Raw genomic sequence first — 57,671 nt, forward strand, 5'->3', positions numbered from 1 at the left:
TCGGGCCGCCGAGCCGGTAATTCCAGCTCGCCCAGGCGCGCTTGCGACGCGGCAGCAGCCGGGTATCGGTATGCAACACTACGTCGTTGTCGGCGTAGCGCAGCGCACCGAGCACGGCATGCTCGGTCGCGGTCGGTGCGCTGAGCAGGCGCAGGGCCTGATCGCTGTGGCAGGCGAACACCACCTTGTCGAAGCGCTCGGCGCCGGCTCGGGTATGGATGGTCACACCCTGCGCATCACGCTGCACCGAGTCCACCGGGCAGTTGAGGCGTATGCGCTGGCTGAACGCGCGCGTCAGCGGTTCGATGTAGGCACTCGAGCCGCCCTCGACCACGTACCACTGCGGGCGCCGGCTGACCGACAGCAGGCCGTGGTTCTTGAAGAAGCGCACGAAGAACTGCAGCGGAAAGTCGAGCATGTCGTTCAGCGACATCGACCAGATCGCCGCGCCCATCGGCACGATGTAATGGTCGATGAAGCGCTGGCTGTAGCGCCCCAGCCGCAGGTAATCGCCGAGGGTAACGTGGGGGGCGATGCGGCCGCTTTGGTAGTCGTCCAGCGCTTCGCGGTTGAAGCGCAGGATGTCGCGGATCATGCCCCAGAACGGCGGCGAGAACAGGTTGCTGCGCTGGGCGAACAGGGTATTGAGGTCGTGGCCGTTGTACTCCAGGTCGCGCAGCGGATCGCATACCGAGAAGCTCATCTCGGTCGGCTTGTACGCCACACCGAGCTGCTCCAGCAGGCGGATGAAGTTGGGATAGGTGCAGTCGTTGAAGACGATGAAGCCGGTGTCCACCGCGTAGTCCTGGCCTTCCAGACGCACGTCGACGGTATGGGTGTGGCCACCGATCCAGCTGGCGGCCTCGAACACGCTGATGTCGTGCTGGCGGTTGAGCAGGTGGGCGCAGGTCAGGCCAGCGATGCCGCTGCCGATGATGGCGATCTTCATGATGGTCTTATCCGAGGTGGTCCGTGCGCGCCATGCGCTGGCCCAGGGCGTACTGCAGGCGTGCGGGCAGGAGGGACAGCAGGCGCAGTCCGGCAATGAACGGCGCGGGGAACTGGATGTGCAGCGGCCGCTGCTCCAGCCGCTGCGCGATGTAGCGCGCGGCCTTCTCCACCGGCCAGCGCAGCGGCATGGGAAAGTCGTTGCGGCGGGTCAGCGGCGTATCGACGAAGCCCGGGCTGACCAGCGTGACGTCGATGTGCTCGGCGGCCAGGTCCAGGCGCAGCGATTCGAGCAGGTAGCGCAGACCGGCCTTGGACGCGCCATAGGCGCCGGCGCGGGGCAGCGGCAGCCAGGTCACCGAACTGCCGACGCCGACCAACAACGGGCGCTCGCCGCGGCGCAGCAACGGCAACGCTGCCTCGATGCAGTAGCCGGGCGCGATCAGGTTGGCGCGCAGCACGCGCTCGAGCAGATCGGCCTGGAAATGCCGCACGTCGATGTACTCGCAGGTGCCGGCATTGAGGATCACGCTGTCCAGCGCGCCCCACTGCGCGTCGATCTCGGCGGCGATGGCGCGCACCTGCGTCGCGTCGGTCAGGTCGCCCGGCAGCACCAGCACCTGCTCGGGGTACTGCCGGTCAAGGGCATGCAGCGGCTCGCTGCTGCGCGCCGACAGCGCCAGCCGATGCCCCTGCGCCAGCAGCAGACACGCCAGCGCGTGACCGATGCCACTGCTCGCGCCAGTCAGCCAGATACGCCGCACGGTGCTCACGCCAGCCTCCGTTGCAGCCAGCGGATCGCCGTGCCGAGCAGCGGCACGTGCTCGTAGAGCAGGGCGCCTGCGTCGAAGAAGTCCCGGTGCCGCTCCACCTTGCCCTCGGCATTCCAGCGCAGCAGCGAGCAGCCTTCGAGGCTGATCAGGCGGCCGCGCTTGAGGCTGGGATGGCGGTAGCTCATCACCCAGCGCAGATAGCCTTCGCCGTCGCGCACGGGGTCGAAACCGATGAACTCGAAGTCTAACTGCTCGACATTGGCGTACAGCGCGGCGAAGTAGTCCTGCAGCGCGTCGAGACCGATGACTTCGTGCAGCGGATCGGTGAAGTGCACGTCGCTGGTGTACAGCTCGCCCAGACGATGCAGGTTCCCGGCATCGAGACTGGCGAAACGGCGGGCGAAGTCGTGCAGGAAGTCGCTCATGGCTGCACCTGCGGCAGATCGCGGAACGCCGCCAGTACCCGCGCGCGACTCTCACCGAGATCGACGATCGGCGTCGGGTAGTTCACGGGGGCGAACAGCCCGCCGAGCGCGGACGGGTTGTGGATGTCGCGGCGGCTGAGCCCTTGCAGCTCGGGCAGCCAGTGCCGCAGGAAGCGGCCCTCGGGATCGAAGCGCTGCGACTGGCTGATCGGGTTGAACAGGCGGAAGTAGGGCACCGCGTCGGTGCCGGTGGAGGCGCTCCACTGCCAGCCGCCGTTGTTGGCGGCCAGATCGCCGTCGATCAGCTGGCGCATGAACCAGCGCTCGCCTTCACGCCAGTCGATCAGCAGGTTCTTGCTGAGAAACATCGCCGTGATCATGCGCAGGCGGTTGTGCATCCAGCCGGTTTCGCGCAGCTGGCGCATGGCCGCGTCGATGATGGGCAAGCCGGTGCGGCCTTCCTGCCAGGCGGCGAGGTCATCCGGGGCGTGGCGCCACGGCAGTGCCTCGGTTTCGGCGCGGAAGGCGCGATGCATCGAGACGCGCGGATAGCCGACCAGGATGTGCGTATAGAACTCACGCCAGAGCAGTTCGTTGATCCAGGCGACGGCGCCGCTGCTACCGCTGTCGAGTTCGCCACGGTTGCCGGCGAGCGCGGCGTGCAGGCACTGGCGGATCGAGATCACGCCGGCGGCAAGGTACGGCGACAGCTGGCTGGTGCCAGGCTCGGCGGGCAGGTCGCGGCGCTGCTGGTAATCGTCCAGCGCCTCGTCGACGAAGACCGTCAGGCGCTGGTAGGCGTGCGCTTCCCCAGCTGGCCAGAGCGCCTGCAGTGTGCTGGCGGGCGCGGCGAAGCTCGGCACCGCCGTCGGTAATGGATCGCTCGCTATGTCTAGCGGCGCCTGAGGCGCGAGCGGCGGCAGGCACCGCGGTAGCGACAGTTGCAGGCGCGCCAGGCAACTCTTGCGGAACTGGCCGAACACCTTGAAGTAGCCGCCGCTCTGGGTCAGCAGCGTGCCCGGGGCGAACAGCAGACGGTCGAGATAGCGCTGCGTGATGATGCCGTCCTGACGCAAGGCATCGCTCACCGCGTGGTCGCGGCGCTGCTCGTCGACGCCGTAATCGTCATTGAAATGCACAGCGCGCACGGCATGCTCGTGGCAGACCTGGCGCAGCGCCGCGGGGACCGTTTGCCAGTCATCGGCGTGGCGAATCAGCAGCGGCACGTTGAGGCGGCGCAACTCCGTGGCCAGCTCGGCAAGGTTGCGCAGCCAGAAGTCCACCTTGCACGGCGCATCGTCGTGGATGCGCCACTGACCGGGCGTGAGCAGGAACAGCGCGATCGTCGGCCCGGCAGCCATGGCGGCGCTCAGGGCGGTGTTGTCGCTTACGCGCAGGTCGCGACGTAGCCAGATCAACTGAGTCATGCGTGGCTCTCCGTGACGTCAGGCAGCAGCCCGCCTGCCTGCAGCTGTTGCAGTGCCGCCAGTGGATCGCCAGCCAAACGCAGGCCCGGCTGCTGGGTCAGGGCATCGCCGTGGATATGCACGGCGGGACCGGCGAGCAGCAGTGGCAGCTCATGCTGCGTGAGCAGGCGCGGCAACTGGCGCTGCAGGCAATCGGCATCCAGGCTGTGCCCGGCATGCAGCAGCAGGGCGCGCGGGGAGATGCGCTCCAGCGCGAGGCTGAGTTCGGCCAACGGCACCTTCCACTCGACCAGCTCCACCGGGCAGCCGCTACTGGACACCAGCCAGGCGGTCAGCCACAGCCCGGCGTCGAACGGTTCATCACCGAGCGTCGCCAGCAGCAGCGGGGCGCCGGCGTACTGGCGATTGTCGAAATAGATGCGGGTGGCCAGTTTGCTGCGCAGCCAGCTATCGAACAGCGCGCGTTCTAGTGCGGCACCGAACTGGCCGTGCCAGCGTTGGGTCAGCCGCGCCTGCAGCGGCAGCAGCAGATGCTGGCAGAGCGTGAGCGGCGGATAGACCGTCAGCGCGCGGTTGAAGGCGTCGTCGAGTTGCCGTTCGTTGAGTCGCTCGACGGCTGCCAGCAACTCGTCCTGCAGCGTCACCCAGAGGTTCTGCTCGACCGGAGCGGACGCGCGGCCGGCGGTCAGCAGCTGTTTGATCTGGCTGACGGCCACGCCACGGTCGAGCCAGGTGAGGATGTCGCGAATGCGTTGGACATGGCCGTCGTCGTACAGCCGGTGCCCCTTGGCGGTGCGTCGCGGCACGATCAGCCCGTAGCGGCGCTCCCAGGCGCGCAGCGTCACGGGGTTCACCCCGGTCAGCCGGGCAACGTCGCGGATCGGCCGCCAGCCGGGTTCGAGGTCGGCCGGAGTGTTGTCGAACGCATCGCTCATGATCAGATTCCGTTACGCAGGCTGAGGTCTTCCGGGTGCGGCTGCAGGTAGGCCTGGCGCTCGATGTAGTGGTGCGGGTGGCGGCGGAAGTGGTGCTTGAGCAGTGTCAGCGGCACCACCAGCGGGACGATGCCGGCGCGGTATTGGTCGATCAGCCGGCGCATCTCGCGGCGATCCTCCGACGCGAGCGCGTTCTTCAGATAACCGCTCAGGTGCTGCAGCACGTTGCTGTGGGTGCCGCGCGTGGCCGGACGCTTGAGCGCCTGCATGAACTGGCTGAAATAGCCCGGCGCGAACTCGTGCACCGAGCAGTCACGCAGGTTCGCCACCATCCGCCCCAGCGCGCGGTACTGCTGCGGGTGCGCAGCCATCAGCTGGTACTTGTAGCGTGAGTGGAAATCGACGATGGCCTTGCGCGTCAGGCCGGTCTGCACCAGACGCTGCCATTGCGCATAGGCGTAGACGCGGGTGAGGAAGTTCTCGTGCAGCACCGGGTCGTTCAGGCGGCCGTCTTCCTCGACCGGCAGGTCGGGCCGCGCCTCCATCAGCGCGCGGGCGAAGATGCCGCTGCCGCCGCCGGGGACGGTGTGGCCGTTGTCGCGATAGACCTTGACGCGCTCCATGCCGCAGGACGGCGACTTCTGCATGAGGATGTAGCCGCTGATATCGTCCAGCTGCGTCGCCATTTGCCGGCCGTAGGCGGCCAATGCGTCGGTGACGTCCAGCTCGCTGCGCACGGTGCCGCGGGCCCGGGGATTATCCGGCTCGCCGACCAGGCGGATCGGTTCGCGCGGTGTGCCGAGGCCGATGGCGACCTCCGGGCACAGCGGGACGAACTCGACATGCCGGGCCAGCACGTCGCTGCACAGCGACGATTGCTTGTGGCCGCCGTTGAAGCGCACCGGATTACCGAGCAAGCAGGCACTGATGCCGATCTTGGGCGTGGCGACGGAGCTGAGCATGGGATGACCTCGTCTTGTACAAGCGGTGGTTCTGTACAACCTGAGGTCATCATAGATATTGAGTTGTACAAGTCAAGCGATCTTGTATAAGTAATTGCAAGCTGTGTATAGGTTTGGCGCAGGCCGGCGGCGCTCAATGCCAGCCCATGCGCCAGCTCAGGTCGTCGCGCAGCTGGCGCCAGTCGATCCATTCGCTGCGCAGGCTGTACACCGCCTGCAGCTCGACCTGCTGCAGCACGCCGGCGTCGTCGTACTGCAGATCGATGACGAGGAAGTGCTTTTCGCGGTTGCGCGGCTCGCAGGCCGTCCACTTGGACAGCCTGAGCTTGGTTGGATTGAAGCGGTTCACAGGCTGGCCAGCAGCAACTGTGCGGCGCGTGCTCCGCTGCGCCAGGCGCCTTCGACCGTGCCGTCCAGGCACCAGTCGCCACAGGCGAACAGGCCTTGCTGCTGGTCGCCCAGTGCACCCCAGTCAGTTCGCCGGGCTGGGTAGGCGTACAGCCAGCGGTGGGCGAGGGCGAATTGGGCTGGGGGCAAGCGCCGGCCCAAGCGCTCGGCGAAGGCGTGGGCGAGGCGGTCGATAACGGCTTCTTTCGGCAGGTCCAGGTGCTGGCGCGTCCAGTCGGCGGTCGCGTGCAGCACCCAGCTGTCGAGCCGGTTGTCGCGGCCTGGCTTGGCACTGTCGTGCGTTGCCTGTTGGAGGATTTCATCGTCGAACCGGAGGCTGTGTTGCGCACCAGGCTGTGCCTCGGCAAAGCCGAGCGCCACCGCCCACACCGGCTCCATGACGACGCTGGCGGCGCGCGCGGCGAGCGCAGGCGCCGCGGTCAGCAGCACGCCGGCCTGCGGTGCCGGTAGCGCGACGATGACGTGGCTGAACGGCCCATGGCTGGCGCCGGCGGTATCAAGCAGCTGCCAGTGGCGTTCGCCGCGAAACACTTCGCTGATCCGGCAGGAGAAGGTGGTCGGCAGGTCGCCGAGCAAAGCGCGGCTGATCGCGCTCATGCGCGGCGTGCCTACCCAGTACGGTTGCGGGCCGTCGATGGCAGTCCAGGCGGCACAGCTTCCGGCGGAGGCCCAATCAGCGAGCGCCGTAAGAAACGCAGGGTCCTGCGCGAGGAATCCAGGCGCGCCGAGGTCCAGTGCACCGATCTCGCTGCGTTTGCTGGAGATGCGGCCGCCGCTGCCGCGGCTTTTGTCGAACAGCTGTACAGGCAGGCCGGCCTGTTGCAGCGCATGGGCTGCCGAAAGGCCAGCCATGCCGGCACCGATGATGGCGATCGTCTGAGTCATCGTTCACCTCCAGTTGGAGATGGGCAGGCTACGTGAGTGCAAAAACTTATACAATAAATTCATCGCGTACAGGTGTATGCTGAGATCAGCGAACAATCCGCACGTGCTACGAGGAGACCCGCATGAACATCCTGCTCACTGGCGGTACCGGCTTGATCGGTCGGGCACTGTGTCGGCACTGGACCGCGCAGGGACACAATCTCTGGGTCTGGAGCCGCACTCCGCAGCGTGTCGCGCAGCTGTGCGGGGCGCAGGTTCGCGGTGTCGGCGAGCTGAGCGAACTCGACGCTCAGACACTGGATGCGGTGGTCAACCTGGCCGGCGCGCCCATTGCCGACCGACCCTGGAGCAAGGCGCGCCGCGCACTGTTGTGGCAAAGCCGGGTGCGCCTAACCGAACAACTGGTGGCCTGGCTGGGGCAGCGCGAGCAGAAGCCGCAGGTACTGATCTCCGGTTCGGCGGTCGGCTGGTATGGCGATGGCGGTGAGCACAGCCTGACCGAAGACAGCCAGGTGGTTACCGGCGACTTCGCCAGCCAGCTCTGCGGCGCCTGGGAAGAAACCGCGCGCGAGGCCGAGGCGCTCGGCATTCGCGTGGTGTTGGTACGCACCGGACTGGTGCTGGCCGCCGACGGCGGGTTCCTGCAGCGGCTGTTGCCGCCGTTCCGTCTGGGGCTGGGTGGGCGCATCGGCAGTGGCCGGCAGTGGATGCCCTGGATTCATCTCGATGACGAAATCGGCCTGATAGATTTTCTTCTGCACCAGCCACAGGCGCGCGGCCCCTACAATGCCTGCGCGCCACAGCCGGTGCGTAATGCCGATTTCGCCCGCGCCCTGGGCCGGGTACTGCATCGTCCGGCGCTGCTGCCGGTGCCGGCGTCGGTGCTCAAGCTGAGCCTTGGCGAGTTGTCCGGTCTGCTGCTTGGCGGTCAGCGGGCGTTGCCGGCGCGGGCGCAGGCGGAGGGCTTCGTCTTTCACTTCGACAGCCTCGATACCGCGCTGGCTGACCTGTTGACGCAGCCCGGCTCCCAGCGCCTGCGCCATGTGTGAAAATACCGCGCCGCGTGCAGCACGGCGGCGCGCCCCCCAAACCGTAGTCAGGAATGTTGCATGACAGAGCAGGCGTTGTTGTTGGTCAATCTGGGTTCGCCAGCCTCCACCGAAGTCGCCGATGTGCGCCGCTACCTCAACCAGTTCCTTATGGACCCGTATGTCATCGACCTGCCCTGGGCGCTGCGGCGCCTGCTGGTGTCGCTGATCCTGATCAAACGGCCGGAGCAATCGGCGCATGCCTATGCCTCGATCTGGTGGCCGGAGGGCTCGCCATTGGTGGTGCTGAGTCGACAGTTGCAGGAAGCGGTGCGGCCGCACTGGACGCAGGGGCCAGTCGAGCTGGCGATGCGTTACGGCGAGCCGTCCATCGAGACCCGGCTGGTCGAGCTGGCCGGGCAGGGCATCAACCGGGTCACCCTGGCACCGCTCTATCCGCAGTTCGCCGACAGCACGACGACCACGGTCATCGAGGAGGCCCGGCGGGTGATCCGCGCGCACGGGCTGAAAGTGCAGCTGTCGATCCTGCAGCCGTTCTACGACCAGCCCGAATACCTCGATGCGCTGACCGCCAGCGCCGCGCCCTACCTGCAGCAGGGCTTCGATCATCTGCTGCTGAGCTTCCACGGCCTGCCCGAGCGCCATCTGCACAAGAGTGATCCGACCGGGGCGCACTGCCTCAAGGGTGACGATTGCTGCCAGCGCGCCGAAGGCGAGGTGCTTGCCAGCTGCTATCGCGCGCAGTGCATGCGCACTGCTGCGGGTTTCGCCGCGCGTGCCGGATTGCGTGACGATCAGTGGTCAGTGTCGTTCCAGTCACGGCTGGGCCGGGCCAAGTGGATCGAACCCTATACCGAAACGCGTCTGGATGAACTGGCCCAGCGCGGCGTGAAGAAACTGCTGGTGATGTGTCCGGCGTTCGTTGCCGACTGCATCGAAACGCTGGAGGAAATCGGCGATCGCGGCCGCGAGCAATTCATCGAGGCCGGCGGCGAGGATCTGCTGCTGGTGCCGTGCCTGAACACCCACGAGGATTGGGTGCAGGCGCTGGTCGCACTGTGCCGCCGGGCGCCGCAGGAACTGTGAATCGCCGCGCTCAGCCGCTGGCGCTGGCGCGCTGCGGCTGAGCGACGACCAGTCGTTCAAATTCTTCCACCGGCATGGGCTTGCCGAACAGATAGCCCTGATAGCGGTGACAGCCGTTGGCGAGCAACGCCGTGCGCTGTTCTTCGCTTTCCACCCCTTCGGCGATGACCTCAAGACCCAGACCGGCCGCCAGTGCGCAGGTGGCGCGCACGATCGTCTGGCTGCTGGCATCGTCCGGCAGGCCGCGGACGAAGGCCTGGTCGATCTTCAGCTGATCCAGCGGTAACTGCTGCAGGTAACTCATGGACGAATAGCCGGTGCCGAAGTCGTCGATGGAGAAGCGGATGCCGTGCGCCTTCAGCTGGTTCATCCGCGCGATGGCCTCGGGCATGTTGTCCAGCAGCAGCGTTTCGGTGAGCTCCAGCTTGAGTCGCTGGGGGTTGGCGCCGCTGGCTTGCAGCAGCTGCAGCAGCAGGCTGATGAAGTCGTCCTGATACACCAGGTGCGCGCTGATGTTGACCGCCAGCGTCAGTTCGTCGAATCCGACGCGGCCCGACCATTGCGCGAGCTGCAGGCACGCCTGTCGCAGCATCAGCACATCCAGCTCCTGGACGAGACCTGCGCGCTCGGCCTGGACGATGAACTCCGCCGGCGACAGCAGGCCTCGCTGCGGATGCCGCCAGCGCACCAGCGCCTCGGCGCCGGTCAGGCCCCTGGTCTGTTCTACCTGTGCCTGCAAATAGAGAAAGAATTCGCCCGTCAGCACGCCGCGGCGGATTTCTTCCTCCAGGCGCAGACGCTCCTGCACGGCCTGCTGCATGCGCGGGTCGAAGAAGCGCAGGGCGTTCTTGCCTGACAGCTTGGCTTCGTACATCGACATGTCGGCGCGCTTCATCAGCTCGTCGCTGGTGCTGTCGTCCTCGCCGAACAGCACCACGCCGATGCTGGCGCTGCTGTGCAGGTTCAGCTCGTTCAGGCGATAGGCGCCATCCAGCGAGCTGAGCAGCTTCATGCCGACATGCTCGGCCTGGCTGCCGGCCAGTACGGCATCGCTGGCCAGACCTTCGAGCATCACCACGAACTCGTCGCCGCCGAGCCGCGCCACGGTATCGCTGGCGCGGATGTTGGCCGACAGCCGCCCAGCCGCCAGACGCAGCACCTCGTCGCCGGTCTGGTGCCCGTGCAGGTCGTTGATGTTCTTGAAGTTGTCCAGGTCGATGAACATCAGTGCGCCCAATTGGCCGGTGCGCCGGCTGGATGCCATCGCCTGCTGCAGGCGATCGAGCAGCAGCCGGCGGTTGGGCAGGCCGGTCAGCGGGTCATAGAAGGCCAGATGGTGAATGCGCTGTTCGGCGAGCTTGCGGTCGGTGATGTCGGAGAAGGCCGCCACGTAGTGGCTGATCTTGCCCTGCGCATCCTTTACCGCACTGATGGTCAGCCACTCGGGATACACCTCGCCGTTCTTGCGTCGGTTCCAGATCTCGCCGATCCAGGTGCCGGTCGTGGCGATGCTTTCCCACATCGCCCGGTAGAAGTCCGCGTCGTGCTTGCCGGACGCCAGCAGGCGGGTGGTCTGGCCGATGGCTTCCTCGCTGGTGAAACCGCTGATCTGGCTGAAGGCCTTGTTCACCCGCAGGATGCGGTTGTCCGCGTCGGTGATGAGCATGCCCTGTTGCGATTCGAAGGCGATCGCCGCGATGCGCTGTTCCAGCTCGGCATTGGTGCGTTCGGTGATGTCGCGGCTGAGCCAGACCACCGCGCGCTTTTCCATGTCGGGAATGTCCAGCGCCAGGGCGCGACCCTCGAAAACCCGCCGGCCGCCGAGCGTCTGCATCGTGTATTCGAGCAGCTGCGGGGTATCGCTGCGCAGCGTTTCATGAATGAAATCGAGGAAGCGCTGCTCCTCCGCCGGTGGCATGACGTCGTGCAGGCGTCGACCGATCAGGCGCGAGGGATCGTCGTAGAGCAGGCTGCGTTCGGAGCAGATGATGTCCAGGTAGCGCCCGTCCTCGTCGATCACCAGCAGCAGATCGGGCAGCGCCTGGGTGATGGCACGCAGCCGCGCCTCGCTGATCTTGAGTGCCTGCTCGGTGTTGTTGCGTTTGATCAGGTCCTTGATCAGCAAGCCGAGGGCCGTCGTGCCCAGCGGCAGTGCCACCAGCAGCGTCGCGGCGACTTCGCGAAAGGCCGTCAGCACCACGGCGGTCGGCAGCAGCAGCGCGACCAGCCCCAGCACCCCAAAATGCAGGAGCAGGCCGAATGCCAGCAGCTGCCAGCAACCGATGCGCACCAGGCCGCGCTGATGGCAGTAGCGATAGGCGAGCCCGAGCACAATGGGCAACAGCACGTTGCCCAGGCCCGTCAGCATCCCGATGCCGCCGAGCCAGATGCGATAGGCCGCGGCCAGCGCGCCGGCGATGCCGGCCACCAGCGGCCCGCCGAACAGGGCGGCCATGCTCAGCACGACGGTGCGCGCATCGAAGACCAGGCCGGCCTGAATGGCGTTGGGGATCATCATGCCGATGATGCAGGCAATGCCGAACCAGGTACCGGCTGCACATTGCGCCACGGGGCGGTCTTTTCTCGTCCAACTGCTTGAGTAGAAGGAGAGCGGCCAGCACAACGCGAACAGAATGACCGTGTTTTCTACGAGGACGTTGGTAATCAACGAGCGTCATCCAAGGGCGCAATGCGCCCGACTGCAGGAAAGGAATGGCGGAGTGCCATTATGTCATGAAACGGCCATGACAACCTTTGCAGTCAGCGTCAGCCGGGCGTTTGCGCGTATCTTGGCGCGCTCACGAGGCGTTCGCTCAGGCGTTGCGCTCGGCCAGTTGCGCTTCGAGCTGACGCACCCGCGCTTCCAGCTCCTCGACCCGCTGCAAGGCATCGACTTCGGCGGTGACATCCTTCTGGATGCCGATGAAGTAGGTCAGCTGGTCGCCTTCGTTGAAGACCGGCGTGATCGACAGCTCATTCCAGAACGGCGTGCCGTCCTTGCGGTAGTTGCGGATCACCTGACGGCACGGCTGGTTGCTCTTCACCGCCTCACGGATCGCCTGCAGGCCCGGCTGGTCACGATCTTCGCCCTGCAGGAAGCGACAGTCGCGGTAGAGAATGTCATCCACGGCATAGCCCGTGAGCCGTTCGAAGGCCGGGTTGGCGTAGATCAGGATGTTGTCGTCGCCTTCCTGCTCGGCAACCACGATTCCGTCGTTGGAGGCTTCGATTACCAGTTGCAACAGCTTGGCATTGATCATGGCGCGGGATCCTGAAGGGGCGTGCGGCGCATTCTAGAACAACTGCACCCGGCCGAGCGCTTACAGCACACGCAGGAGCGCTGCAAGCGATGTGCTAGTCGACCTGCTTGCGAAAGAACAGCGTGACCTGGCCCAGTTCGACGCCGAATTTGCTCATGAAGGAACGGTTGGCCAGGGTGTTCTCGTCGATCAGGTACATCCAGTCGTCGAAGTCCACCTGATAGACGCTGCCATCCACCGGCAGGCTGAGCACATAGCGCCAGCGCAGCGCATTGCCGGCCACTTCGCCGCGGGCTTCGCCGATCACGTCGGCGGCAGTGCCGCGCCACTGGCCGGGGCTGTCTTCGGTGAGCGTCCAGACGCGTTGTTGGGTGGTACCGTCGCTGTAGCGAAAGCGCTCGTCGAGGATCAGTTTGTCGCCGTCGCGGCTGCCGGTGATTTCGACATGGAAGCGCTTGACCACCTCGCCGGAGCGCTTCTGGAACATGCCCCAAGCATCGACGCGCCCGACGAAGAACGCACGCAGGTCCAGCCGCGGTTCTTCGTTGCGGTAATGCTCGACCTCCACGGCCGTACAGCTGACAAGCAGCAGGCACAGCATCAGCATCAGGGTTCTTTTCATGGCGTTGGATCTCCGCAGGGCAGGGACGTGAGCAGGCGGGCCGCCACCAGCTTCAACAGGCAGGGCAGCCCGGCGTAGACCAGGGCAAGGTTCCAGGCGGCCTGGGAGCCGGGCTGATAGCCGACCCAGGCCAGCAAGGGCAGCGCAAGGCCGGCCAGCGCCAGGGCGAGCTTGGCGAGAAAGCTCCACAGGCCGAAGTAGGCGGCGGTCGAGTCGCGCTGCTCGGGGGGAATGATGTCGGCCAGCAGCGCCGGTGGCAGCGCCAGATCGGCGCCCAGGGCGAGGCCGGACAATACGCATACACCGGCATAGGCCCAGGCGGACCCCGGCTCCAATAACACCGCCCAGATGAAGGCTGCGCAACCGGTGAGCATGCCGAGCCGCCAGCTGCGCCGCTTGCCCAGTCGATCGGCCAGTCGCGTCCAGATCGGTAGCCCGAGCGCACCGCTGACGAAGTACAGCGCCAGGAACAGCCCGGTCAGCGTTGCCAGCTGCAGGCGATCGGCGATGAAGAACAGCGCCAGCGTGGCCGGAATGGCCACCGCTACCGCGTTGATGAAGTACACACCGGCGAGCCGTCGGAACGCCCCGTTGCTTAGCGGCAGGCGCCAGCTTTGTGCATCGCTGCGCGCGACCCGCTGCGGGCGCGGCGCAGCGCGTAGGAGCATCGCGCCACCGAGGCAAAGCAGCACGGCGAACGTCAGCGCGAACACGCCGAGCGCGGTCGACATGCCGTACCGCGTCGCCAGCGCAGTGGGCAGCACACTGGCCAGTACCACACCGATCAGCCCGGCGCCTTCGCGCCAGGCCGCCACACGCGTGCGGATTTCAGGCTGGTCGGAAAGTCGCGCACCCCAGGCCAGATAAGTAATGTTGATCAGGCTGTGCAAGGTGTAGGTGAGCGCCAGCAGTGCGCCCAGCCAGCCCGCCAGGGCGAACCTGCCGAGGCTGTCGGGCGGGATCAGCAACGCGGCCATCGCCGCGCTCAGCAGCACGGCCGAACTAGCGAGCAGCAGGTTCCAGCCGCGTGCGGAGCGGCGGTCGATCAGCCGACCGAGCCAGGGGTCCTGGACGGTATCGAGCAGCCGGGCGAGAAACAGCACCGTACCGGTCAGCGTCAGGCCCAGACCGAGGTCGGCCGCATAGAAGTTCGGCACCAGCACGTAGATCGGCAGCATCGCCATCGCCAGCGGCAGACCGAGCAGCGCATAGGCGGCGAGCGCCGGGGCTTTCATCGTTCGCCCAGCAGGCTGCGCCGCAGGGCCTGATCGCGGCTGCGCGGGTCGAGCCAGATAGCGAAGAAGGCCTCGGCGAACGCCGGATCGGCGACTTCGTGCTGCAGTCGATCGTTGACGTAGAAGCGACAGCCGCGGCCGGGCAGATAGACGCCGGTGATGCGCTCGCCAGGCTGTACATCGACGAAGGCCTTGTGCATCTGCGCGCGCCAATCGCGCAGGCGTGAGGAGTCTTCCGGTATGCCGGACAGCCGTGCGATTTCCTCGAGGCTGGTACGCACGAAGTCATCGCGGCTGATGGCGCGATGGTAGGTCAGCTCCAGCGCGAACGGCGTCTGCGCTTGCAGTGGCGCTGTCGTGCTCCAGAGGCGCGCGTCGTAGATACGAAATCCGAAGAAGCGCAGTTCTCCCTGGCCAACCAGTCGCGCCTCGGGCACCGCCTCGCGCCAGCTGGCCGAGGCGCCGAGCGGGATAAGCCCGAGCAGGCAGACGAGGAGGAGGCGGCTGACCATGGCCGGCAGCTCAGCGACAGCCAGCCAGCGTGATCGATACCGAGTCGGCGAAGCGCAGCGCGTGGGGCTTGTCGACTTCGACCTCGGCATAGCTGACCGCCGGATGCGCCATCACCAGGTCGAGGATTTCCTGGGTCAGGCGTTCGAGCAGGGCGAAACGGTTCTGCTCGACATGCTGGATGATCGACTTGGTGATGGTGCGGTAGTTCAGCGCGCGGTCGATATCGTTGTCGCGCACCGCCGCCACGGCTGGGTAGAGCACGGTCAGGTTGATCAGCACATCCTGGCGGTTGAGGATTTCGTCCTCGTTGATGCCAATGTAGGTGCGCAGGCGCAGGTCCTTCACGCGGATACGCGCCATGCCGGGTTCCAGCCGCGGCATCACTGCGACCTGCCGATCAGCTGGAGGAATTCCATCCGCGTGTTGCAGGAGTTGCGGAAGGCTCCGAGCATCACCGAGGTGTTCATCACCGAATTCTGCTTCTCGACGCCGCGCATCATCATGCACATGTGCTTGGCCTCGATGACCACCGCAACGCCGGCGGCACCGGTGACTTCCTGAATGGCTTCGGCGATCTGTCGTGTCAGGTTTTCCTGGATCTGCAGCCGGCGCGCGTACATGTCGACGATTCGCGCGACCTTGGACAGGCCAAGCACGCGCCCGGTCGGGATGTAGGCCACGTGGGCCTTGCCGATGAAGGGCAGCAGGTGATGCTCGCACAGCGAGTACAGCTCGATGTCCTTGACGATGACCATCTCGTCATTGTCGGAAGCGAACAGCGCACCGTTGACGATCTCTTCCAGGCTGCGCTGGTAGCCGCCACACAGGTATTGCATGGCCTTGGCCGCGCGTAGCGGCGTGTCGCGCAGGCCCTCGCGTTCGGGGTCTTCACCCACTCCAAGCAGTATTTGGCGGTAGTGGCCGGGCAGGTCGTTCATGGTGGTTCCTTCAGTCGCCGCTGGCGAAGGGCAGTGCGCTGACGTACGCGCCAGCGGTATGTGAGTAAACCTATACGAATATTTTTATTTGTACAATAATTTGTACGGTAGATGATTTTTGTACAGGTGCTGGGATGTCGAGAAAGCGAATGTCCTGCGCGGACTTGCGCTTCGCCATGCGTCGCGGTCAGGTCGAGCAGGTCGAACTGCATGGTTTGCGCTGCTGTGGTTACAGTGCGTGGATCGTCGACCGAAGTGGTTGGCGTGCGGCGTTTGCCGATGGCGGGCGGACGATCTGGAGCCACCAGGGCAGTCTTAAGCGATTGCTGCGCGGCTGCGGGGTACGCGAGGTGTACTGGTGCCAGCCGGTCAGCCACGACGAAATGATCGGTCGGCCGAGCTGCCTGGAAGCGGAAATTGGGCTGCGCCTGCCGCTTTACGCTGACGACTGAGCTTCAGGAGGCCGGCGGTTTTTGCCTGATCGCGCATTGCGCACCGCAACGGCTGGCGCCCTCGGGATGCGGTAACCACTCCAGGTGCGGTCGGAGTGTGGCAAACAGCGTGTAGGCCAGCCGCAACAGCGTTCCAGCCCAAGGGCGCGGCCCATGTGCCGTGTCCGGCGAGGCGCCAGCTCCAGTAGGTGGCATCCACGCCAGTCAGCCAGACGCCACTGGCGCTGCGCGCATGCAGGCGGCGGCGCAGCTGCGACAGATCCTTGCCCAGCCCGGCGCAGGAGAAGTCGGCCGCGCTGACATCCACCAGCAGCAGTCGCGCAGGGTCGGCCGTACGCTCCAGCCAGCGGATCTCACGCGCGCAGAGCGGGCAGGCGCGATCGACAAACAGCGTCAACGGCAGATCGGGCGGCATTTCATCGACTCCTGCGTTTGTACAACCTTTGTAGAGGGTATCTGGCGAAATGCTGGGTTACAATCGCGACACTCTTTCCGACCGAGCCGCCCCATGACCGATTCCCACGGCGCTTCGACACTGGCCCCGAGCACGTTCGAGCAACAGGAGCTGTTCCCCATCCGCGAGGTGTGCCGACTGACCGGGATAAATCCGGTCACGCTGCGCGCCTGGGAACGCCGTTACGGGCTGATCCAGCCGACGCGCACCGACAGCGGCCATCGGCTCTATTCGCTGGCGGACATCGAGGCGGTGCGCAACATCCTCGCCTGGACCGAGCGCGGTGTGGCGGTGAGCAAGGTCGGCAGCATCCTCGAACGCAGCGCCGCGACTCGCGCGGCCGGCGAGGGGCAGCGCCCGGCGGCGGTCCAGGAATCGCTCGACGCCGATCGTGGCGAGTGGCAGGGGCAGCTGCGCCAGGCGATCAGCGATTTCGACAGCGTTCGGCTCGAACAGCTGTACGGCCAGATCTTTTCCACCTATCCGTTGACGACCGTATTCCACGACGTGCTCCTGCCGGTGTGGCAGGAGTGGCTGTTGCGCCATGAGGAGTTCGGTCGTACCAGCGAATGGCTGTTCCTCGATGCCTTTCTGCGCAGTCGCGTGTTGCAGCGCCTGCAGCTCGGGCAGACGGCGGGCGCGCCGGTCGTGCTGCTTGCCGCATTGTCCGCTCAGTGTCGCGAACTGGAGCTGCTGGTGGCCGGCCTGCTGCTTGGCAGCGACAGCCTGACAGTACGGGTGCTGCCCAGCGGCCAACCGTTGGAGGAGCTGACCCTGGTGTGCGAAAAGGTCCGTCCGCAGGCACTGGTGCTGTACGCCAATGTGCCGCCGAGCGGCGCGCAGGTGCGCCAGCTGAATCGCCTGACATTGCTCCTGGATTGTCCGCTCGCGGTCGCTGGCGAGGGCGCGGCGCTCGCGGAGGACAGCCTGCGCGGCTCGCCGATTGCCAGTCTGGGCAGTGGCGGCCGACAGATGCAGCAGCGCTTGCAGCAGTTTCTGGCGGGCCGTCTGGATACCTGACGCGGCGAAGCCGGCAGTACGCAAAGGCGCCCCGGCTGCTAGTGCGCAAGCAGCATTGTGCTGAGCCGCGAATTCCGCCGATGCTGTGCGTCCTGCGAACTGTTTGCCGACGACATGCCCATGGCCCACCTGCGCTTCGAACCGACCGCTGCCCCGCAATGCTTCTCCACTGCCGAAGGGCTGCGGGTGCGTCTGTTGCAGTTGCCTGCCGGGAGTCAGGCGGCAGCGCTGGTGCGAGTGCATGCCGGCGCGCACGATGCGCCGGCAGCCTATCCGGGGCTGGCGCATTTCCTCGAGCACCTGCTGTTTCTAGGTAGCGCTGGCTATCCAGTAGAGGACAGCCTGATGGCCTTCGTGCAGGGTTGCGGCGGCCAGCTCAACGCATCGACCCGCGAGCGGCATACCGATTTCTTCTTTCAGCTGTCGGCCGAGACCTTTTCGGACGGATTGCAGCGTCTGTTCGACATGCTCGCGCGACCGTTGCTCGACCCGGCCGCGCAGCTGCGCGAGCGCGAGGTGCTGCAGGCTGAATTCCTCGCTCGCGCGCAGGACAGCGAGACGCTGTGCGATGCCGCGCACGGTATGGCGCTGGATACCGCGCATCCATTCGCCGCCTTTCACGCCGGCAATCGCGCCAGCCTGCCGGTGGAGAGTGCGGCCTTCCAGCAGGCGCTGCGGGCGTATCACCAGCAGTTCTATCACGCCGGTGCACTCGAACTGCTGGTCGCCGCGCCGCTCGAACCCGCTGCGCTGCTCCGCCTGCTGAAGGCGCCGCACTGCCGGATCGAGGCGCGCGCGCAGCCGTCACGCAGCCTGCCGCCGCTGCATGCGGTGGCACGCAGCGCGCGCTTGCAGCTCGCCAATGGCCGGCCGCGGCTGGAGGCGGCGTTCTGTCTCGACGGCATGCCGCTTGGCAGCGCGGCGGCGCTGGATGCGCTCGCCAGCAGCCTACAGGCCGAGGCGCCGGGTAGCCTGTTCGCGTTGTTGCGCGACCGCGCCTGGATCGATCGTCTGCGCTTGCGCGTGCCGTACTGGCACGCCGACCAGGGCGTGGTGGTGATCGAGTTCGGCCTGACTGCAGAGGGTCTGGCGGCGCGGGCAGGCATCATCGATGCACTGCACCGCTGGCTGTGTTTCCTTGGTCAGGACGCGGTGCTCACGCACCACTGGGGCGAGTACCGGCGCGTGCGCGAGCGCAGCCTGCAGGTAATGCCGCCGCTGGCGCGGCTGCGCCATTGGGTCGAGCCGGAGGCGCTGCTGGCGCATGAGCAGCCGGATACCGTCTATCAGGCGCTACGCGAGGTTGTGGTCCGGTTGCAGAGCGCACCGGCGGTCCTGACGGCAGACCCGCGCCCGGCACCGGCCATCGAAGCCGCCGGCTTTGCGCTGCGTATGGCTGCCGAGGAGCTGCCGCCCATTGCGCCGCCGAGCTGGCACTGGGCTCTGCCGGCGGGCAATCCATGGTTATGTGCCCGACCGCTGCCATCGCCGGCGCAAAACGAACCGGCACTGCGCTGTGTGAGCCCGCAGAATGCCAACGGGCAGAGCGCGCTGTACCTGCACTGGCGCTTCGACGGGGAAAGTCCAGGCGGGTTGTGGCATGTGCTGGACCGCGCGTTGCGCCCGGCGATCCAGGCGGCGCAGCAGGCCGGCGTCGAGCTGCGTTTCGAGGATTTCGGCAATGGCTGGTGCCTGAGCCTGTTCGGCTATGCCGCCGCCTTGCCGGTCATCGCGGACGATCTGCTCAAGCTGCTGAGCGAGCCGCCAGCCAGCGCCTATGTCGACGGCGGCAGGCAGTTCGCCGAGGCCGCGCGGTTGCACGGCGAAGAATTGCTCATTCGCCAGCTGATCGGTCGCCTGCCACGGCTGCTGGGCAGCGCCGATGCCGCCATGTCGGTGCCGCTCGATCGGTCTGCACTGTCCGCTGCCTGGGCGCGGGCGCACTGGCAGGCGCTGGCGGTCGGCCTCGCCCCCGAGCTGAATGACGCGCTGCATGCGGTGCTGGGCAACACGCCCGGCCGGGCTCTGCGCGAGCCGGCTGAGGTCCCGCAGCCGTGGTACGCAGGGCGCCGGTTCTGGTGGTGTCTGGGCGAGCCTGCCGCCGAGACTGCCGTGCTGCTGTTCTGCCCGCTGCCGACGCGCGACGCCCGCCAGGAAGCCACCTGGCGCGCGCTGGCGCGGGCGATGGAGAGTGGCTTCTTCCGGCGTCTGCGCAGCGAACTACAGCTGGGTTATGCGGTGTTCTGCGGCTTTCGCCAATTCGGCGAGCACGCGGGCATCGTTTTCGCGGTGCAGTCTCCCAGCGCCACGGCAGCGCAGATCTTCGCGCATATCGAGGAGTTCCTCGCACGGCTGAGCGAAAGTCTGGATTCGGACACCGCGCAAGTGCCGGGCGACAGTGCCCTGGACGATCCGCGTCAGCGCGCCGAGCGTATCTGGCAGGCCTGTCTGGCCGGCCAAGCCATTGACCATCCGGCTCAAGTCGCCGCAGCCATGCGCGAGTTGCGGCCCGAAGCACTGCGCGCCGCGCTCGCCACGCTGCGCAATGCGCAGGGCGGCTGGTACTGCCTGGCCAACGCAGCGGCACCCGATGCCCGCTGGCAGGCGCGCTGACCGCTCGTCAATCGCTCTCACCTCAGCAGATGCCGCCGGCTCGAGCCATTGCTCGGGCGCGGCGACGCGCGCCCGCAACCGGCGTGCCAGCACCGGCCAGTACTTCCAGCTGCTTTGGGTTTACGACCTAAGGGCTGTTCCGGGGAGCAGCGGAGCAGTGCTTTGAGACCGAGCCTCGATCCGCGGCCAAAGTACTAGCGTTTCGCCGCTATGGCAGCGTATGTGGCCCCTGATGGCCTTTCGATAATCGCTCCGTCACGACTGCTTGTCGTCAATACAGCGGAGAGCGCCATGCACAACAACAAGAAAGCCGTTTCAACCCTGCTGCCCCTGGCCCTGGCCAGCGCCGTAGCTATGACCATGAGCCAGTCGGCTGTCGCCGAAATCGTGCTCTACGATCAAGATGACACCAAGTTTTCCACCGATGGCTACTTCAACACCTTCTACGTCAACAGCGACGTGGATCGTGACGGCGAGCAGTTCGATCGCCGGCAGTCGCGGGTCAAGATGGGCTTCCTGCCCAACTGGATCGGTTTCAACTTCACCAAGCAGGTCGGCGATCTGAAGCTGGGCGGCCGCTCCTCGTTCTGGGTGACGATCAACGACAGCGACACCAACGGCACCGAAACCGGCATCGACGTTCGTCAGTTCTATGCCACCGCTGCCAACGAGCAGTGGGGTGAGGTGCTGTTCGGTAAGGACTTCGGTCTGTTCTCCCGTTCCAACATCCTGCTCGACGAGATGCTCAGCGGTTATGGGCAGGTCAGCGACGTGCTGGGTCTGGTCGACGGCGGCGGCGTGTCCTTCGGCAACATCGGTACCGGCTACCCGTATCCGTTCCCGACCTCGCAGATCACCTATCGCTCGCCTGAAATGAGCGGCCTGCGTATCGCCGCCGGCATCATGGACCCGGTGGACACCACCGAGGACACCAGCAAGGCGCTCAGCAAGGCCTATCAGGAAGCGCCGCGCTTCGAGACCGAGATCACCTACCAGTTCGATCTGGGTGGCACCAAGTTCTACACCTGGATCAACGGCATGCAGCAGAGCTCGGACAACACCGATAGCACCGTTGAGGAAGTTGATTCCAAGGGCCTGGGTTACGGTATCCAAGCCAAGATGGGCAACCTGTCGCTGACCGCTTCCGGCTTCCAGGCCGAGGGCATCAACCCGTTCTTCACCAACAACGCCGGCGAAGCGCTGCTGCGCGAAGTCGACAGCGACGGTTACCTGCTGCAGGGTTCCTACCGTTTCGGCAAGAATCGTCTGGCGCTGTCCTATGGCAAGACCAAGGACGACGGCAACGGTCTGGGTAGCGAAGCCGATTACGAAACCCGCGGCGTGGCGCTGTTCCATAGCGTCAACGACAACCTGACGCTGGTTGCTGAGCTGAACCAGTTCGAGATCGCCGGCAAGGATGATCCGACTCTGGACGAAGACACCCGCACTTTCGCGGTCGGTGCTGCACTGAGCTTCTAAGCGCAGGATCAGGGTGCGAATGGCAGTCGAACCGTAGGTCGCTCCATTCGTTGCATGGCAGTGGGCCCGTCGTCGAGCGTACGACCCACGCCCTGACGGTACGGCGTTCAAACGTCGCGACCGACAACAAGGCTGGTACCCGCGAGGGGCCGGCCTTTTTGCTGATCGGCGCTGCAACTTCGCGCCTCAGCCGCAAGTGCCAGTCTGCCGCACGGGCCACTCGATGCATCCGCCGCAACGCGCTGCGTTGTTTCGCCGCGCTGCTACCTAGGCAGGCCTTTTCCGGTACTCAAGTAGCATTTTCGTACCCAAAGCCCTACCCAAGAATGGGGTCAATCCGATTCGGTGGTGCGGGAGTGTGGTGCGTGAGTGAACAGCAGACGGAGGTGATTCGCACGGCGATGTCCGAAGCCTGCCAGGCCGAGACGGTCGCGCAGGACCTGGCACGCCAGCTGATGCATCCGCATCTGGGCTTCGTGCTGTTCTTCTGCTCGGCCGAATACGACCTGCCGGCGCTGGGCGATGCGCTGCGCCAGTACTTCGGCGGGGTGCGCCTGGTCGGCTGCACCACGGCCGGGGAAATCACCGCTCAGGGCTACAACCGCAGCTGTGTCAGCGCCATCGGCTTCGATCACCGCAATTTCTCCATCGCCTGCGAATTGATCGACGAGATGGAGCGCTTCGGCTTGGCCGAGGCGCAGCAGCTGGTGGAGCGCCTCGGCAGCGATTGTCGCAGCAATTCGCTGGCTCCGATCAAGGACCACAGCTTCGCCCTGACGCTGCTGGACGGCCTGTCCAGTCGCGAAGAAGTGGTGCTTGCCGCACTCAGTGCCGCATTCGGCAGCATTCCGCATTTCGGTGGCTCGGCAGGCGACGACAATCATCTGACCGACACCCACGTCTACTACGACGGCAAGTTCCACAGCGGCGCGGCCATCGTGGTCCTGATCAACACCTGGCTGGATTTCGAGGTGTTCACCACCCATCACATCCTGCCGCGCAGCGAGAAGCTGGTGGTGACACGCGCCGACAGCCACGGCCGGCGCGTGTACGAGCTGAATGCCGAGCCGGCCGCCGAGGAGTACGCGCGGCTGATCGGCGTGAACGTCGCCGATCTCGACCATCGTCTGTTCGCCGCGCATCCGCTGGCGGTGCGAATCAACGACCAGTATTACGTGCGCGCCATCCAGAAGGTCAACGACGACCTCAGTCTGACCTTCTACTGCGCCGTGGAGAACGGCATCGTGCTCACTGCCATGCAGCCCGGGCCGCTGATGCCGAACTTGGAGGCGCTGTTCCAGCGGCTGGAGCAGCGGCTCGGGCCACCGTTGCTGACCATCGGTTGCGATTGCTTCCTGCGGCGTCTGGAGATCGAGGCCGCCGGCACCAGTGAAGAGACTTCGGCTTTTCTCCGACGCCAGCAGGTGATCGGCTTCAACACCTACGGAGAGCAGTTCAATGGCATGCACATCAACCAGACCTTCACCGGTGTCGCCATTGGCCGCCCCGGCGGACGGGGCGGTCGCTGAGCTGCTGAGCCGACAGGCCGAGCTCGAACGGGAAAACCTCAAGCTCAAGCGCATCAATGCCGCGCTGATCGAGCGCGTCGAATCCGGCGGCGCGGGACGCGATGCCTCCTATGCGGCGTTCCAGCATTCGGTGGAGCTGGCTGAGCAGGTGCGCGAACGCACCGATGCGCTGAATCAGGCGATGGCCGAGCTCAAGGGCAGCAACCAGTTGCTCAGTGACGCCCGGTTGCGTGCCGAAACGGCCCACCAGAACCTGGTCGACGCCATCGAGAGCATTTCCGACGCCTTCGTGCTGTTCGACAAAGCTCAGCGCATCGTGCTGTTCAATCGTCGTTTCAAGTCGCTGTGGAGCCGCACCCGTGCGCGCATCAACGCCGGCACCCGCCTGGCCGAGGTGCGGCGGATGGCCGAAAGCACCGGGCTGATCGTCGAGGAGCATCGCGGCAAGGGTGACGAGCCCACCGTCTATCGGCTGCACAACGGGCGTTGGGTGCAGGTCAGCGAGCGGCCGACCCGCGAGGGCGGCCTGGTGATGCTCTACACCGATATCACCGAGGTGAAGGTCAGCGAGACCATGCGCCGCGAGCAGGCGCTGGCGCAGAAGTCGCGGCTGCTGCAGCGCGCCGTGGACAACCTGTCCCAGGGCGTGGCGATGGTCAGCGCGGAGGGTGCGCTGGAGCTGTGGAACCGGCGCTTCTTGGAAGTCTGCGGGCTGGCGCCGATCGAAGCGCATCGGCCGTTCGAGGAGGTGATGGCCGACAGCGAGCTGCGCCTGCTGACGCCCAATACGCGTGACGCCAACGGCCGGCCAATGCGCGAGCTGGAGCAGCGCATGTTCGATGGCCGCATGCTGGAAATCCGCACCCACGCGCTGCCCACCGGCGGCTTCGTCAACACCTTCACCGACATCACGGAGCGCTATCGCCATGCCGAGGCGCTGCGCCAGAGCGAGCGCTGGATTCGCCTGATCACCGACCACGTGCCGGCGCTGATTGCGTACGTGTCCTCCGACCTGACCTACGAGTTCACCAACAAGGTCTACGAGGAGTGGTATCGCTGGCCCAGCGACGGCATGCTCGGCCAGTGCCTGCGCGAAGTGCACAGCGGCGAGCACTGGCGCCAGCTGGAGCCCTACATCGACCGCGCGCTGTCCGGCGAGAGCGTCAGCTTCGAGATGGCCGAGCGCAACCACGCCGGCCAGCAGCGCTACATGCTGCGCTCCTATGTGCCGAACCGGCTGGCCAGCGGCGAGGTGGCCGGCATCTTCGTGCTGATCCAGGACATCACCGACCGCCGGCGTACCGCCGAGGCGCTGCACCAGGCCTACCAGAACCTCGAACAGCGGGTGCGCGAGCGCACCGCCGAGCTGACCAGCCTCAACGACCAGTTGTTGCGCGAGATCGAGGAACGCAGCCAGGTCGAGGCGCGTCTGCGCGAGGCCAAACGCGAGGCGGAGCTGGCCAACCTGTCGAAGACCAAGTTCCTCGCTGCGGTCAGCCACGACCTGCTGCAGCCGCTGAATGCCGCGCGGCTGTTCACCAGCGCGCTGCTGGAACAGCCGGCGACGCCGAGCGGCGGGCTGATCCGCAACATCAGCAACTCGCTGGAGGACGTGGAGAACCTGCTGGGTACGCTGGTAGATATTTCTAAGCTGGATGCCGGCGTGATCAAACCGGATATAGCGCCGTTCGCCGTCAGCGAGCTGCTGGAAAACCTCGCCCTGGAGTTTCGCCAGTTGGCCGGTTGCGAACAGCTCCAGCTGGATTTCATTCCCTGCTCGGCGCTGGTACGCAGTGACATCCAGCTGCTGGCGCGCATCCTGCGCAACCTGCTGACCAATGCCATCCGCTACACGCCGCAAGGGCGGGTGCTGCTCGGCTGCCGGCGGCGGCGCCAGAGCCTGTCGATCGAGGTCTGGGACACCGGCGTCGGCATCGCCGAAGACAAGCTCGAAGAGATATTCCAGGAGTTCAAGCGTGGCGACGGCGTGCGGCCGAATCAGGATCGCGGCCTTGGCCTCGGCCTGGCCATCGTCGAAAAGATCGCGCGCATGCTCGGCCACCGCATCCAGGTCGGTTCACGGCTCGGACATGGCTCGCGCTTTGCCATCGAGGTTCCTCTGGCGCGCCGCGCGCCCAAGGCGCGGCCCGAGCCGAGCACCGCGGAACTGGCGCTGGAGCGCCTGCAAGGCGCGCGTGTGTGGGTGCTGGATAACGACACGGCGATCTGCGCCGGCATGCGCACGCTGCTCGAAGGCTGGGGCTGCGTGGTCACTACGGCGCTGTCCGAGGAGGACCTGGCGCGCCAGGTGGACAACTTCCACGCCGAGGCCGACCTGCTGATCGCCGACTACCATCTGGACAACGGCCACACCGGCATCGACGTGGTCACTACAGTCAACGACCGCCGCGCCAGCCCGCTGCCGGCGCTGATGATTACTGCCAACTACAGCAACGAACTCAAACAGCAGGTGCGCGAGCTGGGCTACATGCTGATGCACAAGCCGGTGCGGCCAATGAAGCTCAAGACCGCCATGTGCCACATGCTGGAGCACGGCCAGGCGGGCTGATTACTCCGGCTCTGCGCGGCCGGGCAGGGCGGCCGCACCCGCGATCCTCCAAGTCTGCAGCGCACCCTCGCGGTGTTCTGCTGTCAGTTGCACGGGGCGCCGAAAAACCGGGCGTCCATGTGCAGCAGCCGAGGACCGTTTCATGTTCGGATTGGAAGCACTCGAACTTGCGCGAATCCAGTTCGCCTTCACCATCTCCTTCCACATCATCTTCCCGGCCATCACCATCGGCCTCGCCAGCTACCTGGCGGTGCTGGAAGGGCTGTGGCTGAAGACCCGGCGCGAGGTCTATCGCGACCTGTACCACTTCTGGCTGAAGATCTTCGCCGTCAACTTCGGCATGGGCGTGGTATCCGGTATCGTCATGGCCTACCAGTTCGGCACCAACTGGAGCGCTTTTTCGGAGTTCGCTGGCAGCGTCACCGGCCCCTTGCTGACCTACGAGGTGCTGACTGCCTTCTTCCTCGAGGCGGGCTTCCTCGGCGTGATGCTGTTCGGCTGGAACCGCGTTGGCCCGGGGCTGCATTTCTTCTCCACGGTGATGGTGGCGCTCGGCACGCTGATTTCGACCTTCTGGATTCTCGCCTCCAACAGCTGGATGCATACGCCGCAGGGGCACGAGATCATCGACGGCATCGTGGTGCCGGTGGACTGGCTGGCGATCATCTTCAATCCGTCGTTCCCGTACCGCCTGACACACATGGCCACGGCCGCATTCCTCGCCACGGCGTTTTTCGTCGGCGCGTCCGCTGCCTGGCACCTGCTGCGCGGGCGCGACAATCCGGCGATCCGCAAGATGCTCTCGATGGCGATGTGGATGGCCCTGCTGGTGGCGCCGCTGCAGGCGGTGATCGGCGATCTGCACGGCCTCAACACGCTGGAACATCAGCCGGCGAAGATCGCCGCGATGGAGGGGCATTGGGATAACTCCTCGGGCGAACCGACGCCGTTGCTGCTGTTCGGCTGGCCGGACATGGAGGCCGAAGAAACCCGCTACAAGGTCGAGATTCCCTACCTCGGCAGCCTGATCCTGAAACACAGCCTGACCGAACCGATCCCGGCGCTGAAGGACTTCCCGCCCGAGGACCGTCCCAATTCGACGGTGGTGTTCTGGTCGTTCCGCATCATGGTCGCGCTGGGTCTGCTGATGATCCTGACGGGCGTCTGGAGCCTGCTGCTGCGCCGCGGTGATCGCCTCTATCACTCGCGGCCGTTCCTGCGGCTGGTGTTTTGGATGGGCGCGTCCGGCCTGCTGGCGTTGCTCGCCGGCTGGTTTACCACGGAGATCGGCCGTCAGCCGTGGGTGATCTACGGGTTGATGCGTACCGCCGATGCGGTGTCCGCGCACAGCGCCGGGCAGCTGGGGCTGACCCTGGCGTTGTTCGTCGTGGTGTATTTCGCGGTGTTCGGCGTCGGCATCGTTTATGTGCTGCGGCTGGTCGCCAAGGGTCCGGTGGTCAACGAGGGGCGCGAGCAGGGCGTCGGTGGCGCGGGCCAGCCGCGCACGCCGATGCGGCCGATCTCGGCGGCGGACGAGGCGCTGGACGAACAGGGTGGCGATCAACTGGGGCAGGGGAATTGAGATGGGTATCGATCTTTCACTGATCTGGGCGGTGATCATCATCTTCGGGATCATGATGTATGTGGTGATGGACGGCTTCGACCTGGGCGTCGGCATCCTCTTTCCGTTTGTGCCCGGTCGCAGCGACCGCGACGTGATGATGAACACCGTGGCGCCGGTGTGGGACGGCAACGAAACCTGGCTGGTGCTAGGTGGTGCCGGGCTGTTCGCGGCGTTTCCGATGGCCTACGCGGTGGTGCTGTCGGCGCTGTACCTGCCGATCATCCTGATGCTGATGGGGCTGATCTTCCGTGGCGTCGCCTTCGAGTTTCGCTTCAAGGCCAGCGAGCGACGCCAGCACATCTGGGACAAGGCCTTCATCGGCGGCTCGCTGACGGCGACCTTTTTCCAGGGCGTGGTGCTGGGCGCATTCATCAGCGGGCTGCCGGTGGAGGGGCGTGCGTTCGCCGGCGGCGCGTGGGACTGGCTGACGCCGTTCTCGCTGTTCTGCGGGCTCGCGCTGATCGTCGCCTACGCCTTGCTCGGCTGCACCTGGCTGATGATGCGCACCGGCGGCGAGCTGCAGAAGCGCATGCATGACCTGGGCGTGCCGCTGGTGTGGGCGGTGCTCGCGGTCACTGGCATCGTCAGCCTGTGGACGCCGCTGACTCACCCGGACATCGCCGAGCGCTGGTTCAGCCTGCCCAATCTGTTCTGGTTCATGCCGGTGCCGATCCTCGTGCTGCTCTGTGCCTTCGGCCTGCTGCGCGCGATCCGCCGCTACGCCAGTTTCACGCCGTTCCTGCTCACGCTGGCGCTGATCTTCCTAGGCTACAGCGGCCTGGGCATCAGCCTGTGGCCGAACATCATCCCGCCATCGGTGAGCATCTGGGACGCCGCCGCGCCGCCGCAGAGCCAGGGCTTCACGCTGGTCGGCGCGCTGCTGATCATCCCGCTGATCCTGATGTACACGGCGTGGAGCTACTACGTGTTCCGCGGCAAGGTCAGCGCCGAAGACGGCTATCACTAGGAGGCGTCCATGTCTGGTATGGAGCAGAAGCCGTTATGGCGGCGTCTGGCCTGGCTGGTGCTGCTCTGGAGCGGCAGCGTGCTGGCGCTGGCGGTGGTCGCCTGGCTGTTGCGCCAGGCGATGCAGGCGGCCGGTTTGAGTGCGTGAGCGAATGCCCGTGCACTTCGTCGGTGCGAACAGCGCCCCGCGCGGACGTCATCGCTCCTTCATCTGCGGCTTATAGCTTGGTTGGCACGCGGCTTGATGCGAATCCGCACGAGCCACCTCTGCAAACTGGAGCCAGAACGATGGACGACTACCAGGACGAAATACTCGAATTGCGCGCCGCCGAACAGGATTGCCCCGACGCCAGTGAAGACGCGGTCGAGCTCTGATCAGGGCAGCTGACGCTGGGCACGGCGGTATGCGCCGGGTGTCTGCCCGGTCCAGCGGCGAAACGCGCGCTGAAAGGCTTCGGCCGAGGAAAAGCCGAGCAGCCAGGCGATCTCGCCGAATGCCGAATCGGTGTCGCGGATATAGGCCATCGCCAGATCGCGGCGCGTGTCGTTGAGAATGTCGCGGTAGCGGGTGCCTTCCTCGTGCAGCTTGCGCCGCAGCGTCCAGCTGGGCAGCTGCAGGCGGCTGGCGATCTGCTGCAGGTCCGGTTCCTGGCCCTTGAGCAGCGGTCCGAGGACCTGGGTGACGCGTTCGCGCAGGCTGCGCGTGCGCGTTAGGCGCGTCAGTTCGGCCTCGCAGAAGGCCAGCAACTGTCGCCAGGTCGCTGGGCAATGCTCCGGGTTGCGCAGGGCGAGCGCCGCCTGATCCAGATGCAGCTCGTTGGCGCTGGCGCCGAATGCCACGGCACGACCGAACAGCGCCTCGTAGCAGGCGGCGTAATCGGGGGCGGGAAATTCGATATGCACGGCGCTGGGTACCAGGCGCTCGCCGGCCAGCCGTTGCAACTGGGTCAACCAGCTGGCCAGAACGGTGTCGACCACGAAGCGGTTGAACGCGTTGTACGGGCTGATCGAATAGAAGCGCAGCCACGCGCCGCTGGCATCCTCATGAAAGCTGGAACTGCCGCGGTAGTTGGACGCGTACAGCGGTTCGAAGCGGATCAGCGTGCGCGCCGCTTCACGCACGTTCGGCGCCTGCGCCGCGGTGATGCCGGCCAGACCGAGGTGGCTCGGCAGGCGCAAGCGACCCATGTCCAGACCGAGCGCGGCATCGCCGGCCAGCTGGATGGCCGCGTGACCGAGGCGCATGTAGCGCGGAATCGACAGACGTCCCTGCGGCTCGGCCAGGCGCTCGGCGTCCAGTCCATAACCAGCGAGCAGCGGTTGCGGGTCCAGCCCGCGTTCGCGCAGGGCTTCGCCCAGACTCAGCGTGAAGCTGACCGACAGATCGCCCAGGCGCACCGGCTGTGCCTTGAGCGTCACGGTTGCAACCACAGATTGGTCAGCTGCACCGGCGTACCGTGTAGGTTACGCGCCGGCTTGCGCGGTGAGCCGAGCAGGTTCCACGGCACGCCGAGGGTGCGCACCGCCATGTAGGGGCGCTCGCCTGCGGCGATGCCGGAGGCTTCTGGGCAGGCTTCGGCCCAGTCGTCGCGTGCGCCGGGCACAGCGAGCAGCACGGCATCTGCCGGCGGAGGCTCGCGATAGGCATCGCAGCCGATCAGCACCGCCAGCGGGCCGGCCGGCGTCGCCAGCGTCTGGCGCTGGATATGCTCCGGCGCTGCGCTGTAGCGCCGTTCGTAGCGACCCAGTGCACGCTTGTACTGCAACGGTTCGATCGGCTGGCCGGAACGGTCGAACGTCAGGCTGATCTGGCGCAACGGACCCTCGCCGATCCGCAGCCGACCATCCTCAAGCCGCGGCTCCGGCAACACGATGGAGCCGGCCACCAGGGTGACGCCATAGTGCGCCGCCAGCTCGCCGAAGATCGCCTGATAGGCCTCGGCCATCCGTTTTGCCTTGAGCAGCAACACCGCCTCGGTGCGCCGGTCGTCCTTCTGCTGGTTGCCCGTCAGCGCGCGCAGGTAGCGGCCGGGATTGCTCAGCGCCGTCCACTGCATGGCATCGCGCAGCGTGCGTGCCTGCTGCACTTCGGGTTTTTCACCGAGCGCGAACAGGCCGGTGCCGACATGCTCGGGCAGCACGACGATGGTCTTGGCGTTCAGCAATCCGGCGGCACGGGCCTGATCGAGATAGGTGGCGAACTTCAGCCGCAGCCGCTGCGGGCTCTGATAGTCGGCCGGTTGCAGTCGCGTCTCGATGCCGAGCAGGTTGCCGTGGTCACCCGGCACGCCGACGCTGTGGATCGGCAGTGTGCGCAGGTCGGAGAGCAGCGGGCCGCTGCGCCGGTCGCCGGTCCAGTTCAGGTAGAGGGCCAGGCCGGTCAGGGCGAGCAGCAGAAGTACCAGCAATTTCAGATAGACGCGCATGAGTCGGATCGGCTTGGGGCAGGCGATCAGACTAGGCAAGGTTGCCGGGCTTGCCAACCCTTTTGCGCGAAGTGATCAGGAACTTGTCACTTTTGATCATTGAGCGGGTGAATGGCTGTGGTTATCGTCGCTGCACATCGACTGCGTCCCACGAGGCGCGGCAATTGCCATGAGGAACGACCATGACCGCCTACCCGCATCTGCTGGCTCCGCTCGACCTGGGCTTCACCACGCTGCGCAATCGCACCCTGATGGGTTCCATGCACACCGGCCTGGAGGAAATGCCCAATGGCTTCCAGCGCATGGCCGCCTTTTTTGCCGAGCGCGCCCGTGGCGGTGTCGGGCTGATCGTCACCGGCGGCGTCGGACCGAACGAGGAAGGCTCGGTACGTGCTGGCGCGGCCAAGCTGTCGACGGTCGAGGAGGCCGAAGAGCACAAGATCGTCACCCAGGCGGTACACGAGGCGGGCGGCAAGATCTGCATGCAGATCCTGCACGCCGGGCGCTACGCCTACAGTCCCAAGCTGGTAGCGCCGAGCGCGATTCAGGCACCGATCAACCCGTTCACGCCGCGCGAGCTGGACGAGGAGGGGATCGAGAAGCAGATTCAGGACTTCGTCAACTGCGCCCGGCTGGCCCAGCAGGCCGGCTACGACGGCGTCGAGATCATGGGTTCGGAAGGCTACTTCATCAACCAGTTCCTGGTTGCGCACACCAACCACCGCACCGATCGCTGGGGCGGCAGCTACGAGAATCGCATGCGCCTGCCGGTGGAGATCGTCACGCGCGTGCGTGATGCGGTCGGGCCGAACTTCATCATCATCTACCGGCTGTCGATGCTCGACCTGATCGAGGGCGGCAGCGTATGGAGCGAGGTGGTGACGCTGGCCAAGGCCATTGAGCAGGCCGGCGCCACGCTGATCAACACTGGCATCGGCTGGCACGAGGCACGGATTCCGACCATCGCCACCAAGGTGCCGCGTGCCGCTTTCACCAAGGTCACCGCCAAGCTGCGCGGCGAGGTAAAGATTCCGCTGATCACCACCAACCGGATCAACACGCCAGAGGTTGCCGAACAGGTGCTGGCCGAGGGCGATGCCGACATGGTGTCGATGGCTCGACCGTTCCTGGCCGATCCGGAATTCGTCAATAAGGCGGCCGCCGGTCATGGCGAGACGATCAACACCTGCATCGGCTGCAACCAGGCCTGCCTGGACCACACCTTCAGCGGCAAGCTGACCAGCTGTCTGGTCAACCCGCGCGCCTGCCACGAGACCGAGCTGAACTACATTCCCACTAGCACGGTGAAGAAGATCGCGGTGGTCGGTGCCGGTCCAGCCGGCCTCGCCGCAGCGACGGTCGCCGCCGAGCGCGGCCACGATGTGACGCTGTTCGACTCGGCCGGCGAGATCGGGGGGCAGTTCAATGTCGCCAAGCGCGTGCCGGGCAAGGAAGAGTTCTATGAGACGCTGCGCTACTTTGGCAATCGACTGCAGGAAACCGGCGTCACGCTGCGTCTGAACACCCGCGTCGGGGTGAACGAGTTGCTCGCCGGCGGTTTCGATGAGGTTGTCCTGGCCACCGGGATCGTGCCGCGCACGCCGGACATTCCGGGTGTCGATCATCCGAAGGTGATCGGCTACCTGGATGCAATTCTCGAGCGCAAGCCAGTCGGGCAGAAGGTCGCGGTGATCGGCGCGGGCGGCATCGGCTTCGATGTCTCCGAATACATTACCCATGATGGCGAGTCCACCAGCCTGGATCGCGAGGCGTTCTGGAAGGAGTGGGGCATCGATCTCGGCCTGCAGGCGCGCGGCGGCGTGGCTGGGGTGAAGCCGGCACCGCATGCGGCGAAGCGGCAGGTCTATCTGCTGCAGCGCAAGAAATCCAAGGTCGGCAACGGCCTGGGCAAGACCACCGGCTGGATTCATCGCACCGGGCTGAAGAACAAGCACGTGCAGATGATCAGCGCGGTCGAATACCTGCAGATCGACGACGCCGGCCTGCACATCCGCGTCGCCGAAGGCGAGCCGATGGTGCTGCCGGTGGACACGGTGATTCTCTGCGCCGGGCAGGAGCCGCTGCGCGAGCTGCAGAATGGCCTGCAAGCGGCCGGTGTGTCGGTACACCTGATCGGTGGTGCGGATGTGGCCGCCGAGCTGGATGCCAAGCGTGCCATCGATCAAGGTTGCCGGTTGGCGGCGAGCCTCTGATGTTGCGTGCTGCGGCCCGGTGCAATGCCGGGTCGCAGCGTTTGCTTTAGCCAAACCCATCGCAAATAAAACCGGCTGGCGTGCCTGCGCCATCTGAGCGGCCGGGTCGCTGCCAACCCAGTCACATTGCCCCCGCAATCGTTTCCCCTAAACTTGCGCAACCCGCGAGATAGCCGCGCGCGTTGATGGCGATGCGCTATCTGCCGACTTCCATTGCCTTGCTTGCGAGCGAAAAGGGACATCGACAATGCAGATCAAACCGCAGATGGTCGAGGCCGTGCTGTTCTTTAACGAAGGCGGCATCTGCAAGGAAATGCTGTTTCCCGAATTCGAGGCCGTGCTCGACGGCGTGGTGAACTTGCGTGAGTTCGCCGACCAGCAAATGCGCGCGGCCTACGTGTTGATCGATCCGCGGCTGCATATTCGCGCGGCCGTGTTGTTCTACATCGATTTCAACGATGACGGCTCAGCCGACAAGGGCTGGAACATCCCGCTGCGCAACCTCGCCGAGCGCACCGGGCGCGGCCCCGATCTGGGCGCCGGGCCGATCCGTCTCGCCTGCCGCAGCCAGTGCCCGGTGACCTGGCACCAGATGCACCTGTGGGACCCTAATCAGGACGGCGAAACCAGTAAGGTATTTTCGCTGCTGGTCGAACGGGTGAAGCGCAATCAGCTCGGCCTGCTGGTGGAAGAGGAGGCGCCGACGGCGGTTCCGGCCGAACGTCTGCAGATGGTGGCCGAGGATGCCTGGTATCCGCGCGAGGCGGCCAAGGGCGAAGTCAGCAAGCGTTCGGAAGCCACCGCCCTGGAGCAGCGGCAGAAGGCTGCGCTGCTGATCAAGCAGCAGCGCCAGCGCATCGCCAATCTGGAACGTCAGCGAGACGAGGATGTCGCCAGGCTGCGTGAAGCGGCACAGACTCAGCTCCGACAGTTGCAAGGCGAGCTGGCCGATCTGCAACTGCGTCTGCAGCAGCAGGTCGATCTGAACGCCAGCCTGCATGCCCAGGTTGTCGAGCAGGCGCAGGCCTTTCAGAGCGCGCGTGAGGAAATGAGCCAGCAGCTGCGCACTCTGGAAAAGAACGGTCGAATCGAAGTCAGTGCCGCGCGCGATCAGTTCGAGCAGGAAGCGCAGGCGCGCATCGCCGCGGCCGTTGCCGAGTACAAGGAACAGGTCGCCATCCGCGATGTGGAGCTGGCCTACCGCAACGAGCTGGATGCGCAGTTCGAGGAAGAGATCCGCCGTCTGACCGCCGAGCGCGACGAGTTGGCCGCGCGCAAGGATGATCGGATTCTCGAGCAGCTGGCACGCCAGGGCGTGCAGTTCATGGCTTACCATCCTGGGGCTGGGCATCTCACCATCGCTCTGCAGGACATGGTCCGCTACCAGGCCAACCCGCAGGCCTATGCCGCTGCCAAGTGCTCCGTTTCCGAGGAGCAGTACCGCCAGTGGCTGGAGCATTATCAACAGCCCGCCTGCGTGGGGCGTCTGCCGAGCGGCGAGCGCTGCGCCATTCCCCTCGACAAGATCGACACCCCGAGCCGTTTTGTCATCGGTCAATCCAATTGCTGTTCGCGCCATCGGGCCGAGAGCCGCGAACGCACCGGCAGCTGATGGTTGTCGCGGATTCGTTCGCAGCCGACGTGGTAATGCAGGAGCTGCATTTCGACTGGCTGCGCGGCGTGCGTCTGGCGGTGCTGCGTCTGGATCTGGTGGATCCGGAACTGTCGGGCAACAAGTGGTTCAAGCTCTCGCATCACCTTGCCGCTGCCCAAGCGACACGGGCTCCCGGCCTGATCAGCCTCGGCGGCGCGCATTCCAACCATCTGCACGCGCTGGCTGCGGCCGGACAGCGCTTCGGATTGGCGACTGTCGGCCTGCTGCGCGGCACCGAGCAGGACGCGCCGACCGTGCGCGACCTGCAGCGTTTCGGCATGCGACTGCACTGGCTGGGCTACGGTGGCTACCGTGCACGCCATCAGCCTCGGTTCTGGGACGCCTGGCGGGCGCTTTATCCGAATTATCACTGTGTACCCGAGGGCGGCGGCGGGCTGGCGGGCGCCTTGGGCTGCGTGACGCTGGTGGCGCAGCTTAGGGCGCGGCTGGGCGAGATTGGCTGGGATGACTATGAGGCGCTTTGGCTGGCGGTCGGCACCGGGACCACGCTCGCCGGCCTGGTGCTCGGCGAAGCCGGAAACCATCCGGTGATCGGCGCGCTGGCGGGGCCGCCGGCACATGCGGTGCCGGACAACGTGCGACGGCTGCTGGACGAGGCCGGCACGGCGGATGCCGGTTATCGGCTGGTAGATGCCAGCCGTGGCGGATTCGGCCGTTTCGATGGCGAGCTCGCCAGGTTCATCCTGCAGGCCGAGCGCGACAGCGGACTGCCGCTGGACCCGGTGTATACCGCCAAGGCGCTGCTGGCGCTGCGCGCGAGCATCGACGCGGGTGAGTGGGACGTCGGCAGCCGGCTGGTGTTCATCCATACCGGCGGACTGCAAGGACGCCGCGCCGCCGAGGAACAGTTGTTGCGCCTGCGTGGCTGAGCAGCACGCGCGTTGCGCCGGTTGCGCAGGTGTGGTCAGCCAGCGAGACCGAGCAGCCAGCCACCGACTCCACCTGCCGCGACGACCAGCCAGGGCGGCAGCTTCCAGACCATCAGCGCCGCGAGGGCCAGCAGAGCGGCAGCGAAGTCGGTGGGGCCGCCGATGGCGCTGGTCCACACCGGATCGTAGAGCGCGGCAAGCAGCAGACCGACGACCGCTGCATTGATCCCGCCCAGCGCCGCTTGGGTGCGCGAGCTTTGGCGCAGCTGCTGCCAGAACGGCAGGGCACCGATGACCAGCAGAAACGACGGAACGAACAGCGCCAGCAGGCAGACGGTCGCGCCTAGCCAGCCGCTGGGTGCGATGTTCATCGAGGCACCGAGGAATGCCGCAAAGGTGAACAACGGGCCGGGCACGGCCTGCGCTGCGCCGTAGCCGGCGAGGAAAGCGTCCTGGTCGACCCAGCCGGCCGGCACCACTTCGGCCTGCAGCAATGGCAGCACCACGTGACCGCCGCCGAACACCAGCGAGCCGGTGCGATAGAACGCGTCGACCATCGCCAGCAGGGAGTTCGAGGACGCTTGCGTAAGCAGCGGCAGGACGAGCAGTAAGGTGAGGAACAGCGCCAGCAAGACCAATCCGCTGCGCCGCCCGACCGTGACCCTCAGCTCAGTGGTAGCCGGTGCGCTGTTGGTGCGGAACCAGCAGAGACCGAGCAGGCCAGCCACGACAATCACCGCCACCTGTGTCCAGGCCGAGGGCAACGCCAGCAGCGTGATTGCCGCAAGAACGCTGATGCCGATGCGCAGGCGGTCGGTGCAGAGGCTGCGGCCCATGCCCCACACGGCCTGGGCCACCACCGCGACGGCGACGATCTTCAGACCCTGCAGCGCACCGCCGGGTAGCGCATCGCCCCACGAGCGGATGCCGATGGCAAACAGCGCGAGGGCGATGGCCGAGGGCAGGGTAAAGCCGGCCCAGGCCGCCAGGGCGCCGCGATAGCCGCCGCGCAGCAGGCCCACCGCCAGACCGACCTGACTGCTCGCCGGACCTGGCAGGAACTGGCACAGCGCGACCAGATCGGCGTAGCTGCGTTCGTCCAGCCAGCGACGGCGTTCGACGAATTCGTTACGGAAGAAGCCAAGATGCGCAACCGGCCCACCGAACGAGGTCAGGCCCAGGCGCAGAAACACCAAGAAGATCGCCCAGATGCTGGATTGCGAGGTGGCGGCAGGGTGATGCGAGGCGGTCATGATCGGTCCGTTGGCTGACGTGCGACGAGCGTTGCAGGCTGGCGGCCGGCCAGCTTAGTCGGACTTCATGACAAGCTGAAGTAGCTCACTGCGCCGGGTTCGGCCAGTCATCGCCTACCAGAAACAGGCGCTCCTGCTCGACCCAGGCATTAGCGTCGGCTTCCAGACGCACCAGCAATCGGGGCTGCGTTGCGACTGGCGCGCTGGCGAGCCAAGCGGCAAAGCCTGCCGCCGTCCATAGCTGCTCCGCATCGATGCGCGCCGGTGCCAGCCAGCGCTGGCGTGCCAGCGGCTGCCAGTGGGCAGTCGGCTGCGAGTGCATGAGGTCGGGCCATTGCGCCTGGCGCAACCAGCGCCCGTGCAGGTGTTGCGGATTGCAGTCGGCGGGTTGCGCGCAGCCGGATGGCCACGGTCGGAACAGGTAGCCGCCCAGCCAGAAACTGCTGCGTACCGGTTGGCAGGTCAGCTCGCGCAGCAGGGCGGTGGCGGGTTCCGCACCCGCCAGCGGCAACTGGTGCTCGCGCAGATGCGCCAGTTTGAGGTCCAGCCGATCGAGGCTGCCTGGCCCCAGCCAGTGATCGTGCCGATGCCCTTCAGCCCGATCGAGACCGAGGTAGAACTTCACGGCCAGTTCGAGGTGATGCACGCCTTCGGCATCGCGTAGCAGCAGGTCCAGCTCGCCCAGCGTGTGCCCGGCCTGGCGGATCGGCAGGTTCGCCGCCAGCAGTTCGACATCCGGCACCTGGCAGAGCGCGAATTGCCAGAGCCGCTCGTAATACAGCCCCAGCCGGCGAATGCTGCGGCTGGCAAGCCAGCCGTGCAGCGCCGAAGGATCGCGGTCCTGGCGCAACAGCCAGTCGGCCAGCAGCTCCGGCTGGGCCAGCCATCGGCTCGCCGCCAGCGGATGGCGCTGCGCCCAGGGGCCGCCGTCGAGCAGCGGCGGCGAGACGATGGCCCAGGCGAGGTCGCGTATCTGCGGGTCCAGGAGTCGTGCCGGCAAGTCGTACAGACTGGGAATAGACATGCCAAGCAGCATAGCCGAGGTTGGTTTGCCGCTGGTTCGCGGTTTCGCCCATAATCGCCGCGCCGGTGGATCACATGCGCCTGCGCGTGTTCCAAGCGATGTGAGGCCGTACCCGGCGCTTGCTTCGCCGGCGCTGTTCGCCTGCCCCGTCCCGCCATGCACACCTGGGAGCCTCAATGGAGCAATTTCGCAATATCGGCATCATCGGCCGCCTGGGCAGTTCCCAGGTGCTGGATACCATCCGCCGGCTGAAGAAGTTTCTCGTCGAGCGCCACCTGCACGTGATTCTCGAGGAAAACATCGCCGAGGTCCTGCCCGGCCATGGCATGCAGACCTCCTCGCGCCAGCGCCTGGGTGAGGCCTGCGACCTGGTGATCGTGGTGGGCGGCGACGGCAGCCTGCTCGGCGCCGCGCGGGCGATGGCCAAGCATCGCGTACCGGTGTTGGGAATCAACCGTGGCAGTCTGGGCTTTCTCACCGACATCAAGCCGGACGAGCTGGAAGAGAAGGTCGCCGAGGTGCTCAGCGGGCAGTACACGCTGGAGAACCGCTTCCTGCTCGAAGCCCAGGCGCGGCGCTTCGAGGAAACCATCGGCGCGGGCGATGCGCTCAACGACGTGGTGCTGCATCCGGGCAAGTCGACGCGGATGATCGAGTTCGAGCTGTTCATCGACGGCCAGTTCGTCTGTAGCCAGAAGGCCGATGGCCTGATCGTCGCCACGCCGACCGGCTCCACCGCCTACGCGCTCTCCGCCGGCGGGCCGATCATGCATCCGCGCCTGGACGCCATCGTCATCGTGCCGATGTACCCGCACACGCTGTCCAGCCGACCCATCGTGGTGGACGGCAACAGCGAACTGAAGATCGTCGTGTCGTCGAACATGCAGATCTATCCGCAGGTGTCCTGCGACGGGCAGAACCATTTCACCTGCGCACCGGGCGATACCGTCACCGTGCGCAAGAAATCGCAGAAGTTGCACCTGATCCACCCGCTGGATCATAACTACTACGAAGTCTGCCGGACCAAGCTCGGCTGGGGCAGTCGCCTCGGCGGAGGCGATTGATGGAGCTCGATCCCGGACGCGGTTATGACCTGATCGGCGACGTTCACGGCTGCGCTCATGCGCTGGGACGCCTGCTGGATGGGCTCGGATATCGCCTGCAGGGCGGTGTCTGGCGGCACCCGCGCCGACAGGCGATCTTCCTCGGTGACATCATTGACCGTGGGCCGCATATCCGCGAAGCGCTGCATCTGGTGCACGACATGGTCGATCACCAGCAGGCGCACTGCATCATGGGCAACCACGAATTCAATGCGCTGGGCTGGTACATGCGGGCGCCGCCGGGCAGTGGCCGGGAGTTCGTACGTGATCGCTCGCCGCGTTTCGCCCGCCTGCTGCAGGAAACTTTCCAGCAATTCGAACACCACGCCGCCGAATGGCAGGCCTTTCGTGACTGGTTCTACGAGCTGCCGCTGTACCTGGAGACCGAGCGTTTCCGCGCGGTGCACGCGTGCTGGGATGCCGATGTGATCGCCCGCCTGCAGCCATTTCTCAACGACGGGCGGATCAACCCGGCGCTTCTGCGCGAAGCGGGACTGCCCGGCAGTTTCATCTGTCAGGCGTTTGACCGGCTGCTGCGTGGCACCGACATGCCGTTGCCGCACGGCATGACGCTGACCAGTGAGGAAGGTTTCGTGCGCACCTTCTTCCGCACCAAGTTCTGGGAGGAGAACCCGCAGACCTACGGCGATGTGGTGTTCCAGCCCGGAGGCCTGCCGGACCATGCGGCGCGTCTGCCGCTGTCCCCGCAGCAGAAGAGCCGGCTGTTCCTCTACGGGCCGGACGAGCCGTTGCTGTTCGTCGGTCATTACTGGCGGCGCGGGCAGCCGGGGCCGCTGCGCGACAACCTGGCCTGCCTGGATTACAGCGCGGTGAAGAAGGGCAAGCTGGTGGCGTATCGGCTGGATCAGGAAACCCGTCTGGACCCGGCGAAATTCGCCTGGGTCGACGTCTGCGCGGTGTTCCGTACATGAGTGTCGTGGTCGAGGCGTTGCGCCTGCCGTTGTCGCAGGATCTGAGTGGGTTCGTCGGGCTGCTGCGCCATCTGCGGGTGCCGTGCCGGGTTTCGGTGGAGGGCGACCAGCAGGTGTTGCGGGTGCCGGACGCAGCGGTCGAGCAAGTGCGCGAACTCTATGCGCGCTATCCCGACGGCGGCGCCGTGCCGGTGGCGGAGCCGCCGCGGCGGCGCGGTGGTTTCATCGCCGCCTTGCGTGCCAGCCCGCTCACGGCGGTAGTGTTGATTGTCACGCTGCTGACCGCGTTGATTACCCAGCTTGGCGATAACTTCGCGACCATCCGCTGGCTGAATTTCGTCGATTTTCGCATCGATGGCGAGTACGCCTATTTCGCCACACTGGAGCAGACACTGGCAGCGGGGCAGTGGTGGCGGCTGCTCACGCCGATGTTCGTGCATTTCGGCATCCTCCACCTGGCGATGAACGGCATGTGGTTCTGGGAGCTGGGGCGGCGGATCGAAGCCCGTCAGCGCGCCTGGATGCTGCTGGCCCTGACCGTGCTGTTCGGCCTGGTGTCCAATTTCGCGCAGTACCTGTTCGGCGGGCCGGGCATCTTTGGCGGTCTGTCCGGTGTGCTCTACGGTCTGCTCGGCCATTGCTGGCTGTTCCAGCGTTTCGCGCCGAACGCGGCCTACCGGCTGCCACCGGGCGTGGTAGGGCTGATGCTGGTCTGGTTGGTGATCTGTCTGAGCGGCGTCATCGACGTATTGAGCTTCGGCACCCTGGCCATCGCCAATGCCGCGCATGTCGGCGGCCTGGTAGCTGGGTGCGCCACCGGTGTTGTCGGTGGGCTGCTGGCGCGCAGCAGGCGGTAACTGCGGCTGCTGTCGGGTCGCCAGCGGCCAATTCCGGTAGAATGCCCGCTCGTTTCCCTGGGAGCTGGCCATGTCGTCCTTTATCCAAACCGCCGAAAACATCACCCCCGAAATCTACACAAGCCTCAAACAGGCCATTGAGCTCGGCAAATGGGCTGACGGCCGCAAGCTGACTCCCGAGCAGAAGGAAACCTGCATGCAGGCGATCATCGCCTGGGAGATGAAGAACCTTCCCGAGGAAGAGCGCACCGGTTACATGGGCGGGCAGGAGTGCGGCTCCAAGAGCAAGAAGGCCGAGGCCCCCATCGATACCAGCCTGTTTGCCCCGGCTTCGGGAACCCGCCACTGATGCGGGAACTCGGACGCGGCGCGCTGGAGAAGATGGCGGTCCAGCTCGAATCCGGCGTGCCGGTGCAGTATGCATTTCGCCTCGGTGAAGGGCTGGTGCCGGTCAACCCGCTGATCGGCCGGCAGATTCGCCTGGAATACCTGGGCGCCATCCACTGCACTCATTGCGGGCGCAAGACCAACAAGAGCTTCAGCCAGGGCTACTGCTATCCCTGCTTCAAGAAACTGCCGCAGTGCGACACTTGCATCGTCAGCCCCGAGAGGTGCCACCACGAACTGGGCACCTGTCGCGACCCGGACTGGGGTACGCAGTTCTGCATGACCGATCATGTGGTCTATCTGGCGAACTCCTCGGGCATCAAGGTCGGTATCACCCGCGCCACGCAGCTACCGACGCGCTGGCTCGACCAGGGTGCGAGCCAGGCGCTGCCGATCATGCGCGTCGCCACTCGCCAGCAATCGGGCCTGGTCGAAGACCTGCTGCGCAGCCAGGTTGCCGACCGCACCAACTGGCGAGCACTGCTCAAAGGCGATGCCGAGCCGCTCGACCTGATCCAGACGCGCGAGCACATCTTCGATGCCTGCGCCGAAGGGCTGCGGTATCTGCAGCAGCGTTTCGGTCTGCAGGCGATTCAGCCGCTGGCCGACGCGGAAGTGGTGGAAATCCGCTATCCGATAGACGCCTACCCGACCAAGGTGGTCAGCCTCGATCTGGACAAGACGCCGGTGGTCGAGGGCACGCTCAAGGGCATCAAGGGCCAGTACCTGATTCTCGACACCGGCGTGATCAACATCCGCAAGTTCACGGCCTATCAGGTGGCCGCCAGCGCCGCTGCGTAGGTGGAGAATGCGCCAAGCGCTTTTCCACCGCTTGGCGCCGGTTGCCCATGCCCCGCTCAAGGATGAGTAGGACGGAGCAATCGCGTGGAAAAGGCCGGGCCGTTTTCCACCCTACAAGTCCGCTGCGACAGACGCTAAGCTCGGACTCATCCACAGCCCGGTCTCCCGGGCTGGCATACATCGCACATTCCCGCTTGAAGCGTGCCGCTTGAAGCTCAGCCGACGAGGTTTCCATGCGTACCGAACAACCGAAAGTCATTCATCTGAAGGATTACCAGGCGCCTGAGTACCTGATCGATGAAACTCACCTGACCTTCGAGCTGTACGAGGACCGTACCCTGGTACACGCTCAGTTGGTGATGCGCCGCAATCCCGAGCGTCCGGCCGGCAAGTTGCCACCGCTGGAGCTGCACGGTCAGCAACTCGAGCTGCTGTCCATTGCGCTGAATGACCGCGAACTGGGCGCGGGCGACTACCAGATCGGCGCAGAGTGCCTGACCCTGCAGCCGGACAGCGAAAGCTTCGTCATCGACAGTTCGGTGGTCATACATCCGGAAACCAACACCGCGCTGGAAGGGCTGTACAAGTCAGGCGGCATGTTCTGCACGCAGTGCGAGGCCGAGGGCTTTCGCAAGATCACCTACTACCTCGACCGCCCGGACGTGATGAGCAAGTTCACCACCACCGTGAGCGCCGAGCAGAAGGCCTATCCGGTGCTGCTGTCCAACGGCAACCCGATTGCCAGTGGCAGCGAGGACAACGGTCGTCATTGGGCAACCTGGGAAGACCCGTTCAAGAAGCCGGCCTACCTGTTCGCCTTAGTGGCCGGCGACCTCTGGTGCGTCGAGGATAGCTTCACCACCATGAGCGGGCGCAACGTGGCGCTGCGCATCTACGTCGAGCCGGAAAACATCGACAAGTGCCAGCACGCCATGGACAGCTTGAAGAAGTCGATGAAGTGGGACGAAGAGACCTACGGCCGCGAGTACGACCTGGACATCTTCATGATCGTCGCGGTCAACGACTTCAACATGGGGGCGATGGAGAACAAGGGCCTCAATATTTTCAATTCCAGCGCCGTGCTGGCCCGCGCCGAAACTGCCACCGATGCCGCGCACCAGCGCGTCGAGGCGATCGTCGCTCACGAGTATTTCCACAACTGGTCGGGCAACCGGGTGACCTGCCGCGACTGGTTCCAGCTCTCGCTCAAGGAAGGTTTCACCGTCTTCCGCGATGCGCAGTTTTCCTCCGATATGAACTCGGCGACGGTCAAGCGTATCGAGGATGTGGCCTACCTGCGCACCCACCAGTTCGCCGAAGACGCCGGCCCCATGGCCCACTCGGTGCGCCCGGAATCGTTCATCGAGATTTCCAACTTCTACACCCTGACGGTCTACGAGAAGGGTGCCGAAGTGGTACGCATGATTCAGACGCTGCTCGGCAAAGACGATTTCCGCAAGGGCAGCGACCTGTACTTCGAGCGCCACGACGGCCAGGCGGTGACCGTCGATGATTTCGTCAAGGCGATGGAGGACGCCAACGGCGCCGACCTGTCGCAGTTCAAGCGCTGGTACAGCCAGGCCGGCACTCCGCGACTGTCGGTCAGTGAACACTACGATGCGGCGGCGCAGACCTATCGCCTGACCTTCCGCCAGAGCTGCCCACCGACGCCGGGCCAGCCGACCAAGCAACCGTTCGTGATTCCGGTGGAGCTGGGACTGCTGGCTGCCGATGGCGCAGACATGCCGCTGCGTCTCGCCGGCGAGGCGCAGGCCGTGGGAACCAGCCGTGTGCTGGCAGTCACCGAGGCCGAGCAGAGCTTCACCTTCGTCGACGTGGCCGAACGCCCGCTGCCGTCGCTGCTGCGCGGCTTCTCCGCGCCGGTGAAGCTGGAGTTTCCCTACAGCCGCGATCAGCTGATGTTCCTCATGCAGCACGATTCCGACGGCTTCAACCGCTGGGAAGCGGGCCAGCAGCTGTCGGTGCAGGTGCTGCAGGAGCTGATCGGTCAGCACCAGCGCGGCGAGGCACTGGCGATGGACGAGCGTCTGGTCGAGGCGCTGCGTAGTGTGTTGCAGAACGACGCTCTCGATCCGGCGATGGTCGCCGAGATGCTTTCGCTGCCGGGCGAGGCCTACCTTACCGAGATCAGCGAAGTGGCGGATGTCGATGCCATCCATGCGGCACGCGAGTTTGCCCGCCGGGAAATCGGCAGCCGCTTGTTCGAGCCGTTCTACCAGCGCTACATGAACCACCGCGAAGTTTCGCGGCAGACACCCTACGTGGCTTCGGCGGAGCATTTCGCGCGCCGCGCGCTGCAGAACATCGCGCTCGCCTATCTGATGTTCAGCGAGCGTGCGGATATCCTCTCGCTGTGCCTGGACCAGTTCGATAATGCCGACAACATGACCGAGCGCCTGTCGGCGCTGGCCTCGCTGACCCACTCGCCGTTCGAGGAGAAGCGCCTCAAGGCTCTGGAGGTATTTGCCGAGCACTTCCACGATAACCCGCTGGTGATGGACCAGTGGTTCAGCGTGCAGGCGGCCAGCCCGTTGCCCGGCGGCCTGGAGCGGGTGCAGACGCTGATGCAGCACCCGGCCTTCACCTTGAAGAACCCGAACAAGGTGCGCGCATTGATCGGTGCCTTCGCCAACCAGAACCTGGTGAACTTCCACCGCGCCGATGGCGCCGGCTACCGCTTCCTCGCCGACCAGGTGATCACCCTCAACGCGATGAACCCGCAGATCGCCTCGCGTCTGCTGGCGCCGCTGACCCGCTGGCGCAAGTACGACGACGCGCGCCAGGCGCTGATGAAGGGCGAGCTGGAGCGCATCCTGGCCTCCGGCGAGCTGTCCAGTGATGTCTACGAAGTGGTGAGCAAGAGCCTCGCCTGAGGCCAAGCATGGTGGAAGCGCGCTGGCGACCGCGTGACTTCCACCCATCGCCGTCTGCAACGGGCCGCCAGAAACGGTCGTTCGAAGGCGCTGCACCCCAGCGGGTGAGCGTTTTGGCGGGTTAACAAATCATAACGTCCGGCCAATTGTAAGCGCGCGCGGAAGCTGGCTAGCATGGCTTCGTCTGCCATAGCAGGCCCTTACCTAATAAGAATAAAGGGGGTATGTATGCGTGAGCCCGTTCTGCGGCGCACACACTTCGGCTGCGCCACGAGTCCCATTCGGACGTCCGTGACGCGTTTTCGCCCGCTTGCCAGCATGTTTTCCTGCTGCGCGCTCATGTTGCTGGCCTGTGCGCCGTTGCCGCTGCTGGCCGCCAGCGATATCCAGGCTCGCGATTCGATCCAGTCGCCCAAGGCGGCGACAACTCTCCTGCTCGACATCACCGAGGCCGGCTCTCGTCTCGTTGCCGCAGGGGATCGTGGCCACATTCTCTATTCCGACGATGCCGGTAGCAGCTGGACTCAGGCCCGCGTGCCGACCCGGCAGATGCTGACCGCCATTCACTTCGTCGATGCTCAGCATGGCTGGGCTGTCGGCCACGATGCGCTGGTGCTGGTTACCCGTGACGGTGGCCTGACCTGGACGGCGCAGCATGAAGACCGCGAGCGCGAAGCCCCGCTGCTGGACGTCTGGTTCGCCGATCTGCGGCACGGTATCGCGGTGGGGGCGTACGGCGCGCTGATCGAAACGACCGACGGTGGCGAAACCTGGAACGACATCAGCGACCGCCTCGACAACGAGGACGGTTATCACCTCAACGCCATCTCCCATATCGAAGGCTCCGGCCTGTTCATTGTCGGTGAGATGGGCAGCATGTTCCGCTCGACAGACCTAGGGCAGAGCTGGGAGCGTGTCGAAGCACCATACGAAGGGTCGCTGTTCGGCGTGCTGGGCGAGCGGCCTGGCGTGGTGCTGGCCTTCGGGCTGCGTGGACACCTGTTCCGCTCGGATGATTTCGGTACCAGCTGGAAACAGATCGAGGTGAGCGACGAAGGTCGTCCGCTGCGCTCCGGCCTCGCCGGCGGCGTGTTTACCGAGAGCGGCGTCGTGATCGTCGGGCATGGGGGTGCGGTGCTGACCAGCGGCGATGGCGGCCGGACGTTCAGCGTTATTCACCGTGGGGATCGGCGTTCGCTGGCGAGCGCAATGGTCAACGAGCGCGGTGAACTGGTTCTGGTCGGGCAGGGCGGGGTGTACCTCGCGGATGCGAACGGCGAAGAACTCGCTAAAAAACAATAAGAATCGGGGCATACACCATGAGTTCGCATCACCAGGACAAGGCAACATTTCTTGAGCGCCTGATCTTCAACAACCGGCCGGTCGTGATTCTGCTGTGTCTGCTGGCGAGCATCTTCCTGTTCTTCCAGGCGACGCAGGTTCGCCCGTCCACCAGTTTCGAAAAGATGATTCCGCTGAGTCATCCATACATCAAGAAGATGATCGAGTTTCGCAACGATCTGGCCAACCTGGGCAACACCGTGCGCATCTCGGTGGAGGCGAAGGAAGGTACTATCTTCACTCAGGAGTACATGGAAACGCTGCGGCAGATCCATGACGAGGCGTTCTACATCCCAGGCGTCGACCGCTCCGGCATGAAGTCGCTTTGGAGCCCAAGCGTGCGCTGGACCGAGGTGACGGAGGAGGGTTTCGACGGTGGCGAGGTGATCCCGCAGACTTACGATGGTTCCGCCGAAAGCCTGAACGAGCTGCGCAACAACGTGCTCAAGTCCGGCCAGATCGGCCGGCTGGTGGCGAACAACTTCCGCTCCTCGATCATCGACGTGCCGCTGCAGGAGTCGTACTCCGATCCGAACGATCAGAGCCGGCAGATCAAGCTGGATTACCAGAAGTTCTCCCATGAGCTCGAGGAGAAGATTCGCGACAAATACGAGGCGCAGAACCCCAACGTCGAGATCCATATCGTCGGCTTCGCCAAGAAGGTCGGGGATCTGATCGACGGTCTGGTCATGGTCGTCGCGTTCTTCGCCATCGCCTTCCTGATCACCCTGGTCCTGCTCTACTGGTTCACCTGGTGCATCCGCAGCACCATCGCGGTGCTGATCACCACGCTGATCGCGGTGGGCTGGCAGCTGGGGCTGATGCATCTGGTCGGTTTCGGCCTCGATCCCTATTCGATGCTGGTGCCGTTCCTGATCTTCGCCATCGGCATTTCCCACGGTGTGCAGAAGATTAACGGCATCGCGCAGCAGTCCAGCGACGCTGACGATGCGCTGACCGCCGCCCGGCGCACATTCCGCCAGCTGTTCCTGCCGGGCATGATCGCCATTCTGGCCGATGCGGTGGGCTTCATCACGCTGCTGATCATCGATATCGGGGTGATTCGCGAGTTGGCGATCGGTGCTTCCATCGGTGTGGCGGTGATCGTCTTCACCAACCTGATCCTGCTGCCGGTGGCCATTTCCTACATCGGCATCAGCAAGAAGGCGGTCGCGCGCAGCAAGAAGGATGCCGTCAGCGACCACCCGTTCTGGCGCCTGCTGTCCAACTTCGCGCACCCGGCGGTCGCACCGGTTTCAGTGGTGCTGGCGCTGCTGGTGGCGGTCGGTGGCTTCTGGTACCAGAAAGAGCATCTGCAGGTGGGCGACCTGGATCAGGGTGCGCCCGAGCTGCGCCCGGATTCGCGCTACAACCAGGACAACGATTTCGTCATCCGCAACTACTCCACCAGTTCCGATGTGCTGGTGGTGATGGTCAAAACCGCTCCGGAAGGCTGCTCGCACTACGACACGCTTTCGGCAATGGACGAGCTGATGTGGAAGATGGAAAACACCGAGGGCGTGCAGTCGGCTGTCTCCATGGTTTCGGTTGCCCGGCAGGGCATCAAAGGGATGAATGAGGGCAGCCTGAAATGGGAAACGCTGTCGCGCAACCAGGACGTGCTCAATAATTCGATTTCCCGCGCCGAGGGGCTGTACAACTCCGATTGCTCCGTGGCACCGGTAATGGTGTTCCTCAATGACCACAAGGCCCAGACGCTCAAGCGTGTGGTTGCGGCCGTTGAGGCGTTCGCTGAGGAGAACAATCGCGAAGGGCTGGAGTTCCTGCTGGCGGCGGGTAATGCCGGTATCGAGGCCGCCACCAACGAGGTGATTGCCAAGTCGGAGCTAATCATCCTGATCCTGGTCTACCTGTGCGTGGCCGGCATGTGCCTGATCACGTTCCGCTCGCTGGCTGCCACGGTCTGCATCGTGCTGCCGCTGATCCTGACCTCGATTCTCGGCAATGCGCTGATGGCCTTCCTCGGTATCGGCGTGAAGGTCGCGACGCTGCCGGTGATTGCGCTGGGTGTGGGTATCGGCGTGGACTACGGCATCTATATCTACAGCCGCCTGGAAAGCTTCCTGCGTGCCGGGCTGCCGCTGCAGGAGGCCTACTACGAAACGCTCAAGTCCACCGGCAAGGCGGTGCTGTTCACCGGTCTGTGCCTGGCCATCGGCGTGGCGACCTGGATGTTCTCGGCGATCAAGTTCCAGGCCGATATGGGCTTGATGCTGACCTTCATGTTCATCGTCAACATGTTTGGCGCCCTTTGGCTGCTGCCGGCACTGGCACGTTTCCTGATCAAGCCGGAGAAGCTGGCTGGCAAGGTGGGAGGCTCCCTGTTGGCGCACTGAAACGCGCTGCGTCAGGTCGAGGCCCGCATCGTGAGATGCGGGCCTTTTTCTTTGCGCATGCGAATGCTGGCGATGTGTCCGCTATCGAGCCAAGCGAAATGGCATCGGCGTATAATCGCCCGCTTTTGTCCAGTGCAGAGGGAAGGTCATGCGCGAGCGCTTGCTGGCGACGGAGAAGGTGAAGTCGATCGACTGGTGCGAGGGTCGACTGCGCTTGCTGGACCAGCGCCGCCTGCCGATGCAGGAGATCTGGCAAACCTGTGATACCGCCGCCGACGTGGCGAGCGCGATCCGCGAGATGGTGGTGCGCGGTGCGCCGGCTATCGGAATCTGCGCCGCCTATGGACTGGCAATGGGGCTGCGCACGCGTCTTGCCGAGGGTGGCGACTGGCGCCTGGCGCTGGAAGAAGATTTCCGCCTGCTGGCTGAGTCGCGTCCGACCGCAGCGAATCTGTTCTGGGCCTTGAGGCAGATGCGCGAGCGGTTGGAGCGACTCAAACCCGGCGAAGACCCGCTGGTAGCGCTTGAGGCTCAGGCCGCTTCGATTCACGCCAGCGACCGCGAAGCCAACCTGACGATGGCGCAGTTCGGCCTGGAGCTGATTCGCAAGCACCGGGGCAGTCCGCAGAATCTGCTCACCCACTGCAATACCGGTGCACTGGCGAGCGGCGGATTCGGCACGGCGCTGGGGGTGATTCGCGCCGCGCATCTCGGCGGCCTGGTGGAGTGTGTCTATGTCGGTGAAACCCGTCCCTGGCTGCAGGGCTCGCGGCTGACCGCCTGGGAGCTGCAGGGCGAAGGTGTCCCGGTGTGCGTGCACGCGGATTCGGCGGCTGCGCACCTGCTCAAAACTCGCGCTATCAGCTGGATCATCGTCGGCGCCGATCGCATTGCCGCCAATGGCGATGTTGCCAACAAGATCGGCACCTACTCGCTGGCGGTCCTGGCCATGCACCACGGTGTGCGCTTCATGGTGGTGGCGTCGACTTCGGCAATCGACCTGACGCTGGAAAGCGGTGATGACATACCGCTGGAGGAGCGTGCCGGTACGGAACTGCTGGAGGTCAACGGCCAGCGCTGTGCTGCGGATGTCGAAACCTTCAACCCGGTCTTCGATATCACGCCGGCCGACCTGATCGACGTGATCGTCACCGAGAAAGGCGTGGTCGAGCGCCCAAGCACCGCAGGTATCGAGGCACTGCTGAGTCATAGGCGGCTGCACTGAATGTCGCTCGCGGCACGACAGTCTCTGATCCGCGTCGCTGGCCATCCGGCATGCTTCTTCGTTACGCCGTCGGCCTCCAGCGACTCCCCGCCTTGTGTTACCATTCCGCGCTTATCGCAGGACCCTGCTGACTAAAAGGAACCAGGCTTCCATGGGCGAACTGGCCAAAGAAATCCTCCCGGTCAATATCGAAGACGAACTCAAGCAGTCCTACCTCGATTACGCCATGAGCGTCATCGTCGGGCGGGCGCTGCCGGATGCGCGCGATGGCTTGAAGCCGGTGCATCGCCGCGTGCTTTTTGCCATGAGTGAGCTGGGCAACGACTGGAACAAGCCGTACAAGAAGTCTGCCCGTGTGGTCGGCGACGTGATCGGTAAATACCACCCACACGGCGATTCGGCGGTCTACGACACCATCGTGCGTATGGCTCAGCCGTTTTCGCTGCGCTACATGCTGGTCGACGGCCAGGGCAACTTCGGTTCCGTCGACGGCGACTCGGCGGCGGCCATGCGTTACACCGAGGTGCGCATGGCGCGCCTGGCGCACGAGCTGCTCGCGGACCTGGACAAGGAAACCGTCGACTGGGTGCCGAACTACGACGGCACCGAGCAGATTCCGGCGGTCATGCCGACCAAAGTCCCGAACCTGTTGGTCAACGGTTCCAGCGGTATCGCCGTGGGCATGGCGACCAACATTCCGCCGCACAACCTCGGCGAGGTCATCGACGGCTGTCTGGCGCTGATCGATAACGCCGACATCAGCATCGATGAGCTGATGCGCTACATTCCCGGTCCGGATTTCCCCACGGCAGGCATCATCAACGGCCGTGCCGGCATCATCGAGGCCTATCGTACCGGCCGTGGGCGCATCTATATCCGCGCGCGCGCCGATATCGAGGACATCGACAAGGTCGGCGGTCGTCAGCAGATCGTCATCACCGAGCTGCCGTATCAGCTGAACAAGGCGCGGCTGATCGAGAAGATCGCCGAGCTGGTAAAAGAGAAGAAGATAGAAGGTATCACCGAGCTGCGTGACGAGTCCGACAAGGACGGCATGCGCGTGGTCATCGAACTGCGTCGCGGCGAAGTGCCGGAGGTGATCCTCAACAACCTCTATGCCCAGACCCAGCTGCAGAGCGTATTCGGCATCAACGTGGTGGCGCTGGTCGATGGTCAGCCGCGCACGCTGAACCTCAAGGAGTTGTTGGAAGCGTTCGTTCGTCACCGCCGCGAAGTCGTCACCCGGCGTACCGTCTACGAACTGCGCAAGGCACGTGAGCGTGGTCATATCCTCGAAGGCCAGGCGGTCGCGCTGTCCAACATCGATCCGGTCATCGCGCTGATCAAAGCGTCGCCGACGCCGGCCGACGCCAAGGATGCGCTGATTTCCACCGCGTGGGAGTCCAGCGCCGTTGAGGCGATGGTCGAGCGTGCCGGTGCCGATGCGTGCCGCCCGGAGAATCTCGATCCGCAGTACGGACTGCGCGAAGGCAAGTACTTCCTGTCGCCGGAGCAGGCCCAGGCGATTCTCGATCTGCGTCTGCACCGCCTGACCGGGCTCGAGCACGAAAAGCTGCTCAGCGAATACCAGGAAATTCTTGCCCAGATTGGCGAGCTGATCCGCGTCCTGACCAACCCCGTGCGGCTGATGGAAGTCATCCGCGAGGAGCTGGAGAACGTCAAACGCGATTTCGGCGATGCGCGTCGCACCGAGATTCTCGAATCCCGCCTGGACCTGACGCTGGCCGACCTGATCACCGAAGAAGAGCGCGTAGTCACCATTTCCCACGGTGGTTACGCCAAGTCGCAGCCGCTGGCCACCTACCAGGCGCAGCGCCGCGGTGGCCGTGGCAAGGCCGCGACCGGAGTGAAGGAAGAGGATTACGTCGAGCACCTGCTGGTCGCCAACAGCCACACCACGCTGTTGCTGTTCTCCAGCAAGGGCAAGGTGTACTGGCTCAAGACCTACGAAATTCCCGAAGCCTCGCGCACCTCGCGTGGTCGTCCGCTGGTCAACCTGCTGCCGCTAGACGAGGGTGAGCGCATCACCGCGATGCTGCAGGTCGATCTGGAAGCGCTGCGCAAGCAGGCGCCAGAAGGAGACGAGGAGCTGGATGACGAAGCGCTGGTCATCGAGCACGACGAGGCAGATGAAAGCGAGTCCGAAGACGCCGACGATGACGGTCGGGATGAGCCGACCGGCGCGTACATCTTCATGGCGACCGCCAAGGGCACGGTCAAGAAGACGCCGCTGGTGCAGTTCAGCCGGCCGCGCACATCGGGCCTGATCGCACTGAAGCTGGAGGAGGGCGACACCCTGATCGCCGCCGCCGTGACTGATGGCGCCCAGGAAGTGATGATGTTCTCCGATGGCGGCAAGGTCATCCGCTTCAAGGAAAGCAAGGTTCGTATCATGGGGCGCAATGCCCGCGGCGTGCGCGGCATGCGTCTGCTCGAAGGGCAGCGGATCATTTCCATGCTCATTCCCGAGCCGGCGGCGCAGATCCTCACCGCGTCCGAGCGTGGCTACGGCAAACGCACCTTGATGGCGGAGTTCCCGCGGCGTGGGCGTGGCGGTCAGGGCGTCATCGCGATGGTGACCAACGAGCGTAACGGACCGCTGGTGGGCGCCGTGCAGGTGCTCGAGGGCGAGGAGATCATGCTGATTTCCGATCAGGGCACGCTGGTGCGTACCCGCGTCGACGAAGTGTCGTCGCTGGGCCGTAACACGCAGGGCGTCACGCTGATCAAGCTCAGCAAGGGCGAGCATCTGGTCGGCCTGGAGCGGGTGCAGGAGCCGTCCGAAGAGGAAGTGCTGGAGGACATCGAGGCGCTTCTCGACGAGGAAGCGCTGGAGAAAGAGATGCCCGTGATCAGCACCGAACCGAGTGAAGACGAGTTGCTGGGCGGCGCGGGCGACGTGTCGCCGGATGTCGTGCCTACCGACGACGAGCAGTGATCTGGCGGCAAGCGGCCGCTTGAGTGGGTGCCCCTTCGCCGCACCCGGCGAAGGGGAGTTGTTCCGAATGGCTGGTTATCAAATTCGATTGAGAGCAAACGACGTGAGCAAACGCGCCTTTAACTTCTGCGCCGGTCCGGCCGCACTTCCGGAAGCTGTCCTGCAACGCGCCCAGGCGGAACTCCTCGACTGGCAGGGCCGCGGCCTGTCGGTGATGGAGATGAGCCATCGCAGTGACGAATACACCGCTATCGCCAGCAAGGCCGAGCAGGATCTGCGCGATCTGCTGTCGATTCCGTCGAATTACAAGGTGCTGTTCCTGCAGGGAGGTGCCAGCCAGCAGTTCGCCGAGATTCCGCTGAACCTGCTGCCTGAAGATGGCGTCGCCGACTATGTCGACACCGGCATCTGGTCGCGCAAGAGCATGGAAGAGGCGCGTCGTTTCGGTGCCGTCAACCTCGCTGCCAGCGCCAAACCCTACGATTATTTCGCCATTCCCGGGCAGAACGAGTGGCAGCTGAGCGACAACGCGGCCTATCTGCACTACGCCAGCAACGAAACCATTGGCGGCCTGCAGTTCGACTGGGTGCCAGACCTGGGTGACACGCCGCTGGTGGTGGACATGTCGTCCGACATTCTGTCGCGTCCGATCGATGTGTCGCAGTTCGGCCTGATCTACGCCGGTGCCCAGAAGAACATCGGTCCCAGCGGCCTGGTGGTGGTGATCGTGCGCGAAGACCTGCTTGGTCGCGCCCGCTCCAGCTGCCCGACGATGCTCGACTACAAGATCGCGGCGGACAACGGTTCGATGTACAACACCCCGGCGACCTTCTCGTGGTACCTATCCGGGCTGGTCTTCGAGTGGCTGAAGGAGCAGGGCGGCCTGGAGGCGATGGAGCAACGCAACCGCGCCAAGCAGGAGCTGCTCTACGGCTTCATCGATTCCAGCGAGTTCTACACCAACCCCATCAGCATCAACGCGCGCTCGTGGATGAACGTGCCATTCCGCCTGGCTGACGAGCGTCTGGACAAGACCTTCCTCGCCGGAGCCGACGCGCGCGGGCTGCTCAATCTCAAGGGCCATCGCTCGGTCGGTGGCATGCGCGCGTCGATCTATAACGCGGTCGGGCTGGATGCCGTCGAGGCGCTGGTCGCCTACATGAGCGAGTTTGAGAAGGAGCACGGCTGATGAGCCAGGCTGATCAGCTCAAGGCGTTGCGTGTGCGCATCGACAGCCTCGACGAGAAGATTCTCGAGCTGATCAGCGAGCGCGCCCGCTGTGCCCAGGACGTGGCGCGGGTGAAGACCGCCACGCTCGCCGAAGGTGAGCAGGCGGTGTTCTATCGCCCCGAGCGTGAGGCCTGGGTGCTCAAGCACATCATGGAGTTGAACAAGGGCCCGCTGGACAACGAGGAAATTGCTCGCCTGTTCCGCGAAATTATGTCCTCCTGCCTGGCGCTGGAGCAGCCGCTGCGGGTGGCCTACCTCGGACCGGAAGGCACGTTCTCCCAGGCGGCGGCGCTCAAGCACTTCGGTCACTCGGTGATCAGTACGCCGATGGCGGCCATCGACGAGGTATTTCGCGAGGTGGTTGCCGGTGCGGTGAATTTTGGCGTGGTGCCTGTAGAGAATTCCACTGAGGGCGCCGTCAACCACACGCTGGACAGCTTCCTCGAGCACGACATCGTTATCTGCGGCGAGGTTGAGCTGCGTATCCACCACCATCTGCTGGTGGGCGAGACGACCAAGACCGATCGCATCACCCGTATCTATTCCCACGCCCAGTCGCTGGCGCAGTGCCGCAAGTGGCTCGATTCGCATTATCCGAACGTTGAGCGTGTGGCGGTTTCCAGCAACGCCGATGCGGCCAAGCGGGTGAAAAGCGAGTGGAATTCCGCAGCCATCGCCGGCGACATGGCGGCTCAGCTGTATGGTCTACAGAAGCTGGCTGAGAAGATCGAAGATCGCCCGGACAACTCCACGCGCTTCCTCATCATCGGTAGCCAGGATGTACCGCCGACCGGCGACGACAAGACCTCGATCATCGTGTCGATGCGAAACAAGCCAGGAACCTTGCACGAACTGCTGATGCCATTCCATGCCAATGGCATCGATCTCACCCGTATCGAGACGCGTCCGTCGCGCAGCGGCAAGTGGACGTACGTGTTCTTCATCGACTTCCTCGGCCATCATCAGGACCCGCTGATCAAGGATGTGCTGGAGAAGATCGGGAAGGAGGCGGTAGCGCTGAAGGTGCTGGGTTCCTATCCGAAGGCGGTACTTTAAGACAGCTGCAGGCTGACGGCCCAAGCCGCACATGGTTCGGCGAAGGCTGTTGCTTGCGATTCGAAGCTCGAGGCTTTTTAGCTATGTCCTGTGATTTCCTCGCTCTGGCGCAGCCAGGCGTGCAAAAGCTGTCTCCCTACGTGCCGGGTAAGCCGGTCGATGAACTGGCGCGCGAGTTGAATCTGGATCCGGCCGGTATCGTCAAGCTGGCGAGCAATGAGAACCCGCTCGGACCGAGCCCTCGTGTGCTGGACGCCATTCGTAATGAACTGGCGGAGCTGACCCGTTATCCCGACGGCAACGGTTTCGTGCTCAAGCAGCGACTGGCCCAGCACTATGCGCTGCAGATCGACCAGATCACGTTGGGCAACGGCTCCAATGACATCCTTGAGCTGGTGGCGCGTGCCTATCTGGCGCCGGGTCTGAACGCAGTGTTCAGCGCGCATGCCTTCGCGGTCTATCCGATCGCGACTCAGGCGGTCGGTGCGCAGGGCAAGGTGGTACCGGCGCGTGATCACGGTCATGACCTGGATGCCATGCTGGCAGCGATCGACGAAAACACCCGCGTGGTATTTATCGCCAACCCGAACAATCCAACCGGCACCTGGTTCGACGCGGAGGCGCTCGAGCGTTTCCTCGCGCGCGTCCCGGACTCGGTGTTGGTGGTGCTGGACGAGGCCTATATCGAGTATGCCGAGGGCGGCGAGATGCCGGATGGCCTGGCGTTCCTCGCTGCGCATCCCAATCTGCTGGTATCACGGACCTTTTCCAAGGCCTATGGGCTGGCGGCGTTGCGCGTGGGCTATGCGGTCTCCTCGGCGCAAATCGCCGATGTGCTCAACCGCGTTCGCCAGCCGTTCAACGTCAACAGTCTGGCCCTGGCCGCCGCTTGCGCGGCACTGGACGATACGGAGTATCTGGCCGCCAGCCGTGCGGCTAACGCCGCCGGCATGCGCCAGCTGGAAGCGGCGTTCGCTGAGCTCGGCCTGCGCTGGATTCCCTCGAAAGGCAATTTCATTGCCGTCGACTTCGGACGCGACGCGGCGCCGATTAACCACGCACTCTTGCAGGAGGGTGTGATCGTGCGGCCGGTGGCCGGCTACGGCATGCCGACCTTTCTGCGCGTGTCGATCGGCACCGAGGCGGAGAACGCGCGCTTCATCGAGGTATTGCGCAAGGTGCTTGCCCAGTGAGCAAAGCCTGGGCACCCGTTGCGGGTGAACCCCTCGTCGGTCGGCTGGTGGTCATCGGCCTCGGCCTGATCGGTGGCTCCTTCGCCAAGGGACTGCGCGAGCTGAAACTGTGCCGCGAGGTCGTCGGTTTCGATCTGGACGCCCGCTCACGCGAGCTGGCGGTCGAGCTCGGTGTGGTCGATTCCTGTGCCGAAACGCTGGAGCAAGCCTGCGCCGGTGCCGATGTGATCCAGCTGGCCGTGCCGATCCTGGCGATGGAAAAGCTGCTGGCGCAACTGGCTGCGCTGGACCTGGGCGATGCGGTGCTCACCGATGTCGGCAGCGCCAAGGGCAACGTCGTGCGCTGTGCGCGCGAAGTGTTCGGTAGCATGCCCGGTCGTTTCGTCCCCGGGCACCCGATCGCCGGTTCCGAGCAGAGCGGAGTCACCGCCGCGCAGGGTTCGTTGTTCCGCCGGCACAAGGTGATACTGACGCCGTTGGCCGACACTGATCCGACCGCCCTGGCACTGGTGCATCGGCTGTGGTCGGCGCTGGGTGCGGATGTCGAGCACATGGGGGTTCGTCACCACGATGAAGTGCTTGCCGCAACCAGCCATCTGCCGCATCTGCTGGCGTTCGGCCTGGTCGACTCGCTGGCCAAGCGCCACGAGAACCTCGAGATATTCCGTTATGCGGCCGGCGGTTTTCGGGATTTTACCCGCATCGCCGGCAGCGACCCGGTGATGTGGCACGACATCTTCCTCGCCAATCGCGAAGCGGTGCTGCATACCCTGGACGATTTTCGTAGCGACCTCGATGCATTGCGCGCCGCGGTCGATGAAGGGGACGGGCATAAGCTGCTCGGCGTGTTCACTCGCGCCCGCGCCGCCCGGGAACATTTCAGCAAAATACTGGCTCGCAGAGCCTATGTGGACGTTATGCATTCCAATGATCTGATCTTCCTGGCCAATCCGGGCGGCAGCCTGGCGGGACGGCTGCGCGTACCGGGCGACAAGTCGATTTCCCATCGCTCCATCATGCTCGGCTCGCTGGCCGAGGGCACTACCGAGGTGGAGGGCTTTCTAGAAGGCGAGGACGCGTTGGCCACCATCCAGGCCTTTCGTGACATGGGCGTGGTTATCGAAGGGCCGCAGCAAGGTCGCGTGACCGTGCACGGTGTCGGCCTGCATGGCCTGAAGGCCCCACCGGGGCCGATCTACTTGGGTAATTCCGGCACATCCATGCGCTTGCTGGCCGGCCTACTTGCCGCGCAGCCGTTCGATACCACGCTGACCGGCGATGCCTCGCTTTCCAAGCGCCCGATGAATCGCGTTGCCAAGCCGCTGCGTGAAATGGGTGCAGTCATCGAGACCGAGGCGGACGGGCGCCCTCCGCTGACCATCCGTGGCGGTCAGCGGCTGTCGGGAATGCACTACGAGATGCCGATGGCCAGCGCACAGGTCAAGTCCTGCCTGTTGCTGGCTGGCCTGTACGCGGCCGACCAGACGTCCGTCACCGAGCCGGCGCCGACGCGTGATCACACCGAGCGCATGTTGCGTGGCTTCGGCTATCCAGTGGATGTGCAGGGCAGCACCGCGCGGGTCGAATCCGGACACAAACTGCGCGCGACTCGCATCGAGGTGCCGGCAGATATTTCCTCGGCAGCCTTCTTCATGGTGGCCGCGAGCATCGCGCCGGGTTCGGAGGTGTTGCTCGAACATGTCG

48 protein-coding genes and 1 pseudogene (1 of these 49 running past the window's edge) are annotated in these 57,671 nt (G+C 65.1%); 28 read left to right on the forward strand and 21 right to left on the reverse strand.

Going from position 1 to position 57,671, the window contains the following annotated elements; translation table 11 throughout:
• The 8 genes from NAV27_RS11695 to NAV27_RS11730 all read right to left on the reverse strand — a co-directional run.
• The coding region (locus NAV27_RS11695; protein WP_256055303.1) for an NAD(P)/FAD-dependent oxidoreductase at positions 1-949 on the reverse strand (949 nt) is incomplete at its 3' end.
• A 7-nt stretch (positions 950-956) separates the two neighbouring features.
• The gene (locus NAV27_RS11700) at positions 957-1,721 is read right to left on the reverse strand and encodes an SDR family NAD(P)-dependent oxidoreductase (RefSeq protein WP_102828535.1); all 765 of its coding nucleotides are present in this window, start codon (positions 1,719-1,721) and stop codon (positions 957-959) included.
• A complete protein-coding gene (locus tag NAV27_RS11705) occupies positions 1,718-2,146 on the reverse strand; it encodes a nuclear transport factor 2 family protein (protein ID WP_102828534.1) in 429 nt (142 codons plus the stop codon). Before NAV27_RS11705 ends, NAV27_RS11700 begins: the two co-directional genes overlap by 4 nt.
• On the reverse strand, positions 2,143-3,573 hold the full coding sequence (gene phrB / locus NAV27_RS11710) for a deoxyribodipyrimidine photo-lyase (RefSeq protein ID WP_102828533.1): 1,431 nt from the start codon (positions 3,571-3,573) through the stop codon (positions 2,143-2,145). The genes NAV27_RS11705 and phrB overlap by 4 nt, the downstream gene beginning before the upstream one ends.
• Positions 3,570-4,508: a MerR family transcriptional regulator gene (locus tag NAV27_RS11715; protein WP_102828532.1), complete on the reverse strand. Its 939-nt coding sequence runs from the start codon at positions 4,506-4,508 to the stop codon at positions 3,570-3,572. Before NAV27_RS11715 ends, phrB begins: the two co-directional genes overlap by 4 nt.
• Positions 4,509-4,510: 2 nt before the next feature.
• Complete coding sequence (locus NAV27_RS11720) at positions 4,511-5,470, reverse strand: YbgA family protein (RefSeq protein WP_102828531.1); 960 nt, start codon at positions 5,468-5,470, stop codon at positions 4,511-4,513.
• Positions 5,471-5,603: 133 nt separating this feature from the next.
• The gene (locus NAV27_RS11725) at positions 5,604-5,819 is read right to left on the reverse strand and encodes a TIGR02450 family Trp-rich protein (RefSeq protein ID WP_102828530.1); all 216 of its coding nucleotides are present in this window, start codon (positions 5,817-5,819) and stop codon (positions 5,604-5,606) included.
• The gene (locus NAV27_RS11730) at positions 5,816-6,763 is read right to left on the reverse strand and encodes an NAD(P)/FAD-dependent oxidoreductase (protein ID WP_102828529.1); all 948 of its coding nucleotides are present in this window, start codon (positions 6,761-6,763) and stop codon (positions 5,816-5,818) included. The genes NAV27_RS11725 and NAV27_RS11730 overlap by 4 nt, the downstream gene beginning before the upstream one ends.
• Positions 6,764-6,885: 122 nt before the next feature.
• Here NAV27_RS11730 and NAV27_RS11735 point away from each other — a divergent pair, with 122 nt between their 5' ends.
• Positions 6,886-7,812: a TIGR01777 family oxidoreductase gene (locus NAV27_RS11735; RefSeq protein WP_102828528.1), complete on the forward strand. Its 927-nt coding sequence runs from the start codon at positions 6,886-6,888 to the stop codon at positions 7,810-7,812.
• Positions 7,813-7,872: 60 nt separating this feature from the next.
• On the forward strand, positions 7,873-8,898 hold the full coding sequence (gene hemH, locus NAV27_RS11740) for a ferrochelatase (RefSeq protein ID WP_102828527.1): 1,026 nt from the start codon (positions 7,873-7,875) through the stop codon (positions 8,896-8,898).
• A 10-nt stretch (positions 8,899-8,908) separates the two neighbouring features.
• Here the strand turns inward: hemH and NAV27_RS11745 are convergent, their stop codons facing one another.
• The 8 genes from NAV27_RS11745 to NAV27_RS11780 form a co-directional block, all read right to left on the reverse strand.
• On the reverse strand, positions 8,909-11,566 hold the full coding sequence (locus NAV27_RS11745; protein ID WP_102828526.1) for an EAL domain-containing protein: 2,658 nt from the start codon (positions 11,564-11,566) through the stop codon (positions 8,909-8,911).
• A 145-nt stretch (positions 11,567-11,711) separates the two neighbouring features.
• On the reverse strand, positions 11,712-12,158 hold the full coding sequence (locus NAV27_RS11750) for a PAS sensor domain-containing protein (protein WP_008568795.1): 447 nt from the start codon (positions 12,156-12,158) through the stop codon (positions 11,712-11,714).
• Positions 12,159-12,252: 94 nt separating this feature from the next.
• The gene (locus NAV27_RS11755) at positions 12,253-12,780 is read right to left on the reverse strand and encodes a DUF3833 domain-containing protein (RefSeq protein ID WP_102828525.1); all 528 of its coding nucleotides are present in this window, start codon (positions 12,778-12,780) and stop codon (positions 12,253-12,255) included.
• Complete coding sequence (locus tag NAV27_RS11760; RefSeq protein WP_102828524.1) at positions 12,777-14,015, reverse strand: MFS transporter; 1,239 nt, start codon at positions 14,013-14,015, stop codon at positions 12,777-12,779. Before NAV27_RS11760 ends, NAV27_RS11755 begins: the two co-directional genes overlap by 4 nt.
• Positions 14,012-14,527: a chalcone isomerase family protein gene (locus NAV27_RS11765; protein ID WP_102828523.1), complete on the reverse strand. Its 516-nt coding sequence runs from the start codon at positions 14,525-14,527 to the stop codon at positions 14,012-14,014. The genes NAV27_RS11760 and NAV27_RS11765 overlap by 4 nt, the downstream gene beginning before the upstream one ends.
• Before the next feature lie 10 nt (positions 14,528-14,537).
• Positions 14,538-14,909, reverse strand: coding sequence for a dihydroneopterin triphosphate 2'-epimerase (folX, locus tag NAV27_RS11770; RefSeq protein WP_102828522.1), 372 nt, complete (start codon positions 14,907-14,909; stop codon positions 14,538-14,540).
• Positions 14,909-15,466, reverse strand: a complete 558-nt coding sequence (gene folE / locus NAV27_RS11775; protein ID WP_008568790.1) for a GTP cyclohydrolase I FolE — start codon at positions 15,464-15,466, stop codon at positions 14,909-14,911. The genes folX and folE overlap by 1 nt, the downstream gene beginning before the upstream one ends.
• A complete protein-coding gene (locus NAV27_RS11780; RefSeq protein ID WP_180981428.1) occupies positions 15,463-15,678 on the reverse strand; it encodes a hypothetical protein in 216 nt (71 codons plus the stop codon). Before NAV27_RS11780 ends, folE begins: the two co-directional genes overlap by 4 nt.
• Between NAV27_RS11780 and NAV27_RS11785 the strand changes: the two genes are divergently transcribed.
• Positions 15,643-15,918: a DUF6482 family protein gene (locus NAV27_RS11785; RefSeq protein WP_232249158.1), complete on the forward strand. Its 276-nt coding sequence runs from the start codon at positions 15,643-15,645 to the stop codon at positions 15,916-15,918. The two genes, NAV27_RS11780 and NAV27_RS11785, sit on opposite strands and share 36 nt — an antisense overlap.
• 3 nt (positions 15,919-15,921) lie before the next feature.
• On the opposite strand, the pseudogene NAV27_RS11790 reads toward NAV27_RS11785, so the two are convergent.
• Positions 15,922-16,333 (reverse strand): annotated as a pseudogene (locus NAV27_RS11790) (thiol-disulfide oxidoreductase DCC family protein).
• Positions 16,334-16,426: 93 nt separating this feature from the next.
• Between NAV27_RS11790 and NAV27_RS11795 the strand changes: the two are divergent.
• The 8 genes from NAV27_RS11795 (at position 16,427) to NAV27_RS11830 (ending at position 28,320) form a co-directional block, all read left to right on the forward strand.
• A complete protein-coding gene (locus tag NAV27_RS11795) occupies positions 16,427-17,392 on the forward strand; it encodes a MerR family transcriptional regulator (RefSeq protein WP_102828521.1) in 966 nt (321 codons plus the stop codon).
• A gap of 120 nt (positions 17,393-17,512) precedes the next feature.
• Positions 17,513-20,005, forward strand: coding sequence for a pyrroloquinoline quinone biosynthesis protein PqqF (pqqF, locus tag NAV27_RS11800; protein ID WP_102828671.1), 2,493 nt, complete (start codon positions 17,513-17,515; stop codon positions 20,003-20,005).
• A gap of 291 nt (positions 20,006-20,296) precedes the next feature.
• Positions 20,297-21,484 carry a porin gene (locus NAV27_RS11805; protein ID WP_008568782.1) on the forward strand — a complete coding sequence of 396 codons (1,188 nt, stop codon included), beginning with the start codon at positions 20,297-20,299 and terminating at the stop codon, positions 21,482-21,484.
• 365 nt (positions 21,485-21,849) lie between these two features.
• Positions 21,850-23,013: a nitric oxide-sensing protein NosP gene (nosP, locus tag NAV27_RS11810; protein WP_102828520.1), complete on the forward strand. Its 1,164-nt coding sequence runs from the start codon at positions 21,850-21,852 to the stop codon at positions 23,011-23,013.
• Positions 22,943-25,582 carry a hybrid sensor histidine kinase/response regulator NahK/ErcS' gene (gene nahK / locus NAV27_RS11815; RefSeq protein WP_081002786.1) on the forward strand — a complete coding sequence of 880 codons (2,640 nt, stop codon included), beginning with the start codon at positions 22,943-22,945 and terminating at the stop codon, positions 25,580-25,582. Before nosP ends, nahK begins: the two co-directional genes overlap by 71 nt.
• Before the next feature lie 142 nt (positions 25,583-25,724).
• Positions 25,725-27,164: a cytochrome ubiquinol oxidase subunit I gene (locus NAV27_RS11820; RefSeq protein WP_102828519.1), complete on the forward strand. Its 1,440-nt coding sequence runs from the start codon at positions 25,725-25,727 to the stop codon at positions 27,162-27,164.
• Between the two features lies 1 nt (position 27,165).
• Positions 27,166-28,173 (forward strand): cytochrome d ubiquinol oxidase subunit II, encoded by a 1,008-nt coding sequence (cydB, locus tag NAV27_RS11825; RefSeq protein WP_008568777.1) that lies wholly within the window; start codon positions 27,166-27,168, stop codon positions 28,171-28,173.
• Between the two features lie 18 nt (positions 28,174-28,191).
• A complete protein-coding gene (locus NAV27_RS11830; RefSeq protein ID WP_008568776.1) occupies positions 28,192-28,320 on the forward strand; it encodes a DUF2474 domain-containing protein in 129 nt (42 codons plus the stop codon).
• A gap of 227 nt (positions 28,321-28,547) precedes the next feature.
• Here the strand turns inward: NAV27_RS11830 and NAV27_RS11835 are convergent, their stop codons facing one another.
• A complete protein-coding gene (locus NAV27_RS11835) occupies positions 28,548-29,591 on the reverse strand; it encodes an AraC family transcriptional regulator (RefSeq protein WP_008568775.1) in 1,044 nt (347 codons plus the stop codon).
• Positions 29,588-30,598, reverse strand: a complete 1,011-nt coding sequence (locus NAV27_RS11840; RefSeq protein ID WP_102828518.1) for a carbon-nitrogen hydrolase family protein — start codon at positions 30,596-30,598, stop codon at positions 29,588-29,590. The genes NAV27_RS11835 and NAV27_RS11840 overlap by 4 nt, the downstream gene beginning before the upstream one ends.
• A gap of 182 nt (positions 30,599-30,780) precedes the next feature.
• Here NAV27_RS11840 and NAV27_RS11845 point away from each other — a divergent pair, with 182 nt between their 5' ends.
• The 3 genes from NAV27_RS11845 (at position 30,781) to NAV27_RS11855 (ending at position 35,355) form a co-directional block, all read left to right on the forward strand.
• Positions 30,781-32,811 (forward strand): NADPH-dependent 2,4-dienoyl-CoA reductase, encoded by a 2,031-nt coding sequence (locus NAV27_RS11845; RefSeq protein ID WP_102828517.1) that lies wholly within the window; start codon positions 30,781-30,783, stop codon positions 32,809-32,811.
• A 247-nt stretch (positions 32,812-33,058) separates the two neighbouring features.
• On the forward strand, positions 33,059-34,423 hold the full coding sequence (locus NAV27_RS11850; protein WP_102828516.1) for a chromosome partitioning protein ParA: 1,365 nt from the start codon (positions 33,059-33,061) through the stop codon (positions 34,421-34,423).
• Positions 34,423-35,355, forward strand: a complete 933-nt coding sequence (locus NAV27_RS11855) for a 1-aminocyclopropane-1-carboxylate deaminase/D-cysteine desulfhydrase (protein WP_102828515.1) — start codon at positions 34,423-34,425, stop codon at positions 35,353-35,355. Before NAV27_RS11850 ends, NAV27_RS11855 begins: the two co-directional genes overlap by 1 nt.
• Before the next feature lie 35 nt (positions 35,356-35,390).
• Here the strand turns inward: NAV27_RS11855 and chrA are convergent, their stop codons facing one another.
• The gene (gene chrA, locus NAV27_RS11860; RefSeq protein WP_102828514.1) at positions 35,391-36,608 is read right to left on the reverse strand and encodes a chromate efflux transporter; all 1,218 of its coding nucleotides are present in this window, start codon (positions 36,606-36,608) and stop codon (positions 35,391-35,393) included.
• Positions 36,609-36,693: 85 nt separating this feature from the next.
• Positions 36,694-37,632 carry a DUF1853 family protein gene (locus NAV27_RS11865; RefSeq protein WP_102828670.1) on the reverse strand — a complete coding sequence of 313 codons (939 nt, stop codon included), beginning with the start codon at positions 37,630-37,632 and terminating at the stop codon, positions 36,694-36,696.
• A gap of 176 nt (positions 37,633-37,808) precedes the next feature.
• Here NAV27_RS11865 and NAV27_RS11870 point away from each other — a divergent pair, with 176 nt between their 5' ends.
• The 14 genes from NAV27_RS11870 to NAV27_RS11935 form a co-directional block, all read left to right on the forward strand.
• Positions 37,809-38,696: an NAD(+) kinase gene (locus NAV27_RS11870; protein WP_008567101.1), complete on the forward strand. Its 888-nt coding sequence runs from the start codon at positions 37,809-37,811 to the stop codon at positions 38,694-38,696.
• A complete protein-coding gene (locus tag NAV27_RS11875) occupies positions 38,696-39,667 on the forward strand; it encodes a metallophosphoesterase (RefSeq protein ID WP_102828513.1) in 972 nt (323 codons plus the stop codon). The genes NAV27_RS11870 and NAV27_RS11875 overlap by 1 nt, the downstream gene beginning before the upstream one ends.
• Positions 39,664-40,524 carry a rhomboid family intramembrane serine protease gene (locus tag NAV27_RS11880; protein WP_102828512.1) on the forward strand — a complete coding sequence of 287 codons (861 nt, stop codon included), beginning with the start codon at positions 39,664-39,666 and terminating at the stop codon, positions 40,522-40,524. Before NAV27_RS11875 ends, NAV27_RS11880 begins: the two co-directional genes overlap by 4 nt.
• A 70-nt stretch (positions 40,525-40,594) precedes the next feature.
• Positions 40,595-40,873, forward strand: a complete 279-nt coding sequence (locus tag NAV27_RS11885) for a YeaC family protein (RefSeq protein ID WP_043298511.1) — start codon at positions 40,595-40,597, stop codon at positions 40,871-40,873.
• Positions 40,873-41,712, forward strand: a complete 840-nt coding sequence (locus NAV27_RS11890) for a DUF2797 domain-containing protein (RefSeq protein WP_043298514.1) — start codon at positions 40,873-40,875, stop codon at positions 41,710-41,712. The genes NAV27_RS11885 and NAV27_RS11890 overlap by 1 nt, the downstream gene beginning before the upstream one ends.
• A 233-nt stretch (positions 41,713-41,945) precedes the next feature.
• Positions 41,946-44,606, forward strand: coding sequence for an aminopeptidase N (gene pepN / locus NAV27_RS11895; protein WP_102828511.1), 2,661 nt, complete (start codon positions 41,946-41,948; stop codon positions 44,604-44,606).
• Positions 44,607-44,924: 318 nt separating this feature from the next.
• Positions 44,925-45,908 (forward strand): WD40/YVTN/BNR-like repeat-containing protein, encoded by a 984-nt coding sequence (locus NAV27_RS11900; protein WP_102828669.1) that lies wholly within the window; start codon positions 44,925-44,927, stop codon positions 45,906-45,908.
• A 17-nt stretch (positions 45,909-45,925) separates the two neighbouring features.
• Positions 45,926-48,304, forward strand: a complete 2,379-nt coding sequence (locus tag NAV27_RS11905) for an efflux RND transporter permease subunit (protein WP_102828510.1) — start codon at positions 45,926-45,928, stop codon at positions 48,302-48,304.
• 148 nt (positions 48,305-48,452) lie between these two features.
• The gene (mtnA, locus tag NAV27_RS11910; protein WP_102828509.1) at positions 48,453-49,529 is read left to right on the forward strand and encodes an S-methyl-5-thioribose-1-phosphate isomerase; all 1,077 of its coding nucleotides are present in this window, start codon (positions 48,453-48,455) and stop codon (positions 49,527-49,529) included.
• A gap of 151 nt (positions 49,530-49,680) precedes the next feature.
• Complete coding sequence (gene gyrA / locus NAV27_RS11915; protein ID WP_102828508.1) at positions 49,681-52,488, forward strand: DNA gyrase subunit A; 2,808 nt, start codon at positions 49,681-49,683, stop codon at positions 52,486-52,488.
• A 103-nt stretch (positions 52,489-52,591) separates the two neighbouring features.
• Positions 52,592-53,677 (forward strand): 3-phosphoserine/phosphohydroxythreonine transaminase, encoded by a 1,086-nt coding sequence (gene serC / locus NAV27_RS11920; protein ID WP_008567113.1) that lies wholly within the window; start codon positions 52,592-52,594, stop codon positions 53,675-53,677.
• A complete protein-coding gene (gene pheA / locus NAV27_RS11925) occupies positions 53,677-54,774 on the forward strand; it encodes a prephenate dehydratase (protein ID WP_008567114.1) in 1,098 nt (365 codons plus the stop codon). Before serC ends, pheA begins: the two co-directional genes overlap by 1 nt.
• Before the next feature lie 83 nt (positions 54,775-54,857).
• Positions 54,858-55,967, forward strand: coding sequence for a histidinol-phosphate transaminase (gene hisC, locus NAV27_RS11930; RefSeq protein WP_102828507.1), 1,110 nt, complete (start codon positions 54,858-54,860; stop codon positions 55,965-55,967).
• Positions 55,964-57,671: the 5' portion of a bifunctional prephenate dehydrogenase/3-phosphoshikimate 1-carboxyvinyltransferase gene (locus NAV27_RS11935; RefSeq protein ID WP_102828506.1), read on the forward strand. Its footprint extends 536 nt past the window's final position; only the first 1,708 of its 2,244 coding nucleotides appear in the window; the start codon lies at positions 55,964-55,966; the stop codon falls past the right edge of the window. The genes hisC and NAV27_RS11935 overlap by 4 nt, the downstream gene beginning before the upstream one ends.

The organism is Stutzerimonas degradans (assembly GCF_024448505.1).
Classification (GTDB): domain Bacteria; phylum Pseudomonadota; class Gammaproteobacteria; order Pseudomonadales; family Pseudomonadaceae; genus Stutzerimonas; species Stutzerimonas degradans.

Coding starts and splice junctions, on each gene's coding strand:
- NAV27_RS11705 (WP_102828534.1), bottom strand. CDS start 2,146: ATGAGCGACTTCCTGCACGACTTCGCCCGCCGTTTCGCCAGTCTCGAT.
- phrB (WP_102828533.1), bottom strand. CDS start 3,573: ATGACTCAGTTGATCTGGCTACGTCGCGACCTGCGCGTAAGCGACAAC.
- NAV27_RS11715 (WP_102828532.1), bottom strand. CDS start 4,508: ATGAGCGATGCGTTCGACAACACTCCGGCCGACCTCGAACCCGGCTGG.
- NAV27_RS11720 (WP_102828531.1), bottom strand. CDS start 5,470: ATGCTCAGCTCCGTCGCCACGCCCAAGATCGGCATCAGTGCCTGCTTG.
- NAV27_RS11730 (WP_102828529.1), bottom strand. CDS start 6,763: ATGACTCAGACGATCGCCATCATCGGTGCCGGCATGGCTGGCCTTTCG.
- NAV27_RS11735 (WP_102828528.1), top strand. CDS start 6,886: ATGAACATCCTGCTCACTGGCGGTACCGGCTTGATCGGTCGGGCACTG.
- hemH (WP_102828527.1), top strand. CDS start 7,873: ATGACAGAGCAGGCGTTGTTGTTGGTCAATCTGGGTTCGCCAGCCTCC.
- NAV27_RS11750 (WP_008568795.1), bottom strand. CDS start 12,158: ATGATCAATGCCAAGCTGTTGCAACTGGTAATCGAAGCCTCCAACGAC.
- NAV27_RS11755 (WP_102828525.1), bottom strand. CDS start 12,780: ATGAAAAGAACCCTGATGCTGATGCTGTGCCTGCTGCTTGTCAGCTGT.
- NAV27_RS11760 (WP_102828524.1), bottom strand. CDS start 14,015: ATGAAAGCCCCGGCGCTCGCCGCCTATGCGCTGCTCGGTCTGCCGCTG.
- NAV27_RS11765 (WP_102828523.1), bottom strand. CDS start 14,527: ATGGTCAGCCGCCTCCTCCTCGTCTGCCTGCTCGGGCTTATCCCGCTC.
- folX (WP_102828522.1), bottom strand. CDS start 14,909: ATGCCGCGGCTGGAACCCGGCATGGCGCGTATCCGCGTGAAGGACCTG.
- folE (WP_008568790.1), bottom strand. CDS start 15,466: ATGAACGACCTGCCCGGCCACTACCGCCAAATACTGCTTGGAGTGGGT.
- NAV27_RS11785 (WP_232249158.1), top strand. CDS start 15,643: ATGCGTCGCGGTCAGGTCGAGCAGGTCGAACTGCATGGTTTGCGCTGC.
- NAV27_RS11780 (WP_180981428.1), bottom strand. CDS start 15,678: ATGCAGTTCGACCTGCTCGACCTGACCGCGACGCATGGCGAAGCGCAA.
- NAV27_RS11795 (WP_102828521.1), top strand. CDS start 16,427: ATGACCGATTCCCACGGCGCTTCGACACTGGCCCCGAGCACGTTCGAG.
- pqqF (WP_102828671.1), top strand. CDS start 17,513: ATGGCCCACCTGCGCTTCGAACCGACCGCTGCCCCGCAATGCTTCTCC.
- NAV27_RS11805 (WP_008568782.1), top strand. CDS start 20,297: ATGCACAACAACAAGAAAGCCGTTTCAACCCTGCTGCCCCTGGCCCTG.
- nahK (WP_081002786.1), top strand. CDS start 22,943: ATGGCATGCACATCAACCAGACCTTCACCGGTGTCGCCATTGGCCGCC.
- NAV27_RS11820 (WP_102828519.1), top strand. CDS start 25,725: ATGTTCGGATTGGAAGCACTCGAACTTGCGCGAATCCAGTTCGCCTTC.
- cydB (WP_008568777.1), top strand. CDS start 27,166: ATGGGTATCGATCTTTCACTGATCTGGGCGGTGATCATCATCTTCGGG.
- NAV27_RS11830 (WP_008568776.1), top strand. CDS start 28,192: ATGGAGCAGAAGCCGTTATGGCGGCGTCTGGCCTGGCTGGTGCTGCTC.
- NAV27_RS11840 (WP_102828518.1), bottom strand. CDS start 30,598: ATGCGCGTCTATCTGAAATTGCTGGTACTTCTGCTGCTCGCCCTGACC.
- NAV27_RS11845 (WP_102828517.1), top strand. CDS start 30,781: ATGACCGCCTACCCGCATCTGCTGGCTCCGCTCGACCTGGGCTTCACC.
- NAV27_RS11850 (WP_102828516.1), top strand. CDS start 33,059: ATGCAGATCAAACCGCAGATGGTCGAGGCCGTGCTGTTCTTTAACGAA.
- NAV27_RS11855 (WP_102828515.1), top strand. CDS start 34,423: ATGGTTGTCGCGGATTCGTTCGCAGCCGACGTGGTAATGCAGGAGCTG.
- chrA (WP_102828514.1), bottom strand. CDS start 36,608: ATGACCGCCTCGCATCACCCTGCCGCCACCTCGCAATCCAGCATCTGG.
- NAV27_RS11865 (WP_102828670.1), bottom strand. CDS start 37,632: ATGTCTATTCCCAGTCTGTACGACTTGCCGGCACGACTCCTGGACCCG.
- NAV27_RS11870 (WP_008567101.1), top strand. CDS start 37,809: ATGGAGCAATTTCGCAATATCGGCATCATCGGCCGCCTGGGCAGTTCC.
- NAV27_RS11875 (WP_102828513.1), top strand. CDS start 38,696: ATGGAGCTCGATCCCGGACGCGGTTATGACCTGATCGGCGACGTTCAC.
- NAV27_RS11880 (WP_102828512.1), top strand. CDS start 39,664: ATGAGTGTCGTGGTCGAGGCGTTGCGCCTGCCGTTGTCGCAGGATCTG.
- NAV27_RS11885 (WP_043298511.1), top strand. CDS start 40,595: ATGTCGTCCTTTATCCAAACCGCCGAAAACATCACCCCCGAAATCTAC.
- NAV27_RS11890 (WP_043298514.1), top strand. CDS start 40,873: ATGCGGGAACTCGGACGCGGCGCGCTGGAGAAGATGGCGGTCCAGCTC.
- pepN (WP_102828511.1), top strand. CDS start 41,946: ATGCGTACCGAACAACCGAAAGTCATTCATCTGAAGGATTACCAGGCG.
- NAV27_RS11900 (WP_102828669.1), top strand. CDS start 44,925: ATGTTTTCCTGCTGCGCGCTCATGTTGCTGGCCTGTGCGCCGTTGCCG.
- NAV27_RS11905 (WP_102828510.1), top strand. CDS start 45,926: ATGAGTTCGCATCACCAGGACAAGGCAACATTTCTTGAGCGCCTGATC.
- mtnA (WP_102828509.1), top strand. CDS start 48,453: ATGCGCGAGCGCTTGCTGGCGACGGAGAAGGTGAAGTCGATCGACTGG.
- gyrA (WP_102828508.1), top strand. CDS start 49,681: ATGGGCGAACTGGCCAAAGAAATCCTCCCGGTCAATATCGAAGACGAA.
- pheA (WP_008567114.1), top strand. CDS start 53,677: ATGAGCCAGGCTGATCAGCTCAAGGCGTTGCGTGTGCGCATCGACAGC.
- hisC (WP_102828507.1), top strand. CDS start 54,858: ATGTCCTGTGATTTCCTCGCTCTGGCGCAGCCAGGCGTGCAAAAGCTG.